A 56,292-nucleotide genomic window follows, 5' to 3' on the forward strand; every position below is an offset into this window, starting at 1 on the left:
TGACAGCCAGCCGGCCGGCACCGTTGTTCTCAACGGTGCCGGCCGGCTGCCGATCTCGTCGTTGTGGACCGTGACACCGTCCCGCTCAGCCGCATCCTGGTGCTCCTCGACCCCGACCTGATCGAGTCGGCGGCCGTCGTGCTGCTGGGGGCCCTTGAGGTGGCGACCGCGGTCCCCGGCGTCGAGCTGGCCCTGGTCGTCCAGGGCGTCCCCGAGGTCACGCCGGCGATCGGGGATGCGATCGCCGGCGTGCTGGCGGAGCTGGCCGGGCGCCGGCCGCTTCCGGATGTCGTGGTCTACGGCGAGCCCGAGGGAGTCGCGCTGCCAGCGGCGGTCCGGGTCGCGCTCAGCCACGACCAGGCCGAGAACGCCCGCTCGGTGCTGACCCTCGCCCTGGCATACGGACCCGCCCCGCTGTGAAACCCCGCAGCTCAGGCGTCGGCGAGCTCGATCGAGTCCGACACCCGCGGCGCGAGGATGCGCATCTCCTCCAGCACCGGCGCGCTCTGCTCGTCGGGGACCGCCGACAGCGCCTCGCCCAGCAGCGGCAGCGCGGCCTCGTCGTGGAACATCTCCAGGGCGATCGCCGCCGCCAGGGTGCGCTCCCGCGGGGTGCGCCGCGAGTCCTCGGACAGCGCCAGCAGCGTGCAGCGCTCGGCGAACCCGTGCTGGCGCAGCCGGGCGGACCATTCCATGGCACGGATGAGCGGGACCAGCCGGCCGACCCGGGCGGCGACGGTCAGCACGGTCGGCTCCCCGGGGTACCGCCGCCACAACGCTTCGAGGAGCTCGTCGGCGGCCTCCGGTGGCGCCTCGGCGATGCCGAACAGCAGCCCGCGCAGCCCTTCCCGGGGCAGCAGCTCGGCGACCTCGGCCAGGCTGCCGTCGGCGGCGCCGAGGACCTGCGCCATCCGGGACACCGGCACCGGGACCCGCCCCTCGCGCAGCGACGTGCGCAGCTGCACCGCAGCCTCCTGATGCCGGTCCAGCCGGCTCAGCGCGTCGATGTGCAGCCCGGCGAAGCGGCCCCTGCCGACCCCGTACAGCAGGTCGTTCATGCCCGACTCCGGCAGGCGGGCGACGATCTCCAGGGCGCGCTCGTAGTCGCCCTCGGCGAAGCGGAGCTTGACCTCGTGCTCGTCGACCGTGAACGCGGTGCTGGCGACCCGGCGCAGCTCCTCGATGGTCTCGTTGGCCTCGGCGAGGCGGTTCAGGGCGAGGTACGCGTCCGCGAGGATCTTGAGGAACAGCACCTGGTGGCTGTTCTCCTTCGCCTGGGTGAGGCCGCGCCGGGAGGTTTCGATCGCCTCCTCGAGGTGGCCGGAGCCGATCTGGGCGCGGGCGAGATTGCCGACGGCGGTGATGCCGCTGACGTCCTCGGCGGCGAGGATGGCCAGGCGCAGGTTGCGTTCGGTCTTGCCCTTCACCGTGCGGCGCAGCGACGTGTAGCCGGTGTGGTCGATGACGAGCTCGGGCAGCTGCGGGCCGATCATGGCCTGGCCGGTGATCCGGTCGACGACCTGCTCGTGCAGCCGGCCGTACAGCCGCACCGGGGCCCGGCGGAACAGCCGCGGGTAGTAGATCGTGCTCGCGCCGGCGCCGCCCTCGTGCCCCTCCTGGTTGTCGATGGTGGCGAAGAAGGCCCTGGCGTCGCTTGCCGCGATGCTCGCCCGCACGACCCGAGGGTCGCCGGCGAAGATCTCGTCCGCGTCGATCCAGAGGGCCCAGCGGCCGCGGCAGTGCTCCAGCGAGCGGTTGCGGGCGTCGCCGAAGTGCTCGTTCCAGAACCCCTCGATCACCCGCGCGCCGTGGGCCCGGGCGACCGCGACGGTGTCGTCGGTCGATCCGGTGTCGTACACCACGATCTCGTCGACCAGGTCGCGCAGCGCGTCGAGGGAGCGGCCGAGGACGTCCGCCTCGTCCTTGACGATCAGCGACGCGCTGAGCAGCGGTGCGTCCGGCGGGTCCAGGAAGTCGGCGCGCAGGCCGCACGACGGTGACGCCACGTGCGCCACCAGCGCGGCGTGCGCGACGGTGATCCGGCCCTGCGCGGCGAGCCCGTCCCAGGGCAGGTCCGCGGTCGGGCCGCCGGCGATGGCGAGGGCGTCCCGGCGGATCGCCACGCACACCGGCCCGAGCCGGTCCACGTCGCTGAACTCGCCGCGGTGATCCTGCCGCCACTGCCGCGCGTAGGTCTTGAACGCCGCCGCGCTGGTCATCGCGTGGTCCGGGAGGTGGGCCTGCTGCGGGCCGTAGGTGTGCTGGCAGCTGGGACCGGTCGCGACCACGGACGGGTCGTGGAACGGCTCCAGGACGGGGTCGAGCCAGTGCGCGGACACGATCACGTCGCCGTCGATCAGCACGACGATCGGGTGGCGGGTGGCGTCGAGGCCGGCGGCCCAGCGGTCGGCGACACCCGATCCCGCGGTCGGCTCGATCACCTTCAGCCACGCCTCGCCGCGCAGCTCGGCGTGCAGTTCGGGGCGGCCCGGGGGGAGGACGCACACCACCTCGTCGCGCAGGCCGAGGGTGGACCGCAGCGACTGCAGGCAGGCGTGGAAGTCATCGGGGGTGCCCCCGGCGGCGACGATCACGGACACCGGGATGTGGGTCATGCCGACACCATCGGCATTTTCAGGCGCGACAGGAGTGCTTTTCAGGTGCGGTTGTCAGCTGCGGTTGTCAGCTGCGGTTGTCTAGGAACACGGGCACGGAGTCGACCGCCTCGCGGTGCAGCCGGCCGACCAGCCGCGCCTGCTGGCGGTTGCCGGCCATCGCGATGGTCAGCTCCCGCGACAGGTCCAGTTGCCGCTGGACGAGCCGGCGGGCCCGGTCCGCGAGCGCGAGCGGCAGCGGCCCGAGACCGTCCGGCGGCGTGAACGTCACCGGTGTCACGGGCGCGGTCTCCAGCACGTCGCGGTGCCGCAGCAGCTGCTCGACCTCGTCCGCCTCCAGTTCCATCGCCTCCAGCGCGGCGACCCACGCGGTGTCCCACCCGTCGGGCGGGGACGTCACGGCCCGGCCCCGATCACCTGCGCCGCCGCCTCCCGCCACGCGTCGCGCAACTGCTCGGCGAAGCTCTGCACCGACTCGACCCTGCTCCGGTCGCCGGTCACGTTGGCCTGCACGAGTTCGGTGATCAGGAAGCTGTACAGCGAGGCCAGGCCGGGTCCACCGCTCCACGCGGTGGTGTCCAGCGTCGCCCGGAGCTCCATGATGATCTCCTGAGCGTGCTGCATCCGCCCTGATGCCGTCTGCCGGTCGCCCTGCTCGAGCGACTGACCCGCGATCATCAGGTCCAGCACGAGCCGGTCGTACAGCATCACCAGCAGCCGGGACGGGGGAGCGGTCGCGACGCTGTCACTGACGTAGCGGTTGCGCAGCGCTTGTGTGGTCATACGTTCTCCAGGGCCTGAGGGGGTTTCGGCCTAGCCGAGTGAGGCGAGTTGTCCTGACAACCAGCTGCCCTGGTTCTTCAGCTTGCCCAGCGCGGTCTCCATCGCGCCGAACTGTTTCTGCAGCGTCGCCTGGCGGGCCTGCAGCCGGACGTCCCAGTCGTCGACGCGGTGGTTGAGGTCCGTGATGGCGTCGTTGCCGCTGGTGATCAGGCGGGACAGCGTGCCGGTGTTGGTCTGCGTCGACTTGTCCGCCACGGCGGCCATCCTGTCGGCGAGGCCGGTCTTCAGGGTGACGTCGGTCTGCGCGGTGTCGGCGAAGAGCGCCTGCGTCTTCTCCGGGTCGGCGTTGAGGGCCGCGATGAACTTCGCCTTGTCGAACGTCAGCGTGCCGCTGCGGGTCAGCTCGATGCCGATCTCCTTGAAGCTGCCGCCGGCGGAGGTGCCGCCGGAGACGGTGTTCAGCACGCTGCTGGAGACGCTCGACATGATGCTGTTGCCGGCGAGCGGGCCACCGGCGACCGCGCCGCTCTTGTTCTTGGTCTGGGTGCCGATCTCCGACAGGGCCGTGTTCGCCGCGTCCACCATCGCCTGGACCTTGGCGGCGATGCCCTCGGTGTCACTGGCGACGGTGACCGTCACCGGCGGGTCGGTCTCCAGCTGCTTCTTCGTCGCGGTCACGGTCAGGCCGCCCATGAGGTCCTTGAACGTGTTCGTGGACGACGTCACGAGCAGCGGGGTCGCGGAGTCGCCGACGGCGAGCTCGGCGTCGGCGCCCTCGGAGACGGGGGTGACGTTGCCCAGGGCGGTGAACGGCGAGGTGTTGCCGTTCGGGAACTCGAACTTCGACAGTGCGCCGGTCGTGGTCGACGTGAGCTGCATCGTGTACTTGCCGGGGGAGACCTGGAAGGCGGTGGCCTTCACCCCGAGGTCGGGGGTCTTGTTGATCGCGTCGACGACGCCCTTGAGCGAAGGGTCGGCGACGTTGACCGTCTTGGGAACGCCGTTGACGTCGATCACGAACGACGGGTCGCTCATGATGGTGTCGGTGGTCGCGTCGACCGGGGTGCCGAAGACGACGGAGTGGGACGCGGCCAGCTTGTTCACCCGGAAGGTCAGCGAGCCGCTCTGCGTGGCGCTCGACGCGGTGGTCGTGGCGGTGGCGGCGTCCGAGCTGGACGTGGCGACGCCGCCCTTCCAGGCGGTCGGGTCGGTGAGGACCTTGGCGGCGTCCAGCAGCCCCTTCATCTTGGCGTTGATGCCCTGATAGGCGGTGACGACCTTCTGCTGCGTGGTGATCTTGGTCTTGAGGGCGTTCTGTGGCGCCGCCTCGACCTGCATCAACCCGCTGATGACCGAGGAGGTGCTCATCCCTGAGATGAGGCCGTCGACGCTACCCATGCTGGAACCTCCGTGAGACAAAGCGCGCGGGGAGGAAACCTGGGTCCCCTCCCCGCCCTACGAGCGTTGTCAGCGCAGCAGTGACAACACGTTCTGCGGCGCCTGGTTGGCCTGGGCCAGCATGCTGGTGCCGGCCTGGGTCAGGATCTGTGATCTGGTGAAGGAGACCATCTCCTGGGCCATGTCCGTGTCCCTGATCCGGGACTCGGACGCGGACAGGTTCTCCACTGCGACATTGAGGTTGTTGATGGTGTGCTCGAACCGGTTCTGGTACGCACCGAGCGTGGCCCGGGCGGTCGAGACCCCCTTGATCGCCGAGTCGATCGAGGTGATCGCGGCGGACGCGCCGGTCACCAGGTCGAGCCCGGCGACGCCGAGGCCGGTCGAGTCGAAACCGGTCACGCCGGTCACGCCGCCGAAGGCCGCGGTGCCGAGGCTGACCGTGATCTGGTCGGCGGACGCGGTGTTCGCGCCGACCTGGAACGTGCCGGTGTAGGACGTCGAAGGGTCGAGCAGGAGCTGCCCGCCGAACGCCGTCGTGGTGGCGATGCGGTCCAGCTCCTGGTTCAGCTGCACGAACTCGGTCTGCGCGGCGGTCCGTGCGTCCGAGTCCTGCGAACCCGTCGAGGCCGCCTGCACGGACAGGTCACGCATGCGCTGCAGGATGGAGTGCGTCTCGGTGAGCGCGCCTTCAGCGGTCTGCACGACCGAGATGCCGTCCTGCGCGTTGCGCACCGCGACCTTCAGGCCACCGATCTGCGAGCGCAGGCCCTCACTGATCGACAGGCCGGCCGCGTCGTCCGCGGCCCGGTTGATCCGGAAACCCGACGACAGTTTCTCCAGCGACTTGCTCATCTGGTTGTCCGTCACGGACAGGTTCCGGTAGGAGTTCTGAGCGGCGATGTTGTTGTTGATCCGTAGACCCATGTCAGTTCCTCCTTGAGCTCGGTCCGGCCGTCCGTGGCCTGTTCACGGAGCAGATCGGCCGAGCTCGCGGGGAGTTGAGAAAGAACCGGTCGGCAACTGGCAGGGCACGGCGCCCTGGGTGGGTGCCGTGCCCTGTCAAGCCCTCGTCAGGTCATCAACTCCAGCTCCTTAGCGCAGCAGCGAGAGGACGTTCTGCGGCGCCTGGTTGGCCTGGGACAGCATGCTGGTGCCGGCCTGGGTCAGGATCTGTGAGCGGGTGAACGACACCATCTCGGAGGCCATGTCCGTGTCCCGGATGCGCGACTCCGAGGCGGACAGGTTCTCCACGGCGGTGTTCAGGTTGTTGATGGTGTGCTCGAACCGGTTCTGGTATGCACCGAGCGTGGCCCGAGCAGTCGAGACACCCTTGATCGCTGTGTCGATCGCGTCGATGGCCGCAGACGCGCCGCCCACGAGGTCAAGCGCGTTGACGCCGAGGCCGGTCGAGTCGAAGCCGGTGACCGCGACGCCACCGAAGGCGGCGGTGCCGAGGTTGACCGCGATCTGGTCAGCGGACGCGGTGTTCGCGCCGACCTGGAACGTGCCGGTGTAGGAGGCGGCCGGGTCGAGCAACTTCTGCCCGCCGAACGCCGTGGTGGTGGCGATCCGGTCCAGCTCAGCGTTCAGCTGAGTGAACTCGGTCTGCGCCGCCGTGCGCGCATCGGTGTCCTGCGAACCCGTCGACGAAGCCTGAACGGAGAGGTCACGCATACGCTGCAGGATGGAGTGCGTCTCGGTGAGAGCACCTTCAGCGGTCTGCACGACCGAGATGCCGTCCTGGGCGTTGCGCACCGCGACCTTCAGGCCGCCGATCTGGGACCGAAGACCCTCGCTGATCGAGAGGCCTGCCGCGTCGTCGGCGGCCCGGTTGATCCGGAAACCCGACGACAGCTTCTCCAGCGACTTGCTCATCTGGCCGTCCGTGACCGACAGGTTACGGTAGGCGTTCTGAGCAGCGATGTTGTTGTTGATGCGAAGACCCATGAAGTTCCTCCTTGAATCGGGTCCGAATCCGGGCCATCCGTGGCCTGGACGTACTTCTCATCGGCGCTTCGCCTTGCTGCATAAGGGTTCTGCGCAAAATTCCGGGAGAAGATCGGCCGGCGGAAACAGCGACGGCGCCTCCGTGGGTGGAGGCGCCGCTGCTGCGTCATCACTGTGTCATCTGAGGAGGGTGGTGCGTGTCGGTGCGGTGCGGGCTAGCGCAGCAGGGACAGGACGTTCTGCGGCGCCTGGTTGGCCTGGGCCAGCATGCTGGTGCCGGCCTGGGTCAGGATCTGCGAGCGGGTGAAGGAGACCATCTCCTGGGCCATGTCCGTGTCCCTGATCCGGGACTCGGACGCGGACAGGTTCTCCACCGCGGTGTTGATGTTGTTGATCGTGTGCTCGAAGCGGTTCTGGTACGCACCGAGCGTGGCCCGAGCGGTCGAGACGCCCTTGATCGCGGTGTCGATCGCGGTGATGGCCGCCGAGGCGCCGGTCACCAGGCTGAGCGAGTTGACGCCGAGGCCGGTGGAGTCGAACCCGGTCACGCCGGTCACGCTGCCGAAGGCGGCGGTGCCGAGGTTGACCGCGATCTGGTCGGCCGTCGCGGTGTTGGCGCCGACCTGGAAGGTGCCGGTGTACGAACCCGCCGGGTCGAGCAGCTTCTGCCCGCCGAAGCTGGTCGTGGTGGCGATCCGGTCCAGTTCCGCGTTCAGCTGGGTGAACTCGGTCTGGGCCGCGGTCCGCGCGTCGGTGTCCTGCGAACCGGTCGACGACGCCTGCACGGACAGGTCACGCATGCGCTGCAGGATGGAGTGCGTCTCGGTGAGCGCGCCTTCAGCGGTCTGCACGACCGAGATGCCGTCCTGCGCGTTGCGCACCGCGACCTTCAGGCCACCGATCTGGGACCGGAGACCCTCGCTGATCGACAGGCCGGCCGCGTCGTCCGCCGCCCGGTTGATCCGGAAACCCGACGACAACTTCTCCAGCGACTTGCTCATCTGGCTGTCGGTCACGGACAGGTTCCGGTAGGCGTTCTGGGCGGCGATGTTGTTGTTGATACGAAGACCCATGGTGATTCCTCCTTGATTCGGGTCGTGCTAAGCGGCCCGTCCTTGGCCCGCTCGCTCAAGACATCGGCGTCCCGGCCCGAGGGATGAGGAATCTGCTGGAGAAATTTTCCGCAACGCAACTACTACGCGAAGAGACCCGGTTCCGTGGGAACCGGGTCTCTGGTCAGGCGTGGAACGGGATGCCCAGCGGCGTGGTGTGCGCCAGCCTGGTGGTCAGGTTGCCCTGATCCGCGATCTGGTTGTAGTACGCCTCGCGCCGGCGGGCGATGCAGCCGCCGGCTCGCTCCTGCGCGGCCATCAGCTGCGGGTCGAGGTGGTTGTTGAGCCCGTCGCGCAGCAGCACGAGGGCCTCGGAGCGCAGCTGGCTGATCCGGCTCTCCGTCACGCCCAGCTCCCGGGCGATGTCGTTCATCGGGCGTTCGTCGAAGAAGTACGCCGTGATGACCTGTCGCAGCCGCTCCGGCAGTGCGCCGATCGCGTGGTGCAGGTAGCCGATCTTCTCGCGGTGCAGGATCAGGTCCTCCGGGCCCGGGGTGCGCTCGGGGACGAGGTCCTCGGCGGTGCCGGCGGTGAACCCCTGCAGCGACAGCACGACCGCGCGCTGCACGTCCTCGCCGATCGCCTTGAGCTCCTCGGGTGCCACGCCGAGCGCCGCGGCCAGCTCCGCCTGGGTCGGGGTGCGGCCGAGGGTGGCGGTGAGCTCCTGCTGGGTGGTTTCGACCTTGCGGGCGCGGGTGCGGACGGATCGGCTGGCCCAGTCCAGGCCGCGCAGCTCGTCGAGGAGGGCGCCGCGGATGCGGGTGGTGGCGAAGCTGCCGAAGGGGATGCCGCGGCTGGGGTCGAAGCCCTTCGCGGCGTGTGCGAGCGCCGCCATGCCGGCCGAGACGAGGTCCTCACGGGACACGTGCGACGGCAGGCGGTTGAGCATCTCGCGGACGAGATGCCCGACGAGCGGCAGGTGCGCGCGGACGAGGTCCTCGCGCTCGCGGGCGGTGGTGCTGTGGAGCGTGTGGGTGGCGGTGGTGGTCACGGCAACCTCTTCGTGGCAGGAGTGGGTCTTCGTGGGCCGGAGAACTCCCGGCAAGATCCAGCCTCTGTCACTTTGGGTACACAACTGGTCGCGCTTGGTTGCTAACTGGTTGTTGTCCTCAAGCCGCGTCGGGCAGCCCGATCACCGGCCCGGTGGTCGGCATCCCGAGCGCCGTGGTGTGCGCCAGCCGCGCGCTGAGGTCGCCCTGGCGCGCGATCTGGCTGTAGTACGCCTCGCGCCGGCGGGCCACGCAGCCGTTGCCCCGTTCCTGCGCGGCCACCATCAGCTGCGGGTCGAGGTGGTTGTTGAGCCCGTCGCGCAGCAGCACGAGGGCCTCGGAGCGCAGCTGGCTGATCCGCGACTCGGTGACGCCCAGCTCGGCGGCGATGTCGGTCATCGGCCGCTCCTGGAAGAAGTACGCGGTGACGACGTGCCGCAGCCGCTCCGGCAGCGCGCCGATCGCGTGGTGCAGGTAGCCGATCTTCTCGCGGTGCAGGATCAGGTCCTCCGGGCCCGGGGTGCGCTCGGGGACGAGGTCCTCGGCGGTGCCGGCGGTGAACCCCTGCAGCGACAGCACGACCGCGCGCTGCACGTCCTCGCCGATCGCCTTGAGCTCCTCGGGTGCCACGCCGAGCGCCGCGGCCAGCTCCGCCTGGGTCGGGGTGCGGCCGAGGGTGGCGGTGAGCTCCTGCTGGGTGGTTTCGACCTTGCGGGCGCGGGTGCGGACGGATCGGCTGGCCCAGTCCAGGCCGCGCAGCTCGTCGAGGAGGGCGCCGCGGATGCGGGTGGTGGCGAAGCTGCCGAAGGGGATGCCGCGGCTGGGGTCGAAGCCCTTCGCGGCGTGTGCGAGCGCCGCCATGCCGGCCGAGACGAGGTCCTCGCGGGACACGTGCGCGGGCAGCCGGCCGAGCATCTCGCGCACCAGGTGCCCCACCAGGGGCAGGTGGCTGCGCACGGCGGCGTCGAGCTCGGCGGCGCTGAACGAGGTCTGGGCTTCGGTGCTGACGGTCACGGCAACCTCTTCGTGGCAGGAGTTGGTCGAGAACCAGGCTCGGTGGCCACGGGTGCAGGTCGCGGTGACGCAAAGTTGCGGGGAGGTTGTACTCAACCCTCGTATCGACCTGCCGACCTATGTGGGTGAAGCGATCGATGACGTGGTGAAGGGCGGCACACGCATGGGGCTGGCGGACCTCGCGAGCATCCTGTGGCGCGAGCGGGAGATGCTGGAGCTGCTGCTGTTCAAGCTCGAGGAGGAGCAGCTCGTCCTCGCGGGCGGACGCACCCGCTGGCTCGCGCACGCCACCCGTGAGGTCGAGGTCGTCCTGGAGGAGATCCGGCGCACGGAGGTCGTCCGCGCGGCGGAGGTCGAGGCGATCGGCGCCTCCCTCGGGCTCGGCCCGAACCCGAGCCTCACCCAGCTCGCCGAGGCCTCCCCGGCGCCGTGGTCAGACCTGCTCAACCAGCACCGGATGGCGTTCCTGACGCTGACCGCCGAGGTCAGCGCGCTCGCCGAGGCCAACCGCGACATCCTCACCACCGGCGCGCGGGCCGCCCGCGAGACGATGCTGGCCGTCGCCGGATCCGTCGAGACCTACGGGCGGCGGGGGCAGACCGTCGGTTCGACCCCCCGCAACCGGCTGATTGACGAGGCGATGTAGATGAGCACCTTCTCCGGCCTGAACAGCGCGCTGTCCGCCCTTTACGCGCAGCGCCGGGCGCTGGACATCACCGGCCAGAACGTCGCCAACGTCAACACCGAGGGCTACTCGCGGCAGCGGGTGGAGCTCTCCCCGGTCGAGAACGTGACCGAACCGGCCCGTTACTCGCTGTCCACCGGTGTCGGCGACGGCGTCAGGATCACCGGCGTCACCCGGCTGCACAACGAGTTCATGACCAACCGCACCCGGTCCGAGCACGGACTCAACGAGTACCTGCAGGCGCACAAGACCGTCTACGCCAACATCGAGCAGGCGCTCGGCGAGCCCAGCGACAGCGGCCTGCAGGCGCAGCTGTCGGAGTACTGGTCCGCCTGGTCCGACGTGGCCAACCGCCCCGGCGACACATCCGCCCGCACCGCGCTGCTCTCCCGCGCCAACACGGTCGCCGGCACGATGCGCACCACCCGCGCCAACCTCGGCGAGCTCTACACCGCCACCCGTGAACAGCTCGGCGCGGACGTCAACGTGGTCAACCAGACCACTGCGGGCATCGCCGACCTCAACGCCCGGATCTCCCTGGCCGGAGTCGCGGGCATGCCGACCAACGAGCTGTCCGACAAGCGCGACCAGCTGGTGCTGCGGTTGTCGGAGCTGACCGGCGCGACCGCCCGGACCAGACCGGACGGCAGCACCGACGTCCTGCTCGCCGGCGCCGTGATCGTGCAGGGTGACACGGTGCGCCAGTTGGAGGCGGTCGGCTCGCCCACCGTCGACGGGCGGGCCGCCGCACCACCACAGGTGCAGTTCGTCGGCGGCGCCGTCGCCTCCATCACCAACGGCAAGATCGCCTCGCGGCTGGAGGCGCTCACCAAGACCATCCCGGACGCGGTGCAGGGCCTCGACAACGTCGCCGGCCTGCTCGTCTCGGCCGTCAACGCGCAGCACGCCCAGGGCTTCGACATCACCGTGGTGCCGCCGAGCACGGTCCCCACCCCGGTGCAGGGCGGCGCCTTCTTCTCGGGCACGGACGCCCGGACCATCGGCGTGGCGATCAGTGACCCGAGCAAGGTCGCCGCTTCCAGCACGGCCGTCAACCCGTTCCAGGGCGACAACGCGATCGCGATGGCGGACCTGGCGAAGGAACCGAACGGCGCCGACGTCAGGTACCGCAACTTCGTGGTGGACACCGGCATCGCGGCGCAGACGATCAACCGGCGCGCCGACGCGCAGCAGGTCATCTCCGACGACGTGACCTCGGCGGAGCAGGCCGAGTCCGGCGTCAGCCTGGATGAGGAGATGACCAACATGCTGCAGTTCCAGCGGGCGTACGAGGCGGCGGCGAAGGTCATCTCGGTGGTCGACACCACGTTGGACACGCTGATCAACATGAAACGGTAGAGGGGGAACGGATGCCCGGCTTCCGCGTCACGGAACGGTCCATGGCCAGCAACACGCTGGCGAACCTGCAGGTCAACCTCTCACGCAACCAGCAGCTGCAGGAGCAGCTCTCCAGCGGCAAGCTCATCACCAAGGCGTCGGACTCGCCCGGCGGCGCGGTGATCGCGATGCAGCACCGGGCGGACATGGAGACGCTCAACCAGTACTCCCGCAACGCCGACGACGGCATCGGCTGGCTGAACATGGCCGACACCGCGCTGCAGAGCGCGTCAACGCAGATGAACAAGGCCCGCGAGCTGGTGCTCTCCGGGCTGTCGAGCGGCGCGGCCGGCAGCGCGGAGGCGCGGGAGGCGATCGCCCTGGAGGTCGAGAACCTGCGCGACTCGATGATCAACCTGTCGAACACCACGTTCCTCGACCGGCCGGTCTTCGGTGGCAGCACCCCCGGCGCCATCGCCTACGACAAGAACGGCGACTTCCAGGGCGATGACGGGAAGATCAACCGGACGATCAGCGGCAACGCCACCGTCCGGGTCGACACCAGCGGCGACGATGTCTTCGGCGCCGGCAACGGCAACGTCTTCAAGCTGCTCGGCCAGATCGCCGACGACCTGCGCAACAACCCCGCGGGGCTGCAGACCGACCTGGCCGGGGTCGACACGGCGCAGAAACGCATCCAGGCGGGCCTGTCCGGGGTAGGGTCCAGATCGAATCAGCTGTCCGAAATGCAACAAACAGCCCAGAACAGGGTGCTCGATCTGCGGGCGCAGCTCTCCGACGTCGAAGACATCGACCTGCCCAAGACGATCACCGAACTCGCTCTGCAGCAGACCGCCTACCAGGCCGCGCTCGCCGCCACCGCGAAGGTGATCCAGCCGTCGCTGGTCGACTTCCTGCGGTAGGCCGCGCCGCAAGCACACACGTGAGGAATCCATGAGCGTCGCGACTGTGGGACACCCAGAGACCACCACGCTGCCGGTGATCGACTTCGTAGCGCCGATGCCGGGCTTCCCGGACGACCGCCGGTTCGTGCTGGTCCGCCTCGAGGACACCGGCATGCTGTACGCGCTGACCTCGGTCGACTCGGCCGGCCTGCGGTTCCTCGTGGTGCCGCCGGCGCAGTTCTTCCCCGACTACGCGCCGGAGATCGACGACGACGCGCTCGCCGCCCTCGGCGTCAGCGACGGCGAGGACCTGCTGGTCCTGCTCGTCGTCACCGCCGGCGACGGGGTCGAGGACGCCACCGTCAACCTGATGGCGCCGATCGTGCTCGACCAGCGCAGCCGCCGCGCCGTGCAGCTGGTCCTGAGCCGCAGTGGCCTGTCGGTGCGCCAGAAGCTCGTCGTCGTCGCCTGATCGGGTCTTCGCCATCGGCGGAACCGGCATATCGGGTACTGTTCGCGTATCGCCCAGCGAAGGAGCGGCTTGTGCTCGTCCTGACCCGACGTCCCGGAGAAAGCGTGATGGTCGGTGACGACGTCGTCGTCACGGTGCTCGACGTGCGTGGCGACGTGGTGCGGTTGGGCATCAAGGCGCCGCGCAGCATCCAGGTCCACCGCGAAGAGGTCTACCGCGAGCTGCAGAAGGTCAACCGTGAGGCCGCGTCGCCCAGCGACGTCGCCGTGCGGGCCCTGAGCCGCATGCTCCGCGCCGACGTCGAGCAGCAGTAGCGGGTTAAACCCGACTTCTCAGGACTTCCCCGCCGATGCCGATAGGCCCGATGGGTAACGCCTCGAGAAGGGCACGTCCATGGCCGCACTGCGCGGATGGGTACGAAACCGGCCGATCGTCGCCAAGCTCGGCGCGATCTTCATCGTTTCCCTCCTCACCGTCGTCGCGCTGCTCCTCGTCGGAGTCCGGGCGCTGTCCGACGGCGAGGAACGGGCCCGCCAGCTGGAGCAGGTCGGCCAGCTGACCAGGCAGACCCTCGAGGCGGACATGGCGCACGACGCCATCCGCGGCGACGTGCTCCGCATGCTCCTGGCCGCCTCCCGCGGCGGCGACGTCAGCGCCGAGGCCGCCGAGGTCAAGGCCGACCTCGCCGACCACAGCGCGATCCTCGGCGGGGTCGTCACCACCTTCACCGCGCCGGCCATGGACGCCTCCGTCCAGGCGGCCGCGCGGATCGTCGCCCCGGCCATCGCGAACTACATCGACCTCGCCGGGCAGACCGTCACGGCCGCGATCGGCGGCGACCGCGCTCCCGCCTCGTACGCCGCCTTCCAGACCGCCTTCTCCGAGGTGGAGGAGAAGCTGCCCGGCGTCAGCGACGCGCTCGAACAGGTCGCCGCGGCCGCCTCGAAGTCCGTGGGCGACGAGCGCGACCGGGCCGTGGTGATGCTCTCCACCGCCGGCCTCATCGGCCTGCTGCTCACCGCCGCGATCAGCTGGCTCGTCACGCGCGGCATCATCGTGCCGCTGCGGGACGTGTCGGTCGTGCTCAACGGCATGGCCGAGGGCGACCTCTCGCACACCTCGAAGGTCGACTCCACCGACGAGGTCGGCCGGATGGCCCGCGACCTCAACCGGGCCATCGGCAGCGTCCGCGGCACCGTGCAGTCCCTGTCCACGTCGGCGCGCACCGTCGCCGCCTCCGCCGACGAACTGTCCGGCGCGTCGCAGCGGATCGTCTCCGCCGCCGCGCTCGCCAGCGACCGGGCCGGCGCCGCCAACCACGCCGCCGGCGAGGTCTCGCAGAACGTCGACACCCTGGCGTCGGCGAGCGAGGAGATGGGCGGCTCGATCGCGGAGATCTCCCGCAACGCCAACGACGCGCTGCGGGTCGCCGGCGACGCGGTCGCCATGGCCGACCAGACCAACACGATGATGTCCCGCCTGGGCGCCTCCTCCGTCGAGATCGGCAACGTGGTCAAGGTGATCACCTCGATCGCCGAACAGACCAACCTGCTCGCCCTCAACGCCACCATCGAGGCCGCCCGCGCCGGCGACGCGGGCAAGGGCTTCGCGGTCGTCGCCGGCGAGGTCAAGGAGCTCGCCCAGGAGACCGCCCGGGCCACCGACGACATCAGCGGCCGCGTCGAGCAGATCCAGGCCGACACCGACCGGGCCATCGAGGCGATCAGCGAGATCGGCTCGATCATCGCCCGCATCAACGACTTCCAGGTCACCATCGCCAGCGCCGTCGAGGAGCAGACCGCCTCCACCCAGGAGAGCAGCCGGACCGTCACGGACGTGGCCACCCGCACCGGCGAGATCGCCGCCACCATCGCCGACATCGCCGACGTGGCCAACCGCAACACCGCCGAGGCCGACACCTCGCTGACCGCGGCCCGCCAGCTCGCCGGCATGGCCGAGGACATGAACGCCCTGGTGGCCCGTTTCCGTTTCTGACCGAATCGCCAGACGTTACCGTCCGTTACGCCCGAGACTTGACATCATGCTCTACAGCGACGCTGACCTGCGGACGCTGAGCGCCCCGGACCGCTGGCGGCGCATCACGCCGTTCCTTTCCGTGGCGGTCCTCGCCTTCGGCATGGCGCTCTTCCCGCCCAGAGTCGACCCGGTCGCGCTCGCCTGCGCCCTGCTCGTGCTCGTCCTGCTGCTCGGCCTCGTCGTCGTCGTGCCGTGGCGGCGCCTGCCGGCCATCTACGAGGCGATGCCACCGCTGGGCTTCTTCGGCGTCGTGGCGCTGCTCAACATCGCCGAGAGCGGCGAGGCCCCGGCCGGCTACGGCGCCCTCGCGCTGCTGCCCGTCTTCTGGCTCGCCCTGTATCACGGCCGCGCCGCCACCGCGATCGGCGTCGTGGCGCTCGCGGTGGTCTTCGCCGCCCCGATGCTGCGCAGCCCGGAGGTCCTCGAACACGAGTGGCGCCGGGGGGTGCTCGTGTTCGCCCTCGGCGCCCTCATGGCCTCCGCGGCGCAGAGCTGGGTGCGCCGCAACCGTGCCAGCGCCGCCGAGCTGGCCGCCCGCACCCGCGAGGTCAGCCGCGAACGCGACTTCAACCGCGCGATCCTGGACAGCGCCGGCTTCCTCGTCATGGTGCTGGACACCGACGGCCGGATCACCGCCTTCAACCGCCGCTGCGAAGAGGTCACCGGGTTCACCGCCGCGGACGTCCTCGGCCAGCCCTTCTGGAGCGCCGGGCTGTCGCTCGACGACACCGGCCGGGCCGACGACGCCTTCGCCCACCTCACCGCCGACGCGTTCCCGAACACCTTCGAGAACGACTGGCTCGCCGCCGACGGCTCCCGCCACCGCATCGTCTGGAGCAACACCGCCCTCACCGACGAGCAGGGCCGCCTCACCCACGTCATCGGCACCGGCCTCGACGTCACCGCGCAACGCCACACCGAGCGCCTCTTCGCCGACGTCCTCGCCGCCGCCACCGAACAGTGCATCATCGGCACCGACCGGCGCGGCACCGTCACCGTCTTCAACGCCGGCGCCGAACGCCTCCTCGGCCACCGCGCCCGGGACGTCGTCGGCACCGCCACCCTCGACCGCTTCCACCTGCCCGACGAACTGCCCGGCCTGGCCACCCTCTTCGGCCCGGCCCAGGCCGGCGACTCCGAACCCCGCGAATGGACCTACGTGCGGCACGACGGCACCCCGCTGCCCGTCGCCCTCACCGTCAGCGTCATCCGCGGCGAGTCCGGCGAGGTCACCGGATACCTCTCCGTCGCCCGCGACGTCACCAGGGAACGCCGCACCGTCGAGGCGATGCGCTACGCCCTGGACCGCGAACGCGCCGCCGCCGACCGCCTCCGCGAGCTCGACAAGGTCCGCGCCGACCTCGTCGCCACCGTCTCCCACGAGCTGCGGACCCCGCTCACCAGCATCCTCGGCAACGTCGAGGTCATCGTCGACGGCGACGCCGGCACCCTGCACGCGTCGCAGGCCCGCCTCCTCGCCGCGGTCGAGCGCAACGCCCGCCGGCTCCTCGCCCTCATCGAAGACCTCCTCATGCTCTCCCGCATCGAGGCCGGCCAGGTCAAAATCAACGCCCGCCCCGTCCACATCCGCACCGTCGTCTCCGGCGCCCTCGAAGCCCTCCAGGCCGTCCGCGGCCAGCGCGACGTCCACCTCGACATCGACCTGCCCGACCTCCCGCTCGTCGTGCACGGCGACCACGACCAGCTCGAACGCGTCGTCATCAACCTGCTCGACAACGCCCTCAAGTTCACCGCCCCCGGCGGCAGCGCCAGCCTCACCGCCGACCTCGACGGCACCCAGATCCGCCTCACCGTCGCCGACACCGGCATGGGCATCCCCGTGGACGAGATCGACCAGATCTTCGACCAGTTCTTCCGCTCGAGCCGCTCCGCCGAGCGCCAGAGCCAGGGCACCGGCCTGGGCCTCGCCATTACCAAGTCCATCGTGGAACGCCACGGCGGCCGCATCTGGGCCCGCCCCGCCCTCGGGCCCGGCACCGTCGTCACCTGCCTGCTCCCGCTCCACCAGGACGCCCCGGTCCCGGTCCGCACCTGAACCCGGTTGCCGGCCCCGGCGCGGCCGCCGACCATGACGAGGTGAGCCGAAGCCTGCGCACCGATCCCCGGCCCCGCCAGGCGCTGCGCCGCGCCCCCGGGCTCGACCGGGTGCGGATCCACGTGCACGCACCGCGCCCCGGCTTCACCCACCCGGCCAGCGGGCGGGACGTTCGCGAGGTGCTGGATGCTGTCGGGCCTTGGGCGTGGTACGGGCTACGCGCCGTCGAACTGCGCCAGACCGAGGACTTCCACCCTGGACTGGTCGTCTACGGCCGCACCAGAGCACCGGGCGAGATCTTCCTCTACGAGCAACGGACGGCTTCGGCGTCGCGGGACTTCATGCGGTTCGACGTCCTGCTGCACGAGCTCGGCCATCACGTGCTCCAGCACCGGGCCCGGAAGGTCGGCAACGTGCAACGCACCTCGGATCACGAACGCTTCGCCGAATCGTTCGCCGCCCACTGGAAACCGATCGTCCAGGCCGCGCTGTGATACTCGAACCGAGACTGACCGAGAGCGGCCGTCAACCGGTCATCGCGGTTCGCGCTCGAATGGGGCAGCCGGCATGCAGCGAGACTTACAGGGCCAGGTCGTACTGGTACAGGTTGTACTTCCTGCGCCGGGCCGGCTGCCTGCGCGAACGTCCGCTACAAGGCGTCTGAGCTGCCGGTACGGCTTTCATCGTTTCTCATGACGTTCGCCGAGCCTGCCCCGGCTGGGCCGACCATACCTACGGCGCGTTCCTGCCGAAGCATCGCAAGGGAAACCCGGGCGGCTACACGGCATACTTCTGCCAAAATCCTGACGGTACATACAGCCTGCTCCGGTGAACCCCTCCAGCCCAAGGTGTCGTGGCGCTGCGGACGGCGCTCGGCACGGTGCTGTACGGGTCGATCTTGGTAACCCCTGACCGAGGGAGTCGCGGAAGTACGGCTTGGTGAAGCTGGATTCGTTGCTACACAACGGTTTTGGCTTCGCTGAGGTCCGGCTTGGTGCGGTCGGCTGCTGTACTTTGCTGCTGTACCCAGCCGCATGGCAGACCTGCAGATTGAGAGGCGCGATCGCGCGTCAGATCGGGCGCTCGGCAGTCCTGGTCTCACGTACGGCACTCATATTCGAAGGTCGTTGTGCGGGCCGGTTGCTGTCGTCGTTGCTGTCGGCTGGGCCGCGTGATGCAGAGCGGGCCCCGGAGATGAGCAGTTCATGTCGGGCAACCATCGCTGCTGGCCGAGTGGTGTATTCAGCAGATGCGAGGTTGGGGGATGGGCTATGGCTGAGCCGGACGGGTTTCGTGACTATGTCGCGGCGCGGCAACGCGGCCTTCTGCGGGCTGCGTGGTTGATGACCGGCGACTGGCACGCGGCCGAGGATCTGGTGCAGGCCACGCTGGTGCGTGTGTGGCCGCGGTGGATTCGGGTCGTCGAGGCTGGTGATCCCGATGCGTATGTGCGCCGCGTGCTGGTCAACGTCTACTTGAGCGCGCGTCGGCGGCGTTGGCGCGGAGAGTACGCGACTGGCGAGTTGCCCGACTTGCCCACCGGCGCGGATGAGTTCGCGTCGGTGGACTTGCGCGACGCCGTCGCCCGCGCGTTGTCGGCGCTCGGTCGCCGCCAGCGTGCGGTCGTCGTACTGCGCTACTTCAACGACCTGTCTGAGGCGCAGGTCGCCGCCGCGATGGGTTGTTCGGTCGGCACGGTCAAGAGCCAGTCGGCCAAGGCACTGGCCAAACTGCGGGTCGAGCTCGCGCCCGCTGCGATTTCCGGGGGTACACGATGAATCCTGCTGAGGTCACCACGAACCTGCACGCCGCGCTGGACGATCTTGCGCCGGAGCCGCCCGCCAGCCCGAGCCTGTTCGACCGCGTCCAGGCCGATGTCGCACGACGGCGCGCCCGCCGCGCAAGTGTGCTGTGCGGGTTGGTTGTGCTCGTACTCGCCGGTGGCATCGGCGTTGCGGCACGCGATACGCCGGCCACCGTCGCACCCCGTGTGACCGAGACGTCTGGCACGACGGCAACCTGGGCCGCTGCGGACGCTGACGCCGCCCAGCGAGCCGACGCGTTCGTGGTGCCGGGCCCGGCCGTGCGTCAGAGCGCGCCACCGCCCGGGTCTCAGGAGATGGCTGGGCGTATGGCTCCTGCCGGAGACCGTCCGCACACGAGCGTGGTGACTCGCTGGTGGACCGTGCAGACGGCCCCCGCGACGCTGCAGGCGAGTCTGGACGGCTACCTGCCGGCCGGGGCCACCGCCGCCGGATCGAGCTCCGGGCCAGGATCGTTCCTCCGAATGTACAGCTGGCCCGATCAGCCCGCGGTGCTGGTCGGACGGCAGCTCACCGTGCAGGTCGACACGACGCAGCAACCAATGCTCGTCCGCGTGGACGCCGAGGCAACCTGGTTGCCGACCCGGCCGGCGACCGCCCTGGTCCCGAGTGGCACCACGACAATCACGGTCGTCCTGCACACGAAGAGCCCCGGTCTTGCTAACTCATCTATACCAGCCCGCACCTTCGGCCCGGTGACGGTCACGGATCGTGCACAGGTAGACCAGGTGGTGGCGCTGGTCAATCGCCTGCCAATGGCTGCGGTTCGGGAGGGGATCGGTAATTGTCCGGCCGACCTCGGCGGCACGATGGAGGTGACCTTCACCGGACCCACCGGGATCGTCACCGCTCGACTTCGACTCACGCTCTCCGGCTGCCGCAGCAACCAACTGGAAATGCCGGACGGCATGGCGGTAGAACTCGCCAACGACGGCGTCAACGACCTGGGCAACACGATCCGCGGACTGCTCGGCCTCAACTGGACGTGGTAAACCTGATCTGCATGGTTGCCTGCGCCTAAACCAATACGGCAGTGACATTTCACGATTTATGGACACGCTTACTGATCTTCCTGCTGCTTGACACGTACGTGTCACGCCCTCCGACTGCGGACGTACGGACACTGCGCGGCGGGTATACCGGCCCTCGTCGTCGCTGAGCTGGCGGGCCCGAACAGGATCTGCCATCCGCACAGCCTGGACCCGGTTCACAGCGAATCCGCGAACGCTGACCGGTATGTCGCCCAACCCGGCCAACGTTCCCGGTCAGAGCACTAGTGTCCTGCGTCAGAAATCCGTCGGTTAAGTGGGAGTAGCATGGCGGGATGCCGAGGACCGGGCGTCCCACCGCCCCGCTGGTGTTGACCGATGAGGAGCGGGCAGTGCTGGTTCGCTGGTCGCGGCGGGCGAAGACGGCACAGGTCCTTGCGGTACGGGCGCGGATCATCCTGGCGTGCGCCGAGGGCGCCTCGAACGCGGATGTGGCAACGAGTCTGGGCGTGCATCCGGACACGGTCGGCAAATGGCGCCGGCGGTTCGTGGCTGTCCGCCTGGACGGGTTGATCGATGAGCAGCGGCCGGGCCGGCCCCCGTCGATCGGTTTGGATCGCATCGAGCAGGTCGTGGTCACCACCCTCGAACAGACGCCGCGGAACGCCACGCACTGGTCGCGCAAGTCGATGGCGGCGCGGTCCGGGATGTCGAAGTCCACGATCGGCAGGATCTGGCGGGACTTCGGGTTGAAGCCGCATCTGGCGGACACGTTCAAGCTGTCCACCGATCCGCAGTTCATCGAGAAGGTCGTGGACGTTGTGGGCCTGTACCACAACCCGCCGGAGCGGGCGGTCGTGCTGTGTGTCGATGAGAAGTCCCAGATCCAGGCCCTGGAACGGTCGCAGCCGGTCCTGCCGATGATGCCGGGCATGCCTGAGCGGCGCACCCACGACTACCACCGCAACGGCATCACCAGCCTGTTCGCTACGTTCAACATCGCCGACGGCACCGTGATCCGCGAACTGCACCGCCAGCACCGCGCCGCAGAGTTCAAGAAGTTCCTGATCACCATCAACAAGACCGTGCCCGCCGACCTGGACGTGCATCTGGTCTGCGACAACTACGGCACGCACAAGACCCCGCAGATCCGTGCCTGGCTCGCCCGGCATCCCCGCTTCCACATGCACTTCACCCCGACCGGCTCATCCTGGATCAACCAGGTCGAACGATGGTTCGGGTTCCTCACCGAGCAGAAGATCCGCCGAGGCACTCACAAGAGCGTCCAGTCGCTTGAGGCGGACATCCGGTCGTGGATCGCCGACTGGAACAGCAATCCGCGACCGTTCATCTGGACCAAGACCGCCGACGAGATCCTCGAGTCACTTGCACGATTTTGCCGACGGATTTCTGACGCAGGACACTAGTTGCTGTCAATGGACTCGGACGGTAAGTTCTTCATTGCCTTATGTGCATTGCCGAATGTAATCGACGGGGGTTGGCTTGCGCGTGTGGAAAACAGCTGCGCTGGGCGGCATCACTCTGCTGGTGACGCTGTCTGGCACCGTATTGGTCGATGAGCCGGCTTACAGCCACGCCGTGGCGGGCAACCCATCTGCGGCCAGTAACACTGCGGCGTGCACCCGGCCGTTCACAGTCGTCCAGACTTCTGCCATCGATGTCGCCGGCAACGTGGTCGCAAACCGGGCACTCGCTGGGCACGCAACCGAATATACCTACACAACCGGAACCGGGGACGACATCCGGGAGATCGCGCCGCCGGAAGGATGGTCGCCGCTGCGGGCCACCGATGCAGAGCTGGGGGCATACGGTTTCCCGCCGCGACCGGTCGATGCGCAGGGCCGCGCCGCCTGGGAAAAGACCATGGCAGGCTGGAAGCGGGCTGGCCGGCCGGAAATGTGCGGGACGGACGTGCAGGCCACCGTCACTCACACGGAACAAACTTCCAACTGGGCCGGTGGCATGGCGGTCAACGGAAGCGCCACCATATCGACGTTCACCACCGCAGAGGGGCGTTGGTACCAGCCGTCCTTCTCCAGCTACTGCGGCCTTTACGGAACGAGTTACGGAATTTGGTCGGGCCTCGGCGGGTTTAACCAAAATCGACTGATCCAGTCCGGCGTGGACAACAGTGGACTGGACCTCAACAGCAGCCAGATGTTCTGGGAGATGATCAATCCGAAGTACGATACCCACGAGGTCCGATGGACCGACGTGACCGTACCCGCCAACCACCAGGTGCAGTCGTACGTGACATACAGCGGCGGCGAGGCCAGCATGTGGGTCGCGGACCTGACCGACGGCGTCAGCCACGCCATCGTGGTGACGACCATACAAAACTATCTTGCATCGTCATTCTACGACGGCACCACGGCCGAGTTCATCACCGAGCCTGCAACGGTCAGTGGTACTACTTTGCCCCTGTCGCGACCGGTCGGCGACCAGACCACCTATTACTACGCGACCGTCAACGGCCAGCCGATCGCGAACTTCTCGTCGTGGCGACTCCACCAAGGGCTTGGCGGCTGGATCCAGCTGTCTGGGTTCGATGGCATCCACGCATGGAACGACTTCTGGCGACACTGCACGTGACGCGGCAAACATGTCTCTCCTGACAGAGACGTGTAGGCGATCCGTTGGCCTTGACCAGATCTGTCTCCAGTGGCTCCGATGGGCGTCGTGCGGACACGGCGCGGTGGTTTGCTCGCGGTGACCACTCACAGCGGTGGCGCCCTCACCGGTGCCAGGTTCTCGTGATTGCCGACCTCGTCAAGGTGGAGCGCCTCGCTGGACGAACGACCTTGACGAGGTCGGCAATCACGCAAGAGAAAACGGCGGCGGGGAGGGTGTTGCCGCACCGCAAGTTCCGCTCAAACCTTCAGTTGCTCCACCAGCCGACCTTCACGCCCTAGTCCTCGGCTTCGCCGGCGGCCGGGGCTTCGCTGTGTCTGTCGGTTAATCCTGCGTCGCTGATTCCGGTGCGGGCGCCGGGGCTTGCCTGCGCGTCGCCGAAGGCGTAAGCGCAGGTCGCGGAGCGACCCCGTGGCGCCACGGTGCGCCGCGTCAGCGGCGCCTTGATCCCGTACAGAAAGTTCTCACACGATCTCTGTCCTCTGCTTGTCCGGTCTCGGGACCTGCGTGACAGATCGTTATCAGGAGGTGGGTGACACAACCCGGCGTTAGATCGTGATCGTGGGTACGTTGCCGCCTGGACCGACGGCGAGCACCTCGTGAAGGCCTTCACGCAACGCGTTGAGTTCGTCCGCTGCGATGTCGAGACGCAGCGTCAGTTCTCGGGGCCACTCAAATAGACGTTGGGCCTCGTCATTGAACGTAAGCACAAGATCCATGCCGTCGAAGCTGACGGAGAGCAGACCGCCATACAGGGTTGCGTGACTGGCCATCATCGTCACCAGCGCATCGACATCGTCGCCGGGCTGGAACCTGGTCGGTGGGCCGTCAACGATGCAGTAGCCCCAGTCGCGATCCTCCTCATCGGCAAGCTGGAACTCGATGTACCGTCTGCCTTCGGTGGAGTCGGCGAACAAGGCGACCGCCAAGTAGGCAATACCGGCCTCCTGCTTGGTGTAGCGGGTCACTGTCGACCGATAGACGTTCCAGACCACTGGCGCGACCTCCATGACGGGAAGACAACCCAACCCGCAGTCCTGCAGGTCCATCGGGCCCCGGAGCCATCACTGCCTGTCGGTAGCTGATGGTCGTCTAGCCGGAAGCGTCACCATGTGCGGACTCTTCGGTTGGACCGGTCTGCCCACCAACAACCGCTCCCGGAAAACAAGGGCTACCACGAGTACGTCCACGGTGGCCGGAAAGCGGTGGACCGCACCCGTTCGCTGGTTGACCATGCACTCGGAACACAGCCGGCGGCGGCCACGCCCGGGGTGAACCGGGCATGACCGCCGCCGTGAGTGCCGTACCCAATTCTGTACCGGCGAGATCGCCGGATCGTTCCATGCCTGGTCAGAGGGCTTAGAGGGCCAGGTCGTACTGGTAGAGGTTGTACTTGGTCATCAGGTTGACCAGCTTCGTGGTGTACAGCGGGTCGGTGGCGTAGCCGCCCTTGTGGACCTCGGCGATGAACTGGTTCGGGTCGGTCGTGTAGTTGAAGGCGGCCGCGTACCGGCTCAGGTTCTTCAGCGCCATGCCGTGGTCGGTGAAGGACGCCGCCGACGTGGCGTAGGTGCGGAAGGTGGCGACCGTGGTGCTGCAGACGCCCGCGGCGGTGCACTCCTGGGTGCTGTACGCGTGGCAGCCGGCCGCGTAGGAGCCCGGCGAGTTGTTGAAGCACTTCATGCCGAAGAAGTTGCGGTCGTTCGCGGACAGTGAGCTGCGGCCCCAGCCGGACTCGAGGATGGCCTGGGCGAGGGTGACCGAGGTCGGCACCCGGGTGTCGCGCTGGCTCTGCTGGGCGGCGGGGATCGACGCGGCCAGGAACTGCTCGTTCGTCATCGTGCCGGTCGGGCCCGCGGGGACCGCTGAGACGGGCGCCGCGACCACGGCCGGAGCCTGCGTGGGCGCCGGGGCCGGCGGGGCGATGACGCAGGTCGGCAGCTTGGGGTTGCCGGACACGTACGCGTGGGAGATGAAGTCACCGATCGCGGTGCGGTCCCACTGGGCGGTGCGGCGGACGTTGCCGCGCAGGTACTGGCCGCTGACCTTGCAGGTGACCGTGACCTTCTGCTTGTTCTTGATCGTGCGGGTCTGGGTGAACCAGTTGGCGGCACCGTTGCGGGCGGCGAGGGTGCCGTTGACACGGACGGAGATGACGGCGGCGTCGGCCGGGGCCGCTGCCACGACGAGCGTCGTGGCGGTGGCGGCGAGCGTCATGGCAGGGACGAGGACGAACTGCTTGAGATTTCGCAACATGAACTGATCTCCCATGAGGGGTGGGTGGTCCCCTCAAAGATCGCCAGTTCAGGTAGCGCGACCGGGTACGCGCCGGGTTGCCGACGCGTTGCCGCGGCCCTGGTCAGTTCGTGCCGTACTGCTGCTTCAACGTCAGGTAGTCGCCGAGGCCGAGCCCGCGGTACGCGGTGGAGCAGTCCGGAAGCCCGTCGGTCATCGTCAGGGCGCCGTGCTCGGCGAACGCCACGTGCCCCAGCCCGAACGCGTGCCCGAACTCGTGCGTGACGGTGCCTTCCAGATCCCACCGCGACGAGCAGTCCGCCGGCGTGGTGGTGAAGAACAGGCCCTCGGTGTCGTCGATGAGGACGTCCGTCTCGACGCTGCGGCCGTTCTCCTTGCCGCCGAACCACCAGATGCAGGTGACGGCGAGCAGTCCCTGCTCCAGCCTGCCGAAGGAGACCGCGTTGTGCCCGTCCCGCTCGCCGCAACCACCGGCAGCGGTCACGCCGGCCTTATGGTCGGTGCGGCCGGCGTACGACTCCTGAATGCCGAGGTTCGCCGGCAGGCCGCAGTCGTTGCGCCCGGTGTCCACCGTGGTGGCGGCGCTGCGCAGCGAGGCGACGACCGTTGCGCGGTCGCCGAGGTACGCGGGGATCGTCTGCTCGTTGATCCGCCATCGCAGCTCGTTGCGCCACCGCATGCCGAGCCAGGTCCCCGCGGGGTCCGCGCACCGCCCGCCGGTGTCGGCGGCGCCCGCGGGCTCGCCGACCGGTGGACCCGGTATGACCGGCAACCAGCCACGCGCGACCGCGGAGCGTGACACGTTCATCGTCGCCGAGGGGGCCGTCAATGAACCGGCCACGAGGACCAGCGCGAGCAGCTTTGCCAGACCACTGTCGATCTTTGGCACAGAATCATTCTGGTCCGCACGCCACCCTGAAGGGGTGACTTTCCGCAAACAAGGTGCCGACATGGCTCGCTGGATGCCCTTCTGCCGCCCGCCGACACCTGCCTGGCAACCCCATGTCGGGCGATCATCCTCCCCTCACCGCACCCTCATCGGACAGCGCCGGGCGATTACGTTCGGTCATGATTGGCGTACCGAAAGCCACCCAGGAGGAGTTGAGGATGACGAACCTGATCGCCAAGCTGCACGCCCGTCTCGTGCGCGACGACCGCGGCGCCGCCACCCTGGACGTGGGCCTCGCCGCCGTCCTGGTCGGCATCACCTCCGTCGCCGCCGTCACCCTGCTCGGCGGCGACATCTCCACCTGGTAGCCCCTGCGATCATGAGCCGATGGAGGTCCAGCGCCACGGCGGCAAGCTGTATGAGTTCGCCTCGCTGCACAGCAGCCCGGACAACGCCTGGGAGCACGAGCTGACCGGCCTGACCGGCGCCCCCGGCACCGGCCCGTGCCTCTCGATCGTGATCCCCGACGCGGCTCCGGACGACGGCCCGTTCACGCCGATGCCGGCCCGGCACGCCTTCGTGCGCGCCGGCGGTGGCCAGGTGCCGTGGCCCGTCCTCACCGAGTTCGTCGACCTGGTCCGGGCCGCCGGCGACCTGGTGGCGGAGCCGGTGCTCACCGCCGCCGACACCGCCCTCCCGCTGACGCTCAACGCCTGGGAGCACGACGGCCGGCGCTACGAGGTGAACCAGTTCCATTTCGCCGACAACGGCTCGTGGTGCTATGAGCTGCACGAGGTCGTCCCGGACTCCACCGCCAACCACTACATCGACGTCCAGATCCCGGACACCCAGCCGGACGGCGGCCCGTTCGTGCCTGCCCCGTCCGACCGCGTGACCCTGACGATGCACGGCGACTGGACCATCCCCTGGCCGGTCTTCGACCGCTTCCTCGCCGCGATCCGTGCCGCCGGCGACATCGTCGACCCGTAGCCGCGCCGGTACGATCTGCCGATGGTCGATGCCTCACCGGTGACCCGGTCGTCGTTGCGTCGGGTGCTACCGATCATGGCGCCGCGGCCCATGGTCGCGCTGCCGGCACGAACATGGTCCGGCGAGCAGTGGGAGCGCATCGGGCTGGGCTACCGGTCGCGGGACATGGACGAGAAGTGGAACGTGTTCGTCGAGGACCGGGTCGTGTTCGCGCACCGCAGCTGGACCGGTAGAGGCGTGTACGAGGCGTCGTTCGAGCCGGTCACCGGCGGGTGGCGCATCGCGGCGGGGGTCGTGGAGTCGGATCCTTCGCGGCACCGAAGCACCTCCGACGACTGGGAACGGGTGATGCTCGAACTCGTCCTCAGCGCGATCGTCCTCGGCGAACCGGCCACGGAACTGCGCGCCGAGCTGGTAGCGCTGACCGCTCAGAAGGCCGGCCGCACCGACCTCGAGGCCGGAGTATTCCTCCACAGCAACCTCGGCCTCAGGTCGTAGCCAGTTTCTGCACAAGCGGAAGGATCCCCGGTGTCCTGGGCCCGGGGATCCTTCCGCTTGTGCAGGAGTTGCCGTGCCAGCAGGACAGTGTTCGATTCTGTAGCGCCAACCAACGTCTTGCCCGAAAAGAGGATCATGCGCTCGAACTGCGGATTCCTCACCGAGGGCGCGTGACGAATACCCCGATGCTCGAGCTACTGCGCACGTCAGTGACGAGCCCCTCACCGCCGACCTCTCCGTTCCAAACCGTGTGCGCTGCGTGGCAGTCAAGATCGACAGGTACGCGGCGGGTACAGAACGAGGCTCGCAACGCCAGGAAGTGATGAGCAGCGATGCGAGCCGTACCGGCAGGTCAACCGCTTCCGGCCGCGCGCTGTCCGCAGTCGACCCACGGCCCGCCGTGAGGTACTCACCCCTCATCCTCAGCCAGGTAGCCAAACCCGTCGCACGTGGGACAGGGTCCGTAAGCGCTTCCCATTCCCTTACCCATGCCGGTGGTCTTCGTCATGCCTGGGAGCCGCGCAGCACCACGGCATTCCGGGCATCGGCGACGAACGCCATTCGAGCGAGACACAGGCGACTGTGCGTCCGGAGACTCTGACTCCACCCGTCGATGGTATGCACAGGGGAGGGCGGTGTGGACCTGAGGACGCGCCGCCGTCGGAGTCAGGGCGCCCCGCTCGGCTGCCGTCACCCGATTCCCTTGCTGGGGCCGGGCGTCAGAAACTCAACGCGCGTCGAGGCGACGTAGCGATCGCGCTGGGCCAGGAAGTGCTGAACGTGCGGCTGCCGCTCGTGCTCCTCGAACGCCTCGCGATCGCGATACAGCTCGTAGAACACCCGCGCCAACGGCTCGTCGTGGACGACGTGCGTCGCGTAGACGAGCGTGCCGGGCTCGCTTGTCCTGATGCCCGCGCCGGTGGTTGCCACGAGCTCGTCGAACGCTTCCGCGCTGCGTGCGTCCTTCAGGTCGAACCGGACGACCAGTGCGAACATGTTCCACACCCTACGGCACGGTCCGGACCGGGCTGCACCGTCGCATTGCCAGGGCACAGCAGAACGCGGACCGGCAAGGGGGCGCCGGTCCGCGTTCTGTCAAACAGGGGGAAGAGGGTCAGGCGGCGTCCACCGAGACCAGGAGGCCCTGGTTGACGGCGGCCATGAGGGCCTGGGAGCGGTTGTTGACCCGGAGCTTGCTGTAGAGCCGGGACACGTACGTCTTGACCGTGGCTTCGGAGACGGCGAGGCGCTGGGCGATCGTCGGCAGGCTCAGGCCGTCGCGCATGAGGGACAGCACCTCCTGCTCGCGCTGGCTGAGCAGGCCGGTCTGGCCGCGGCGGCGGGACAGGGCGGAGGACAGGCCCGGCGCGGTGAAGGAGTGCGGGGCGACCGCCGCGTGGCGGATGGCGGCGAGCACGGAGGGGATCGGGGCGGCCTTGGTGACGTAGGCGGACAGGCCGGCGTCGAGGGCGCGGTAGAGGAGGTTGTCGTCGCTGACCGCGCTGAGCAGGACGACGCCGAGGTCGGGGCTGGAGGCCCGGAGCCGGCGGGCGAGGCCGATGCCGTCGCTGTCGGCGAGGGAGGCGTCGATGGTCACGACGTTGGCGCGGGTCTCGGCGACGACGCGTTCCGCCTCGGCGGCGCTGCCGGCCTCGCCGACCAGAGTGATGTCCGGGACGGTCGCCACGACACGGTTGAGACCGAGTCGGAGAAGGACGTGTTCATCGACGGCGACCAGTCGGATCGTCATCTGGGCTCCTCAGGAAGGTGTGCCGTGGCCTGCACGTTTACGGCGTGGATCATTGCCAGGTAAGCGTCGCAGCCGGCACCGTGGAGTCGCCAGAGGCTGCAATTGACCTGCGCTCGTCCGCAACCGTGCTGCACCGCAGGACAATCGGACACCGGTGGACACCGTCCACCGTTCGGGTGGTTTCCCCGAAGGAACCAGGTCAGGGGCGGGGCAGGGTGATGCGCATCGTGGTGCCGCCGCCGGGGGTCTCGTCGATGACGAGGGTGGCCTCGTGGGCCTCCACGATGCGCTGGCAGGTGGCCAGGCCGATGCCGGAGCCCTCGACGTCGGTGCGCAGCCGGGTGAACATCTCCAGGACGCGGGGGCGGTCCTCGGCGGGGATGCCGACGCCGTTGTCGGCGATGGCGATGGTCCAGCCGTCGGGGGTCTCCGTGCCCGTGATCGCGATGTGGCAGTCGCGGCCGCGGTCGCGGAACTTCAGCGAGTTGCTGACCATGTTCTGGACGAGGACGCGGAGCTGGGTGGCGTCGCCGTACGCCATGGGCAGGGGACCGACGTCCACTGTCGCCTGGGCGGCCGAGATCGCCGCGCTGACGTCGTCGACGACCTGGTGGACGACGGCGCCGAGGTCGACCGGGGCGAAGGACGGGCGTCCACCGAGCGACGCGTGCGACAGGACGTCCTCGATCATGCGCCACATGCGGGTCGCGGAGGACAGGGCCCGGTCGATGCAGCGCTTCGCGGTGGGGTCGGCCATGACCGCGTCGGTGTCGGCGAGCAGGGCCACGAAGCCCAGGACGCCGGTGAGTGGGTTCTTCAGGTCGTGGCTGACCTGGCCGGCGAAGTGCTGCAGCGAGGCGTTGGAGCGCTGCAGCTCGCGGGTGGTGCGCTGGACCTTGTCGAGGGCGCTCTCCAGCAGCTGGCCGTGCCGGTGCAGGTCCATCACGTCCATGACCATGCGGGCCAGCTTGTCGAGGCCTTCGCGCTGCTGCGGGGTGAGGTGGTGCGGTTGCTGGTCGAAGACGCACAGCGAGCCCAGCACGTGGCCGTCCCGGTCGCGCAGGTGTGCGGAGGCGTAGAAGCGCACGTCGTCGATCTCGCCGGTGACGAACGGGTTGCGGGCGAAGCGGGCGTCGAGGGTCGCGTCGGGCACGACGACGGTCTCCGGCTCGACGATGCTGATCGCGCACATCGAGTCCTCGCGGGCGCAGACCCCGGCCTCGAAGCCGTACGCGGCCATCTGGTGCTGCTGGTCCGCGGAGATGATGTTGACGACCGCGTTCGGCACACCGCAGATGTAGGCGGCGAGCTCGACGACCGACGGCAGGTCCGGCAGCGGGGGAGCCCCGATGATGCCGAAGTCCGCGAGGGACCGCAGCCGGTCCTGCTCGTCGATCGGGACCGGGTAGGCGCGCGTCGTCGTACTGGTCATGGTGCCGACGATAGGCGCCGAAAGTTGCTGGTCAGCCCAGTTCGTACGCCAGCACCAGGGTGTGTGCGCCGTCCTCGGCGATCACGATCTCGCCGGCGCCGCTGATGCCGGTGAGCTCGTCGGTGCCGGTGTCGGGCACGATCGTCCAGGAGCCGCCGCGCTGCCCGCCGGAGCCGGTCGCGGTGTGGTGCAGCACGAAGGTGCCGGCCCGGCCGTGCAGGCTGCCGAGGAACCGCTCGAAGCCCACGTACGCCGCGGACCCCTCGACCGCGGCGCCGCACATCAGGGTCTCGGCCTCGCTGGTGCCGATGAAGTCACCGGTGAACGTCTTGGTGATCCTGGTGCGGGACAGGCGGGCGCCGGGGCGCTCGTCGTACACGTCCTCTTCCCAGCCTTCGATACTGAACGGCGCGACGGCCTTGGTTCCCATGCGCCACAGCCTGCCGCATGATCCTGACAGTTCGCGTCAGGAATGCGGCAGCGTGATGCTCACGGTGACGCCGCGCTGCTCCACCGACGTGAGCATGCCGCCGCCGTGCCGGGCGGCGATCTCCCGGCCCAGCATCAGGGCGAGCGCGCCGGTGCGGTGCTCGCCGGGGTGGTCCGGGTGCGGGATCCGCAGCGACAGCAGGCGTTCGGCGCTCAGCGGGCCGGCCACGGTGGCGATCACCCGCACCGTCCAGACCCCGGCATCCCGGGAGGCCGTCACGGTGATCGGGCGGTCCGCGTCGTTCACCATGCCCGCGACGTCGACGGCGGTGCGCAGCAGCTGCCGCAGCAGCGGCTCGTCGCCGAAGAGGTAGGCGGCGTCCGGCACGTGCAGCGCCACGGCCAGCCCGCCGGTGACCTCGTTGAGCAGCGGGCGCAGGTCGACCCGCACCGCGTCGAGCGGGGCCTCGGCGGCCTCCAGCTCGGCCAGCAGCATGAGGTCGGCGACGGTGAGCTGCATGCGTTCGGCGTTGCGTCGGATCGCGGTCAGCGCGGCGTGCCGGTCGCCCGGGTCGAGCGTGAGGACGTCGTCCGGGGCGTCGAGCATGTTCGCGAACGTGATGATCGACGTCAACGGGGTCCGCAGCTCGTGCGCGGCCACCCGGATGAACTCGGTCCGCAGCTCGGTCATGCCCCGCCCGCCAGCGGCGGTCCCTGCCGCGTCGGCAAGAGCGGTCCCTACCGCGTCGGCTGATGCGGTGGTTTCGGTGGCGGTGTCGTCAGTGATGAGCACCCCCTCGGTCCTCCGGAAACGTTACAGGACATGTCATTACATTGCGTAGGATATGTGTGTACCGACAGTAAGCGACGGATGTCGCGAATGGCTGCCGGCCGAGGAGAGCTTTGCGTGGAGAGACCGACCGTCTGGTTGACACGGGCCTGATCGAGGGTGCCGTGGTCGACCTGGTGGTTCGTGCCGCGAACGCGACCACCGTGGTGGACGCGCAGCGCCTCGTCGCGCAGTTCCGGGGCTTCTCCGGGGTCCGCTCCGCCGAGATCGTCTCCGCGTTGACGCCCGTCGTCGGCGAGCTCGACCTCCTCGAACGGCTCCCGGTGGGCCCCGCGCAGTGGGGCCAGGAGCTGCGCGTCGAGTTCAGCGCCGCGCCGGCCCGCACGGAGCTGCGCGCCGCCGCCGCCGAGATCGCCGCCGCCGCCGACCGGGCCCTCGTCCAGCCCTGCCGGGCGGTGCCGCCGCCGCCGATGCTCGGCTCGCCGCTCGCGTGGGCGATCACCACCGGTGCGCGGGCGATGATCCTGACCGTCGATCCGGCCCGTGGCTGGAGCGCGCTGTCCGACTCGTTCGACACCGTGCTCGGGTACGACCGGCACAGACCCCCCGACTATCGCCTGATCGACCTGGTCCACCCCGACGACCGGCCCGCGGCCGTCGCCATGTTCCTCACCTGCTGCACCGGGCGACACCCGGCCGGCACCGTCGACCTGCGGCTGTGCACCGCGGCCGGGCGGTGGCGCACCGTGGAGGTCGTCGCCCGCAGCTTCGTCGACGACGCCCAGGTCGGCGCGGTCGTCTTCTTCGGCATCGACGTGACCCGCCAGCGCGAGACCGAGCGGACCGCGCGCGTCGAGCAGCAACGCCTCGCCCGGCTCGTCGAGACGATGGGCGACGGGCTGCTGCTGCTCGACGAGCGGGGCCGGGTCGGCCTGGCCAACCTCGCGGCACACCGGCTCCTGGACACCGGCCTGGCCGGCTCCACGGGGGAACACGATGACGACCCGCTGGACTGGGCCGCGGTCATCGGCCGCGCGATCGAGCGGCTCGGCGCCGACTCCACCCGCGTCGAGCGGCTGCGTGAGGCGTTCCGGCTGCGCAGCGCGATCGTCGGCGAGGAGATCCCGTTCGACGACGGCCGGGTCCTGGAGCTCGACCTGGTCCCGGTGGCCGGCCCCGGCGAGTCGGACTCCGGCACGCTGGTGCACATCCGCGACGTCACGGCCAGGGTCGCGGTGCGCCGTGGGCTGGAAGAACGCAGCCGGGGCCTGGAGGAGCGCAACCGGGCGCTGATCGAGGCGACCGCGCTGAACAACGAGTTCGTCGCCACCGTCTCGCACGAGCTGCGCGGCCCGCTGTCCTCGGTCGTCGCGTTCGCGCACCTGCTCGGCGATGCCGCCGCCGGCGACCTGTCCGAGGACCAGCGCACCTACCTCGACGTGATCGACCGCAACGCCAACCGGCTGCTGCGCCTGATCGAGGACCTGCTGCTGCTGTCCCGGCTCGAGGCCCGCACGCTGCAGCTCAAACCGGTGCCGACCCGCCTGCCCGAGCTGCTCGCGGTCGCCGTCGCCGAGCGGACCCCGGCGGCCCTCGCCGCCGGCCTCGACCTGGTGCTCGACTGCGCCGACGGTCCCGAGCTGGTCTGCGACGACACCCGGGTGCACCAGGTCGTGGACAACCTGGTGAGCAACGCGGTCAAGTTCACGCCCAGCGGCGGCCAGGTCACCGTGCGGGCCGGGCCCGCCGGCGACGGATGGACGATCGCCGTGGCGGACTCCGGGGTCGGCATACCCGCGGCCGACCTGCCCAGGCTCTTCAGCGCATTCTTCCGCGGCTCCAACGTCGCCGCGGCAGTCGGGCGGCAGGTCATGCCCGGCACCGGGCTCGGGCTCGTGGTGAGCCGGGCCATCGTCGAACTGCACGGCGGCGGCATCAGCGTCGCCAGCACCGAAGGGGTCGGCACGACGGTCACGCTGTCGTTGCCTTCGCGACCAGCACGAAATGGGGGATGATCGTGAGCCGACTTCTCGTCGTCGAGGACGATCCGGATATCGCCATGGCTCTGCGCCTTTTGCTGACGCGGGCCGGACACCAGGTCGCACATGCCAAGGACGGCAGGACCGGGCTCCGGGACGCCTACACGGAGCGTCCGGAGCTCGTCATCCTCGACATCGGCCTGCCCGGCATGGACGGATGGCAGGTCCTTGAGCGGCTACGGGACGTCAGCGACGTCCCGGTGCTGCTGCTGACCGCGCACGGGCAGGAGTCGGACAAGGTGCGAGGGTTACGCGGCGGCGCCGACGACTACCTCACCAAGCCGTTCACCAACGCCGAGCTCGTGGCCAGGGTGGAGGCGCTGCTGCGGCGCAGCGCCGGACCCGCGTCGTGGGCCGACGAGGTGTACGACGACGGCGTCCTGCGCATCGACCCGGCCGCCCGCCGCACGTTTGTGGCCGGCGAGGAGGTGCGGCTCACGCCGACGGAGTTCCGGCTGCTCAACGTGCTCGTCCGGCACGCCGGCGCGGTGCTGTCGCCCAACCAGCTGCTCGCCCAGGCCTGGGACGACCCGACGGGGATCGGCCCGGAGCGGGTCAAGTTCGCGGTGCTGCGGCTGCGGCGCAAGCTCGGCTGGACCGACCCGGACGCCTCGCCGATCGAGTCGGTGCGCGGTTTCGGGTACCGGTACCGCCGCCCGGTGCTGGACCGGGCCGGCGAGTGACGTCAACCCAAGCGCAACTGGCCGGGACCGGGGCGGGGGACCCGGGCCCGGCAACCTGATACATGGAAAGAGCAGCCAGCCCCAGGGAAGAGAGCCCACATGATCGACCTTGCCGCCGACGGCCACGTCCACACCGCCTTCTCCTCCGGCCGGGACAGCGTCAGCGTCCTCGTGGCCAGCGCCGAGCAGGCCGGACTGACCGAGGTGACGTTCGCCGACCGCGTGGGACCCGACACGAGCTGGCTGTCGCCGTACCTGTCCTCCATCCAGCGCGCCCAGCAGCGCACCGACCTGGTCCTGCGCCGCGGCGTCGAGGTCGAGGCGATCGGCATCGACGGCTGGCTGGCGTTCCCGTCCGACCTCAACGGCCTGGAGGTCATCTCCGTCGGCCTCAACCGCCTGCCGCTGCCCGCCGGGCTGCTCAGCCCCGACGCCGTGCGGGGCCTCATCGACAACGGCACCATGCGCGCCCTGGACGTGATCGACCAGGTCGTCACCGTGACCGGGCTCGCCGTGGAGCGGGTCTCCCGTTACGCGCCGACCCGCCTCGCCCGCCCCCTGGACTTCCTGGCGCGGGCCGGGATCGACGAGGCCGCGGTGCCGGACTCGGCGCTCGTGGAGCTGGTCGAGGCGTGCCGGGCCAACGGCACCGTCGTCGAGGTCAGCGAGCGGCACCGGCTGCCCGGGCTGCGTTTCGTCCAGGCGTGCGTCGAGGGCGGCGTGCGGCTGGTCGCGGTGAGCGACGGCGTCCGCGCGAGCGAGGTCGGCTACTACCGCTACGTCCGTGAGATCGCCGCGGCGCTGCACCGCTCGCCCGCCACGGCCTGAAACCGTCCTGCCGGAGTCATGCACCCGCCGTGATCCGCCCGAAACGGGCTGATCGCGGCGGGTCCGACTTTAGGATCGAAGATGTGTCGAAGGATCGCGAACTCGTCCTCGTCTCCCTGTTACAGGAGGCGACCCGGATCGCGAACGAGGCCGACCACATCGCCGACGCCGGACTGCCCGTGATCCAGGCGGTCTGCGCCGCCACCGGCTGGAACGCCGGCCACCTGTGCCTGCCGGACGAGCGTGACCGCAGGGTCTTCGTGTCGACCGACATCTGGTTCGAGGACGTCCCCGGCTCCTTCGCCGGTCTGCGGGCGGCGAGCGAGGGGTTCCGCTTCACCTACGGCGGCGGCATCGTCGGCCAGGCGGCCCGCAGCGGCCGGCCCGTCTGGAGCCCGGACGTCGCCAGGGACGCGAACTTCATCCGGTCCCGGATCCCCGGCGCGATCGACGGGGTCGGCGCCGCCGTCGCCTTCCCGATCACCGCCCGCGGTGTCGTCTCGGCGGTGCTGGAGTTCTTCACCCATGAGCCGGCCGAGCCGGACCCGCGGCTGCTGGAGATCATGGCCGCCGTCGGCATCCAGCTCGGCCGGGTCGCCGACCGGATGGCCGCGACCCAGGCGCTGCGCTTCGGCGCGGAGCGGCTCGAACGCATCCTCGACAGCTGCGTCGAGGCGTTCGTCGCGATGGACGAGGGCGGGATGATCACCAGCTGGAACGCCGCCGCCGAGAAGGTCTTCGGCCTGTCGAAGGAGGAGGCGATCGGGCGCCGGCTGGCCGACACGATCGTGCCGCCACGGTATCGCGAGGCCCACCACCTCGGCGTCGGGCGGTTCCTGACCACGGGCGAGAAGCACGTCCTGGACAACCGGATCGAGATCGAGGCGTGGCACGCCAACGGCTACGAGTTCCCGATCGAGCTCGCCATCTGGGCGGTGCAGGACGCCATGCAGGGCTGGAGCTTCAACGCGTTCGTGCACGACATCACGGACCGCAAGCGCACCGAGGACGCGCTGCGCGCCGCCTACGAGCACGAGCGTGAGGCGGTCTCCCGGCTGCGCGAGCTCGACGTGGCCAAGAGCGACTTCGTGGCGACCGTGTCGCACGAGTTCCGCACGCCGCTGACCAACGTCATCGGCCACCTCGAGGTGCTCACCTCCGGCGACGCCGGCGAGCTCAACCCCGCGCAGGCCAGGATGTTGCAGGTCATCGGCCGCAACTCCGACCGGCTGCGGGCGCTCATCGAGGACCTGCTCACCATCTCCAAGGTGGAGGCCGGGGTCTTCGACCTGGACCTCGTGCCGACCGACCTGACCGAGGTGCTCGTCGCGGCGCACGCCGCCGTCGGGCCACGGGCCAGGCGCCGCGACCACCGCCTGGAGCTCAACGTCGCGCCGCGCCTCGGCGCCATCGACGCCGACCCCGAGCAGCTCCAGCGCGCCCTGGTCAACCTGCTGGTCAACGGGATCAACTTCACCCCGGACGGCGGGCTCATCGAGATGGTCGCGAGGCTGGACGGCGACCACGTGCTGATCACGGTCCGCGACACCGGGGTCGGCATCGACCCGGCCGAGCAGGGGCAGCTGTTCACCCGCTTCTTCCGCGGTACGTTCGCGATCCGCGAGGCCGTGCAGGGCGCCGGACTGGGCCTGGCGATCACGAAGACGATCGTGGAGGGCCACGGCGGGGAGGTCGCCGTGGACAGTGTCGTCGGCGCCGGCACCACGTTCACGATCAGGATTCCGCGCGAGCGTCCTGTCTGGCTGTGACGGGCTCCTCCGCCGTCTCCTGCGCCTTGTCCTGAGCCCTGTCCGGGACCGCCTGGGCGGCCGGGGCCGCCGGGGTCAGCACGGTCTGGAATCCGGTGCGGGTCATCTGGCCCCACTCGTGCTTGCCGCCGCGGATCGCGGCCCACATGCCCATCGTCCGCCAGAACGCGGTCAGCTGCCGGTAGCCGAAGTTCTCCAGCACCGAGGCCAGGACCGAGGCGATCAGGTCCGTCCAGCGGTGGTACCGATGGAACGAGTACTCCTCCACCGTCAGCGCGATGAGGTTGAGCAGCAGCGCGTAGCCGTACGCGACGGCGACGAACACCAGCGCGAACCGGGCGTTGATCGCGCCGACGTACAGGCCGAGGGGGACCAGGACCACCCCGGCCAGTTCGATGATCGGCGCGAGCAGCTCGAACAGCACGTAGTAGGGCATCGCGAGCATCCCGATCCGCCCGTACCTCGGGTTGAGGATCATGCCCCGGTGCTTGCTGAGGATCTCGGTGATGCCCCGGTGCCAGCGGCGGCGCTGCTTGCCGAGCACCTTGAGCGAGCTCGGCGCCTCGCTCCAGGACACCGGCTCGGCGACGAACACGATCCGGTAGTCGCGGCGCTGCCGGCGCAGGTGCCGGTGCAGCCGGACGACGAGCTCGGCGTCCTCGCCGATGCAGTCGTGGTCGAGGCCGCCGACCTCCACGAGCAGGTCCCGGCGGAAGATGCCGAACGCGCCGGAGATGATGAGCAGCCCGCCGATGCGCGACCAGCCGGTCCGGCCGAGCAGGAACGCCCGCAGGTACTCGACCACCTGCACCCTGACCAGCCAGTTGCGGGGCATCCGGACGTCGACGATCCGGCCGGCGACGACGGTGCAGCCGTTCGCGACCCGGATGACCCCGCCGGACGCGACGGTGCGGACCGGGTCGTCGGTGAACGGTTTCGCCACCGACAGCAGCGCCTGCGGGTCGAGCACCGAGTCCGCGTCGACCATGCAGACGAGGGGGTACTGGGCCACGTTGATGCCGGTGTTGACGGCGTCGGTCTTCCCGCCGTTGTGCTTGCGGACCACGACGAGCGGATCGGGGCGCTCCCGCGGGACGTGCACCGACTGGATCTTGCCGCGGGTGGGCGTCGCGTCCGGCACCACCCGGGGCACCTCGACCAGCCCGAACTCCTGTCGCAGCCGCTCGAAGGTGTCGTCGGTGGACCCGTCGTCGATGACGATGACCTCGAACACGGGATACCGCAGCGCCAGCATCGCCTGGACCGACTGCACGATCCCGGCCGACTCGTTGTGCGCCGGCACCAGCACCGACACCGGCTGGGTCAGCGGGCTGCGGTAGGTCTCCTCGTGGCCGGCGAACGGCACCCGCCGCATGTGGTGCACGAACTCGGCCGAGGCGAGCACGATCAGCACCAGGTAACTGGAGTTGATGAGCAGGAAGTACGTCAGGATCACCACGTCCGTGACGGCCAGCACCTGCCGGACCCAGTCGGCGATCATCGCGCGAGTTGCCGCAGGTCTTCGAGCTCGGCGGCCGCCAGGGCCTCGCGGGCGTGTGCCGCGCCGAGCAGGACCCGCTGGTCGTCCGGCTCGAGCTCGGCGCGGTGCTCCGCCGCCGTGAGGGCGGCCCGGCCGGCGCCGCCGAGCCGCAGCAGCGAGCGGGCCGCGTTGTGGGCCACCACGTATTCGATGTCGGACAGCAGCACGGTCAGCGCCGACGCGGCGGTGACGGCGCCGAGCTCCCCGAGCGCCTTGGCGGCCTCCGCGCGCAGCACCACCGGCCGGTCCGGTTCGAGCGAGTCGAGCAGCGGCGCGAGGGCGGTGCGGGTGCCCAGCCGGCCGAGCGTCCGGGCGGCGCTGATCCGCACGTCGATGGACGGGTCGGCGCGCAGCGCGCTCTCCACCCGTACCGTGGCGCCCGCCGCACCGATGAGACCCAGCACCTCCGCGGCGGTGGCCCGGATCGGCGCCCGTGGATCGTCGAGGCTGGCCAGCAGCGCTCCCTGTGCGGCCGGGCCGAGCCTGGTCAGCGCGGTCGCGACGACCTGCTGCGGGACCATGCGCCGGCTGGCGAGGGTGGCGAGCAACGGCTGGGTCGCGCCGGAGTCGCCGATGCGGCCGAGCGAGCGGGCGGCGACCACCCGGACGTCGGGGTCGGGGTCGCCGAGCAGGTCGCACAGCGGCAGGAGGGCGTCCTTGCGGCCGAGGTTGCCCAGGACCTCGGCGGCCTGCGCGCGGGCGACCGGATCCCGGCGGCGCAGCCGGCTGCGGGCGCGCCAGGCGGCGCCGCGGCGCTCGAACACGTCGACGAGCGTGGTGTGCGCCTCGCCGCGGACCTTGCCGAGCAGGGCGATCGCGTTGGGCTCCACCGCCTGCCAGACCTCGTCGGAGAGCCGGACGAGGGCCTCGACCTGGTCGGGGTCGTCGTCGCCGGCGGCGATCGCGAGCAGCAGCTGGCGGGCCGGCTTGGCGAGCTTGGCGCGACGGGCCTCGCGGGCGCGGCGCACGGTCCGGCCGCCGACGATGAGGCCGCCGAAGACGAGGGCCGCGACGAGCAGGACCGCCAGCGCCACGATGGCGGCGCCGGCCAGCGTCACGTCCGCATCCGCGCCAGCACGGCCTCGACGCGGCTCACCAGCTCCCGGGGGCTGAAGGGTTTGACGATGTAGTCGTCGGCGCCGGCGCCGAAGCCGACCTCGACGTCGCCCTCCTGGGCGCGCGCGGTGAGCAGGATGATCGGCAGCGCCTTGGTCCCGGCGTCCTGCCGGAGCTGGCGGCACACGTCGATGCCGGACATGCCGGGCATCATGACGTCCAGCACCACGAGGTCCGGCGGGTTCTGGGTCGCCTCGGTGAGCGCGGCGAGCCCGTTGTCGACGGCGACGACGTCGTAGCCGGCCTGTTCGAGCTTGAACGCGACGAGGTCCCTGATGTCCATGTCGTCGTCGGCGACCAGGATCGCGGTCATGGGTCCTCGCTCCCCTCGGGGTTGAGATTTCATGATATGTGGCATTTAGCCGTAATGTCGGGCGATCGAAAAGGGCGCCGGCCATCGGCCGGCGCCCCCGTTCGTGAGACTCAGAACCGCGTCTGCTTGGTGCGGGCCGCGTCCCGGTTCAGCGCGTGCTGCATCGGTCCGAGGTTGCCGGCGGCCGGCGGGCCCTGCGGCGGCCGCTCGTTGGTGGCGTGGGTGAGGCCGGAGGCCGAGGCGATGCCCCGCGCGATCGTCGCCGGCGTCGCGGTCACCGGCCGGTTGACGGTCGTCTTCGTCGCGGCCTCCTCGCAGAACCGCTTGAAGCCCTTCAGGTCGGCCTTGAGCCGCCGGTTGAGCACCTCGACGGCGTGCTGCTCGGTCGGCATCAGCTCCCGGGCGTCGATCTGCAGCTCCGCGATGACCCTGGTCATCCCGTCCGCCATCGGCTCCAGCCGCAGCGCCTCGCTGACCTGCGGGCCGTCGAGGGCCTCCCAGCACAGGAACTCGCCGGGGCGGGTCTCGGTGATCCGGGCGTCGAACTCGGCCCGGTTGCCGCCGATGTCCAGCACCATGTGCGCGGTCGAGGCGTCGATCGGCGCCATGCTCATCACGCCGGACATGAACTGGGGGTAGTTCTCGAAGTGGGTGAGCTGCTCGTACGCGACCCCGGCCGGGACGGCCACCTCGATGGACTCTCGCGCGGTGCTCATGGTGGTCCCCCCTAGCTCTCGGATGACCAACACGGTACCGACGGGTACGCCCTAGTTGAGACCGATTCGCGGTTTCTGCAACGCCGATGGCCCCCGCGAGATCGCGGGGGCCATCAGTCACCGGGGGAGATGGGTTCAGACGGTCAGGGTCCAGGTGTCGAGCGTGCCCGTGTCGCCGGCGAAGATGTCGGTGACCTTCAGGGTCCACACGCCGTTGCGGGTCTCGCTGGACAGGTCGACGACGTAGGTGGCGTTGAGGTTGGCGACGTCGTCACCGGAGATCGAGCTCTTCAGCTTGTACGTGGTGCCGTCCGGGGCGACCAGGTCGATGCGCAGGTCGCCGCGGTCGGCGTGGCGCACGGCGACCTTGACGGTCGCGGCCTTGGCACCCGTGCCGGCGCAGTTGGCGATGGTGACCTTGCTGGAGACGGCGGCGCGGTCGGCGATGAACATGTCGGCGCCGTTGGTGCCCGGGGCGCAGGCGGCCGGCGTGGTCGGGGCGGGCGTGGTCGGGTTGGTGACCGGGGTGGTCGGGGTCGTCGGCGTGGTCGGGGTGGTCGGGGTGGTCGGCGCCGGGGCGGCGATCAGGCCGGCGGTGTTGAGCAGCTTGTTCGGCGAGCCGCTGCCGGCGCCCGTCACGACGTTGCTGACGGCGGCGTTGACCAGCGCGTCACGGACCTGCGCCGGGGTGGCCGTCGGGTGACCGGCCAGGTAGAGCGCGGCCGCGCCGGCCACGTGCGGGGTGGCCATCGAGGTGCCGCTCATCTTCTGCGTGCCGGTGTTGCTGCTGTTCGCGCTGGACAGGATGTTCACGCCGGGGGCGAAGATGTCCAGGCAGGAGCCGAAGTTGGAGAAGCTGGCACGGGCGTCCTTGCTGTCCGTCGCGCCGACGGTGATCGCCTCGGGCAGGCGGGCCGGGGACTTGGTGCAGGCGTTGGCGGAGTCGTTGCCGCCGGCGACCGCGTAGGTGACCCCGGACGCGATCGACCGCTTGACCGCGTCGTCGAGGGTGGAGCCGGCCGAGCCGCCCAGGCTCATGTTCGCCACGGCGGGCTTGACGGCGTTCTTCGTCACCCAGTCGACACCGGCGATGATCTGCGAGTAGGAGCCGCTGCCCTGGCAGTCCAGCACCCGGACGCCGACCAGCTTGACGTCCTTGGCCACGCCGTAGGTGGCGCCACCGATGGTGCCGGCGACGTGCGTGCCGTGGCCCTGGCAGTCGGTCGAGTCCGCGTCCTTGTCGACGAAGTCGTAGCCGGACCGGGCCCGCCCGCCGAACTCCGAGTGGGTCGCCCGCAGGCCGGTGTCGATGATGTACGCCGTGACGTTGCTGGCCGGCCCGTAGGTGTAGGAGCCGTTCAGCGGCAGCGCCTGCTGGTCGATGCGGTCCAGGCCCCAGGTCGCGCTGGTCTGCGTGGTGGCCTCGATCTGGACGATGCGGTCCTGCTCGACGTACTTGACGGCCGGGTCGGCGGCGAGGCGGCGCGCGGCGGTCGAGCTCATCGAACCGGAGAAGCCCTTGACCGTGCTGTCGAACCGGGTGCTCACCGTGCCGCCGACCTTGCCCGCGAGGGCGTCGGACGTCGTCGTCGAGCCGTCCTTCAGGACCACGATGTAGCGGTCCTTGAGCGCCCCGTCCTCGCCGGCGCCGCGGACGGTGCCCAGTGCGGGGGCGGCCGAAGCGGTGGAGGCGAAGGAGAAGGCGCCGGCAGCGGCGGCGGTCATGGCCAGAACGGTGAGAACGCGGCGGTTCAGCATATGTCTACATCCCTTGCTTTCATGTTTTCCGGCATTGCCTTGCAGAAATAAGATTGCGGGCCGCCGGTGGTGCCCCCGGGACCCGTGCAGGTGCAGGGAAGTTGCGTGCGTTCCGGGGCTTCCGGCCGCGACGCCCCGCCGGCCGGTCCACGCCCCCGACGGCCTCTCCTTCCCCGACAACCGGCCGACGCCGACCGGTCGGAGCTCACCTCCGGTCGGCGGGCCCGCACAGCGGAAAAGCCCGCCCGGACGACGTCCGGGCGGGCTTTTCCGTGCGGTGGGGAATCAGAGCTTCACGTTGAAGCGCGGGTCGGCGGCGATCTTCTTGAAGCCGGCGAGGGCCTCCGGGGTGTCGTCCATGCGGATGTCGTGGCCGTTCTGGTCCTTCGCGGTCTCGAAGTAGACCAGGCCCTTGATCTGCGGCATCTTCGCCAGCTGCGGCAGGACGGTGGCGTACACGTCGGCCTTGTTCTTGCCCACGACCGTCGCCGACGAGTCGTAGACGCCCCACTCGGCGACCATGATCGGCTTGCCGGGGTGCTTGGTGGTGGCCCAGGTGTACCAGCCGGGGAACTTCGCCTTGTCGTTGGTGCGGTTCATCAGGTAGTTGAAGTCGCCGTAGTGGAAGCCGCCCGGCTGCGCGTTGTTGTACGTGTCCACGCCGACCCAGTCCACGACGTCGTCGCCGGGGTACAGGTCGCCCCACCAGGACGTGTTGTTCCACTTCTCGTAGTTCATGTAGGCGACGACGAAGACGGCGTTGGTGACCCCGTTGGCCTTCATGCGCAGCGCGGTGTGGCGGAACATCGCGGCGTAGTCCTTGGCGGTCATGCCGGAGCCGGCGGTGGCGTTGACGTCGTTCTCCGGCTCGTGGTGCAGGACCATGAAGAACTTCTTGGTGCCGTAGTTGGTCTTGATGTACGTGGAGAGCCGGTCGATGCGCGCGTCCTGGTCGCCGTTGGCGACGTTGGCCCACTTCGTGCCGTAGCCGACCTTCCAGTTCAGCATCAGGGTGCGGGGGCTGGCCGGGTCGCTGCTCATGGCGATCTCGTCCTTGGTCGGGAAGAGCTCGTCACCCTTGTGGTACGTGTGGTAGATCGTCGACGTCCGGCCGGTCTTCTGCTCGAAGGTCTTCAGCGCCTCGTCGCGGGGCACGTCGGAGAAACCGCCGGCGGCGGCGCCCCACAGCACGCCGCAGGACGGCACGAGCTTCGCGTCGACCTTGCACTCGGCCGGGGTGGTCGGGGTGGGCGTCGCCTCGACCGGCTTCGTCGCGGGCGGTGTGGTCGTCGGCGGCTTCGTCGCCGGGGGTGTGGTCGTCGGCTTCGTCGCGGGCGGTGTCGTCGTCGGGGGCTTCGTGGCCGGCGGTGTCGTCGTCGGGGGCTTTGTCGCCGGCGGTTTGGTGGCGGCCGGGCGGGTCACGGTGAGGGTCAGGGCGGGCTGGCCGGTGGTGGCCTCGGCCGACCTGAAGCGGGCCGGGCTGTTCGCGACCCGGGAGGTCACGGCGAACGTGTAGGTGCCGGCGCCCTTGACGATCGAGCTGACGTCGAAGGAGACCGCGGCCGCGTCGCTCTTCGGCTTGGCGGTGCTGACGGCCGCGCCGACCGCCGGGTCGTTCTTCGCCGAGAGGGCCTTCTCGGTCCACGCCGTGTCGGCGACCTTGCTGATCGTCAGCGCGTTCGGCAGGGTCTTGCTCTCGCGGGTCAGGACGACCTGGGCGCTCTTGACGGTCACGCCGGTGCCGGGGGACGGGACCGTGAACTTCAGGTAGGTGACCATCGTGTCGCTGCCGGAGCGGCCCGCCACCAGGGTGTCCGACGTGCCGAAGGTGTACGTCGGGCGGCTGCTGGAGCTGTAGCCGTCCTCACTCGCACCGGTGCGGACGATGTCGGTGGTCTCGGCGCCGGCGGTGCCGGAGAAGGTCACGGTGCCGGCGGCGGCACCAATGGCAAGGGCGGCGAGCGGCATCAATGTGCGGGTGTGGCGGCGAATCATCTATGTGGGCCCTTCCGTGGATGGCGAATCCTGTGCAGCGGTGGTGCCGTCCGGGGTTGTCATCCGGACCTCCACAAGATTCGGCAACCCGGGTTACACCCCTGGTTCGCCGTGCGTTGCCGTTCGGGTGCCCGCCCTCCGGCCGTTCTGTCCACAGTGGACTTGCCAGGCGTGTACCGCGCTCATGGGCAGCTGGCCGGGCGGGTGGTGTCGAGAAGTTGCCGCGGGGGTATGTGACGTCCACCAGTGATGCATCGGACGAACGGCCAGAGTCGGCAACCTGCCAGTGACCAAATGCCAACGCTTACGAACTAGTCGCTCAAATCAGGCGAACGTATTGTTAGGTGGGTAAGGCGCAACACCGGTAAAAGCCATATTTCATTCAGCAGCTGACCGCTTCGACTCGAGGAGACTGCGATGACCCCGATGCTGATCTCGCGCCCGGCCGTTCACGTCGTCCCCGAGCTGACGGGGGAGCGCTGCGACAGCTGCGGTGCCGCCGCCAAGGCTCGAGTGACGTTCGGCGCCTCCGGCGACCTGTCGTTCTGTGGCCACCACACCAACAAGTACGCCGACCGGATCGCCGCCACCGCGGACAAGATCGTGGTCGAGGCGGGCTTCGACTGGCGCGGCTGACCACCTCGCAGGCACTTCGCAAACCAGGGCGGGCCTCCTCCGGTGGGGGCCCGCCCTTTGCGTGTGTGCGTGTTGTCCGTTAGCTGCCGAAAAATCGGATATGTGATAGCTAGCATTTGACCGTGCAGCGCAAGCCGAGTCCGCATCCCCGCCCTGTTCCGATGGCGGGCCGGCCCTTCGTGCCGCTCGCCGTCGCCGGCGTCTTTCTGGTGGCGTTCTCGGTGGCGGTGCCGGCGATGCTGCATCAGGCGCTGTCCGGCTTCGCGATGCTCGTCGCCCTCGGTGCCGCCGGCGTGGCCGTGCTCCTGGTGCGGCACCGGTCCGACCGGCTCAAGCGCTCCCTCGCCAGCTCCTCGGCGCGCAGCAAGGGCCTCGAACGGGAGCTGCGGCAGCGGGCCGGCCGGGATCCGGTGACCGGGCTGGCGAACCGGCGGCAGCTCACCGAGCGGCTCGACCAGGTGCTCACCGGCGTCACCCCCGGCGTGACGGTCGCGCTGCTCGACCTCGACGGCTTCAAGGACGTCAACGACACGCTCGGCCACGCCGCCGGCGACGAACTGCTGGTGCAGGTGTCGCGGCGGCTGCGGGCGGCGCTGCCGGACGCCGACGTCCTCGCCCGGCTCGGCGACGACGAGTTCGCGGTCGTCTGGCGCGGCGCCGACCACGCGGTTGAGGACGCCCTCGCGCAGTTGCGGCCCTCGTACCCCGTCGCCGGGCGGCAGGTGCACCTCACCGGCAGCGCCGGGCTCGTCGCGATCGGCGACCAGCGCAGCTCCACCGACGTGCTGCGCGACGCGGACCTCGCCCTCGACGCGGCGAAACACGCCGGCAAGGACAGGATCGTCCGGTTCGACCCGGACCTGCGCGCCGCCGCGGCCCGCCACCGCGAGCTGGCCGCCGGTCTGCGCCGGGCCCTCGCCGAGGACGAGTTCGAGCTGCACTACCAGCCGGTCGTGCGCCTCGCCGACGGCCGGATCACCGCGGTCGAGGCGCTGCTGCGCTGGCCGGCGGCCGGGGTGCCGCCGCTGGCGTTCATCCCGGTCGCCGAGGCCACCGGGCTGATCGTGCCGCTCGGCTGGTGGGTGCTGCGGCAGGCCTGCACCGACGCGCGCGCGTGGCACGAGCGCGACGGCGTCGCCGTCACCGTCAACGTCTCCGGGCACCAGCTGCGCGAGCAGGACTTCGTCGAGCGGGTCCTCGCCGTCCTCGACGAGACCGGCCTGCCACCCGCCGCGCTGGTCCTCGAGCTCACCGAGTCCGTCCTGGTCGACGACGCCGAGCGCACCGCACGCCTCGGCCGGCTGCGGGAGCGGGGGGTGCGCATCGCCGTGGACGACTTCGGCACGGGCTACTCGTCGCTGGCATATCTCGTACACCTCCCGGTCGACATTCTCAAGATCGACCGGACGTTCACCGCGTCAGGCGTCGACTCCACCCTGATGCGCGTCATCCTGCAGCTGGCGGAGGGGTTGTCGCTGCACACGGTGGCCGAGGGGGTCGAGACGGCCGCGCAGGCGACCGCCCTTCGATCGTTGGGGTGCCAGTACGCGCAGGGATACCTGTACTCCCGGCCGGTCCCGGCGGGCTCGCTGTTCATGTGATCTGTCGGCTGTGTGTTGTCACCCTGTCCGCAACCTGGTGGACACGGCGGTACACCTCCGGGAGCGTCTGATTGGAGGAAGCCGAAGGGGGTACAAGATGACGCCGCAGCTTCTGGAACACGTCCGGGCCGAAGCGCTGTTCGTGTCCGACGTGCAGTCCTCCGATCCGATGAGCCCCGAGCACATCCGCACGGCCGTGATGCGCAGTGTCCGGCGGCACGGGCCGCGGGGATGCGCCGCGCTGGTGGCCCACGAGTTCGGTGAGCACCCCGACACCGCGGTCAACCGGATGGGTTGGGTGCTGGGGGTCGTGCGGCTGGCGTACGCCGCCTGAGGGTTTCTGTCGTACCCCTGGGTGAGAATCCGGGGTATGAGATTCGTCGAGCTGGCCTCCGTCTCCGCCGCTGTCGCGCGGACCTCGGGGCGCAACGCCAAGATCGACCTACTCGCCGAGGCGCTGCGGAAGCTGGACCCCGCCGAGGTTTCGCCCGGCGCCTCCTATCTGTCCGGTGAGCTGCGCCAGCGCCAGACCGGCGTCGGCTATGCGGCACTGCGGGAGCTCCCACCGCCCGCCGAGACCGCCTCGCTGTCGGTGACCGATGTCGACGAGGCCTTCGCGGCGATGGCGCAGCTGGCCGGCAAGGGCTCGCAGGCCGCCCGGCGGGATCGGGTCGCCGCCCTCTTCGGCGCCGCCACCGAGGCCGAGCGCCACTTCCTCATCGGCCTGCTCAGCGGCGAGCTGCGGCAGGGCGCGCAGGCCGGCCTCCTGGTCGACGCCGTCGCCCGCGCCTCCGGCGTCCCCATCGCGGCCATCCGCCGGGCGCTGCTGCTGGCCGGCGACCTGAAGATCGTCGCCGTCGACGCGCTGACCGCCGGCGCCGAAGCCCTGGACGCCTACCGGCTGACCGTCGGGCGCCCCCTCGCCCCGATGCTCGCGCAGAGCGCAGCGACCGCGACCGACGCCCTGGCCGACACCGGCGTCCCGGCCGCCGCCGACACCAAGATCGACGGGGTGCGGATCCAGGTGCACCGCGCCGGCGAGCAGATCGCCGTGTTCAGCCGCAGCCTCGACGACCTCACCGCCCGCGTGCCGATGGTCGTGGAGGCGGTCCGTGGCCTCGCCGTGTCCTCCGTGGTGCTCGACGGCGAGGCCGTCGGCGTCGACGACACCGGCCGGGCCGTGCCGTTCCAGGAGACGTCGAGCCGGGCCGCGCGCCGCGACGGCACCGCCGTGCTCCAGCCGTTCTTCTTCGACATCCTGCACCTCGACGGCGTCGACCTGCTCGACGAGCCGGCGTCGGTGCGGTGGGCGGCCCTCGAACGGGTCGTGCCGGCACCGCTGCGGGTCGAGCGCGTCATGCTCGACACGGCGCAGGACGCCGAGCGGGTGTTCGCGGCCGCGGTCGCCGCCGGGCACGAGGGTCTCGTGGTCAAGTCCGCTGCCGCCCCCTATGACGTCGGCCGGCGCGGCGCCGCCTGGGTCAAGGTCAAGCCCCGCCACACGCTCGACCTGGTCGTCCTCGCCGTCGAGTGGGGGCACGGCCGGCGCAAGGGCCTGCTGTCCAACCTGCACCTCGGCGCCCGCGACCCGCTGACCGGCGGTTTCGTGATGCTCGGCAAGACGTTCAAGGGCATGACCGACGAGATGTTGCGCTGGCAGACCGAGCGGCTGCGGGGCCTCGCCGTCGAGGAGTCGGAGTGGGTCGTCAAGGTCCGGCCCGAGCTGGTCGTCGAGATCGCGTTCGACGGGGTGCAGACCTCACCGCGCTATCCCGGCGGCGTCGCGCTGCGCTTCGCCCGCGTCCTGCGCTACCGGGAGGACAAGCGCGCCGACGAGGCCGACACGATCGACGCCGTCCGGGCCATCCACACGCCGCCCGCGGCGGGTGCGTCGCCTCAGGCGGGTGCGTCGCCTCAGGCGGGGGCGTCGTGAAGCTCGTCCAGCAGGTCCTCCGGCTCCGGGCCCCGTGCCTCGCGGCGGGCCAGGTAGCCGAAGCCGTAGAGGGTCAGCGCGGCGAGCAGCCACCACTGCAGCACGTAGCCGGCGTTCTGCAGGGCGTTCTGCTTCTCCGGCTTGACCGCCGTCAGGCCCGGCGCCGGCTGGTCGATGCTGACGTAGGCGTCGTAGATGGCGTAGGGCATCACTGGCGCGATCGCCGACGGTGTGATCCGGCGGATCTCCAGGCGGCCGTTGACCTCCTTCGGCAGGCCGCCGCGGCTCTCCGCCGGCCGCAGCCGCCCGAGCACGGTCTGCTCGCCGTCCGGCGCGGCCGGCACCGTGGGCATCGCGAGCGCGCCGCCCTCGGCCGGCGCCACCCAGCCCCGGTCGACCAGCACCGCGGTGCCGTCGGCGAGGACCAGCGGGGTCAGCACCTCGAAGCCGACCCGGCCCTCCACCGTCCGCCCCCGCACGAGAATCTCGCGGGAGGCGTCGAAGCGGCCGACGACCTGCACCCGCAACCACTCCGTGTGACCGCCGGGCGCCACGCCGACCGTGCCGGGCGCGCCGCCGGGGTGCGGCACCACGCCGGTCAGCGGCACCGGGGTGGCCGACGTCCCCGCCGTGATCCGGGCGTTGATCGACGCTCGTTGGTGATAGCGGTCCAGCTGCCAGAAGCCCAGAAGCACCATCACCGTCGCCGCGGCGACGGTCAGCGCGGCGTAGCCGAGCCACCGAGGCGACGCGAGAAACCGGTACACAACCAAGCACGGTATCCGGTGCGTTCCGGACAGTCGCTGTGGCGCCCACCCGGTATCGTCCGGGACACACGTTTGCCCCAGCGCCAGAGGAGCATCATGAGCACGATCCCGAGGCTGGTGATCAGCGCGCCATCCTCCGGTCACGGCAAGACTGCCGTCTCCGTAGGTCTGTTGTCCGCGCTGTCGGCCCGGGGTTACCGGGCCGCCGGATTCAAGATCGGCCCCGACCACGTCGACGCCGCCTACCTGGGCCTGGCCGCCGGCCGCCCGGGCCGCAACCTCGACCCGCGCATGATCGGCGCCAAGCGGATCGGCCCGCTGTTCGCCCACGGCGCCGGCTCGCTGGACATCGCCGTGGTCGAGGGCACGATGGGCCTGTTCGACGGGCTCGCCGGCCGCACCGACAGCGAGTCGACCGCCCAGATCTCGGGCCTGCTGCGCGCGCCGGTGGTCCTCGTCGTGGACGTCGGCGCCATGGGGCAGTCCGTCGCCGCGCTCGTGCACGGCTTCCGCGCCTATGACGAGCTGCTCTGGCTCGGCGGCGTCATCCTCAACCGGGTCGCCTCCTCCCGGCACGAGCAGCTGCTCCGCGAGGCCCTCGACGACATCGGCGTGCCCGTGCTCGGCGCCCTGCGCCGCCACGCCCTCACCGACATCGGCGACGCCGGCGCGCCACTGCCGTCCCGGCACCACGGCGTAGCCCCCGTCGTGCACCACAACCTCGACGCGGTCCGCGCCGTCCGCCGCCTCGGCGAGGTCATCGCCGGCGCCGTCGACATCGACCGGACCATGGCCCTGGCCCGCTCCGCGCCCAGGCTCACCTCCGACCCGTGGAGCGCCGCCGAGGAGGTCGCCGCCGCGCGCACCGCCGAGCCGGCCGTGGCCCGCATCGGCCGCCGCCCCATCATCGGCGTCGCCTTCTCCTATCCGGAGACCGCCGAGCTGCTCACCGCCGCCGGCGCCGAGGTCGTCCCCTTCGACCCGCTGCGCGACGAGTTCCTCCCCGACGGCGCCGACGCCCTGGTCGTCGGCGGCGCCCTGCCCGAGTCCTATGCGGAGGAGCTGGGCTTCAACAGCCGCCTCCGCGCCGCCGTCGCCGCGCACGCCGCCGCCGGCAAACCGATCGCCGCCGAGGGCACCGGCCTCGTCTGGCTCTGCCGCGACTTCAACGGCCGCCCCATGTGCGGCGTCGTGGACGCCTCCGCCCGCGAGACTGACCTCGTCGTCCTCGGCTACCGCGAGGCCACCGCCCGCAGCTCGTCCGTCCTGCTGCCCGTCGGCGCCCAGGTCGTCGGGCACAAGATGCACCGCACCACGATCAGCCCCCGGGCCGGCCTGCAGGCTGCCTGGACCTGGGCCGGCGGCCCGGCGGAGGGCTTCGTGCACCGCGGCGTCCACGCCTCCTATCTCGGCCTGCACTGGGCCGGCACGCCGTCCATCGCGTCCCGCTTCGTGGCCGCCACCGGCGCCGCTGTCGCCCCTGCCCAGGGCCAGTGGACGACGCCCAGCGCCCACCCCTACGGCCGCCCGTCCGTCGTCCCGGCCGCCCAGGCCCCATCGGACAGCGGCTCGACGCTGCAGTTCCCGGCCGCGGCCCCGACCACCGCGGCCGGCGTTCCCGCCGCCGCCAACCTGTCGAAGACCGGCGTGCCCGGCCCGACCGTGCCCGACCCGGCACGCGGGCCGATCGACCCCGCCACTTCCGGCCCGGCTCCGGTCTCGGCTCCGGCTGCTTCCGGTCCGGCTCAGGTCTCGGCTTCGGCTGCTTCCGGTCCGGCTCCGGCTGCTTCCGGCGCGGCTCCGGCTGCTTCCGGCTCGGCTTCCGGCTTGGCCCCAGTTTCGGCTCCGGCTGCTTCCGGCTCGGTCTCGGCCCCGGTCGCTTTTGCCGCGCCTGGCGGCGTCCAGGCTGCTTTCGTTGCGCCTGGCGGCGTTCCGGCTGCCAGCCCGGTGTCGGTTCCCGGTCCGGTCTCGGCGCCCGGCGGGTTCGTCGCTTCGGCGCCGACGACCTATTCGCCGCCGGCCCCGGTCGTGGGCCCAGGCGCTGTGACGCCGGTCTCGGCCCCGTCCACATACTCGTCCCCGGCGCCGGTGTCGGCGCCGTCCAGCTATTCGTCGCCCGCACCGGGCCCGTCCAGCTACTCGTCCCCGGCGCCGGCCCCGTCCAGCTACTCGTCCCCGGCGCCGGCCCCATCCAGCTACTCGACGCCGGCGCCGGTGTCGTCCACCTACTCGTCGTCCGGGGCTTCGGCCGGTCCTGCCGGTTCGGTCTCGGCTCCGTCGGCGTACGCGGCGCCCGGCCCGGCCGCCGGCGCCCCTGCGCACGCACCAGCCGGACCCCGCCCGCCGGCCGCACCGGCGCCCGCCGGTCGCCCGCTGGCACCGACACGGTCACTCGCCGGCACGCCGGCGGAGGCGGCCGCGGGGGCCTGGACGGATCATCCGGCCGTAACCGGGTCGGGAAGCGAGGAGGCGCCGACCGCGGTCATGCAGACGACGGCGACCTCGGGCGCACCATCACCCGCAACCTCGTCCGGCGTCACCGGCGCTCAGTCCGGCGTCTGGTCCGGTGCCGCGTCCGGCGTCACCGGCGCCCCGTCTGGCGTCTCCGGCGCTCAGTCCGGCGTGTCGTCCGGCGTGTCGTCCGGCGCTCCGGCGGGCTCCACGACCGGCGCCTCGTCCGGCGTCTCGTCCGGCGTCTCCGGCGCTGCGGCGGGCTCCACGACCGGCGCCCCGTCCGGCGTCTCGTCTGGCGTCTCGTCTGGCGTCTCCGGCGCTCAGCCCGGCGTGTCGTCCGGCGCTGCGGCGGGCTCGACGACCGGTGCCGGCGGCGACGACGAGCTCGACGGGATCGCGTCGAGCCCGTTCGGCCCCACCAGTCGGGCCGGTGTCGCACTGGCGTCCGCCAGCCACGCAGCGAGCTCCGGCACCCAGCCGACGGGTTCGGGCACTGCGGTGGCGCCCGGGGTTGGGCCGTCCACCGCGGCTGTTGAGGCGAGCGTTAGGGTGCCTTCCACCCCGAACCCGCCCGCGCCGGCCTCCGGACTGCCATCGTCTGGGGTTGTGCCGACGACCGTCTCCGCTCCGCCCGTGTCCACCCAGTCCACGACCTCGCCGCCCACCGCCACGCGACCGCTGAGCGGCCGGGCCAGTGCCGCGAGCTCCGGCAGTGCCGCCTCTCCCGTGTCCGGAGCCGCCGTGATTGGCTCCGAGGCCGTCGGTGGGTCCACCGGCGGGGCCGATCCCGGGTCAGGGACCGGTGCCTCGGGGTACCGGCCTGCGGAGGGCTCCGCGGCGCCGTCGGCGACATCGTCCGCCGTGCCGGTGTCGACGCCGCCGCTGAGCGGGCAGAGCGGGCACCAGTGGTCGAGCGCGCCGGCGACATCGTCCGCGGTGCCGGTCTCGTCCGCCCCGATGCCGACCGTCGCGGCGCCCGTGTCGGCGGCGCCGGCCGGGATGACGGTGATTCCCGCCGCCGGGTCCGACCTGGTCGCGTCCGATGAGGCGCCGACCGCGTACCTGCAGCTTCCGGCCCAGGGGCACGACCCGCTCGGCGCCGCCGACCACAGCCCCGTCTCGGCACCGCCGGACTCCGGCACCGCGGCGCGTGGCGGCATGACCGGCGGGCCGGCGCGGGCCGCTGCGTCCGGGGAGCCGAGGCCCGGGCATTCGAGGTCCGGGGAGGGCGCGACCGGTGAGGCGGGGCGTGCCGGGGACGCCGGGGACGGGCCGCCGACGTCGGGGCCGCCCGCCGGCGGGGCGACGGAGGCCGCCTAGTGTCGACCTGGTCGGTGGCGTTGCGCCGCTTCCCGTCGCTGTCGGTCCAGACGCCCAGGTTGTCGGTGCGGCCGTTGTGCGCCGACGACGACAAGCGGGTCGGTGAGATCTTCGCGGACCGTCTCGTGCGGCGGTGGCTGCCGATCGCGCAGGACGACAACAGCGAGTTCGACGGCTATTCGTGGTGCACGGAGCTGGCCGTGGAGCGCCGCGACAGCGGCGCCGGCGACCACTACGGCATCGTGCGACGCGAGGACGAGCGGCTCGTCGGCTGCCTCTGGACGAAGAACACCGACTGGCTGAACCGGTCGACGGAGATCGCATACGCGGTGGCCGCCGACGCCCGCGGCTACGGTGTCGCCCCCGAGGCGGTCGACGTCCTGGCGCTGTCGCTGCTGCTGGAGCACCGGTTCCAGCGGATCGAGCTGCGGGTCGCACCCGGCAACGTGGCGTCCCGGCGGGTGGCGGAGAAGGCCGGGTTCACGTATGAGGGCCTGATGCGCAACGCCGGGTCCCTGCACAGTGGCCGGGTCGACCTGGAGAGCTGGTCGCTGGTCCCCGCCGATATCCGCTGACCGCACCTGCCCCGCAGGTCGAGGTCACGGGCCGCACCGGAGCTTCGCCGCCGACGTGAAGCCGGCCTGCACAAGTGCCACGTGCGCCGGGCGATCCTGCCGCAACCCGGAGGATCCCCGGGCCTCTGACCGGGGGATCCTTCGGCCGGAGGACCGGCTGCGGGACGAGTTCGGCCGATCTGGCCGTGGCCCGGTGGTGAGGGTGTCGGGGTCAGCGGCGGGGTTTGAAGGCTCGAGGCTTCGCGTTCGCGCCGTAGGCGATCGTCGTGCTCGGTGGGGTGAACTGGCGCACGGCGGTGCCGGTCAGAGCGTCGCGGAGGGTCTCGGCGACCGTCTCGCGGGGTTTGCCGGCGTTGGCCGAGCCGACCCGGTGCAGCGGGTTGTCGGGGTCGGCGATGAAACCGGCGATCGTCAGGCCGGGCGTCATGCCGACGAACCAGGCGGCCCGGTTGTCGTCGGTCGTCCCGGACTTTCCGGCGACGGGGCGGCGGACGGTGGGGTACACCTTCGACGCGGTGCCCCAGCCGCCGCAGTCGCCGGTGGCGGCCTTGAAGCCGGTGACGCATCGGGCCGCGTCGACCGCGCCCCGGGCCACGTCGGGGGAGAGGACGCGGGCGCAGCGCGGGGCGGCTACCGGCACACCTGCCGCATCCGTTGCCTCGGTGCCGTCGACCTGTCTGATCGAGGTGACGGGGATGGGTTCGCAGTGGATGCCGTCGGCGGCGACGGTGGCGAAGGCGCCCGCCATCTCCAGGGGGGTGGTGTCGGCCACGCCCAGGGTGAAGGCGCCCCACGTCTTCGCCTTCGCCGGGGAGGCCTGCAGCCGGTCGATGCCGGTGCGCCAGTGCAGGCCCAGGCGCTCCGCCATGCGGACCGCGGACTCGGCGCCGACGCGCTGTTCGAGCTGGACGAAGAAGGTGTTGACGGACTTGCCGAAGCCGGACCACATGGTCTGGCGGCCGGTCATGGAGTTGGAGGCGTTGGAGGGGCACCAGCTGTCGACGCCGCAGCGGGCCGGGCTGTCGCGGCCGGTCTTGTACTTCGACACGAAGGTCTTCGGGGAGTCGATCGCGGTCGACAGGGGCATGCCCTGTTCGAGGGCGGCGAGCAGCGTGAACATCTTGAAGGTGGAGCCGGCCTGGTAGCCGGCCATGTCGCCGCCGCCCAGCAGCGGGTTGACCGTGTTGGGGTAGTTGCCGCGGAGGCGTTTGCGCTGGCGGGGGTCGGAGTGCGGGCCGTTGCTGGCGCGGTCGAGGGAGTAGGTGCGGTTCACGGCCATGGCGCGGATGAGGCCGGTGCCGGGTTCGACGGCGACCTGGCCCAGGGCGTACGCGCTGCGGGTCTTCTCCCGCTTCAGCACCTGCGCCTGCGCGACGGCCTGGATGCGCGGGTCGAGCGAGGTGACCACGGTGTAGCCGCCGCGGCGCAGCTTGTCCAGGCGCTCGTCGGAGGTGGCGCCGAGCCCGGGCTGGTTGCTCCACCAGGACCGGAACATCGCGCAGAAGAAGCCCCAGCCGGGCTGGGTGGCGAGGCAGTCGTTCGGCGGTTCGCTGAGTTTCAGCGCGATCGGGGTGGCCCGCGCGGCCGAGGCCGCCGCGGCGTCGAGGTAGCCGAGGTCGGCCATCCTGTCTATGACGTAGTCACGGCGGACGGTGGCGGCCGAGGCACCGGCGGCGGGGTCGTACGAGGACGGCGCCTGGACCAGGCCGGCCAGCAGGGCCGCCTCGGGGACGGTGAGGTCGGCGGGGCGCTTCGAGAAGTACACCTCGGCGGCGGCGAGGACGCCGTAGGCGCGGTGCCCGAAGTAGGCGACGTTGAGGTACCGCTCCAGGATCTCGGTCTTGCTCATGTGCTTTTCGAGCTCGATCGCGAGCTTCATCTCACGCAGTTTGCGGGCGCCGGTCTGCTCCGTCGCCTCGGAGACCTCGGCCGGGGTGTCGGCGCTGTCGCGCAGGACGTTGCGCACGTACTGCATGGTGAGCGTCGAGGCGCCCTGCGAGACGGCGCCGGCCTTCTGGTTGGCGACGAACGCGCGGGCGACGCCCTTGAAGTCGACGCCGTGGTGCTCCCAGAAGCGGGCGTCCTCGGCGGCGACGATGGCCTTCTGGATGTTGGGCGAGATCGTCTTGAGGGTGGTGTACGTGCGGTACTCCTCGTAGAACTGCGCGAGCAACGTCGTGCCGTCGGCGGCGTAGACGTGGCTGGTCTGCGCGGGCAGCGAGGAGCGCAGCGCGCCGACCGGGGTGGCGAGGGCGTCGGTGCCGCGCTTCACGCCGGCGCCGGTGAGGGCGACCATCGGATAGATGAGCGCGGCGATCACGAGCCCGACGATGAGCCCGGTCCGGACGAGGGCCACGAATCCGCCGGCCACCCGGAGCGTGCGCGCGATCACATCTC

At 70.6% G+C, this 56,292-nt stretch carries 51 protein-coding genes; 26 read left to right on the forward strand and 25 right to left on the reverse strand.

The annotated features are described in order from the left end of the window. Positions 1-63 precede the first annotated feature (63 nt). Positions 64-420 (forward strand): hypothetical protein, encoded by a 357-nt coding sequence (locus tag Dsi01nite_RS19050; RefSeq protein ID WP_203847539.1) that lies wholly within the window; start codon positions 64-66, stop codon positions 418-420. An 11-nt stretch (positions 421-431) separates the two neighbouring features. Here the strand turns inward: Dsi01nite_RS19050 and Dsi01nite_RS19055 are convergent, their stop codons facing one another. The 9 genes from Dsi01nite_RS19055 to Dsi01nite_RS19095 form a co-directional block, all read right to left on the reverse strand. Next, positions 432-2,615, reverse strand: a complete 2,184-nt coding sequence (locus Dsi01nite_RS19055; protein ID WP_203847540.1) for a glycosyltransferase — start codon at positions 2,613-2,615, stop codon at positions 432-434. 67 nt (positions 2,616-2,682) lie between these two features. Next, positions 2,683-3,015, reverse strand: coding sequence for a hypothetical protein (locus Dsi01nite_RS19060; RefSeq protein ID WP_203847541.1), 333 nt, complete (start codon positions 3,013-3,015; stop codon positions 2,683-2,685). Then, positions 3,012-3,398: a flagellar export chaperone FliS gene (gene fliS, locus Dsi01nite_RS19065; protein ID WP_203847542.1), complete on the reverse strand. Its 387-nt coding sequence runs from the start codon at positions 3,396-3,398 to the stop codon at positions 3,012-3,014. Before fliS ends, Dsi01nite_RS19060 begins: the two co-directional genes overlap by 4 nt. A 30-nt stretch (positions 3,399-3,428) precedes the next feature. Continuing rightward, positions 3,429-4,796: a flagellar filament capping protein FliD gene (fliD, locus tag Dsi01nite_RS19070; protein WP_203847543.1), complete on the reverse strand. Its 1,368-nt coding sequence runs from the start codon at positions 4,794-4,796 to the stop codon at positions 3,429-3,431. Between the two features lie 69 nt (positions 4,797-4,865). Beyond that, positions 4,866-5,723 (reverse strand): flagellin N-terminal helical domain-containing protein, encoded by an 858-nt coding sequence (locus tag Dsi01nite_RS19075; RefSeq protein ID WP_203847544.1) that lies wholly within the window; start codon positions 5,721-5,723, stop codon positions 4,866-4,868. Positions 5,724-5,891: 168 nt separating this feature from the next. Continuing rightward, the gene (locus Dsi01nite_RS19080) at positions 5,892-6,746 is read right to left on the reverse strand and encodes a flagellin N-terminal helical domain-containing protein (RefSeq protein ID WP_203847545.1); all 855 of its coding nucleotides are present in this window, start codon (positions 6,744-6,746) and stop codon (positions 5,892-5,894) included. Between the two features lie 215 nt (positions 6,747-6,961). Further along, positions 6,962-7,819 (reverse strand): flagellin N-terminal helical domain-containing protein, encoded by an 858-nt coding sequence (locus Dsi01nite_RS19085; protein ID WP_203847546.1) that lies wholly within the window; start codon positions 7,817-7,819, stop codon positions 6,962-6,964. 163 nt (positions 7,820-7,982) lie between these two features. Beyond that, complete coding sequence (locus Dsi01nite_RS19090; protein WP_203847547.1) at positions 7,983-8,849, reverse strand: sigma-70 family RNA polymerase sigma factor; 867 nt, start codon at positions 8,847-8,849, stop codon at positions 7,983-7,985. Positions 8,850-8,967: 118 nt separating this feature from the next. After that, on the reverse strand, positions 8,968-9,861 hold the full coding sequence (locus tag Dsi01nite_RS19095) for a sigma-70 family RNA polymerase sigma factor (protein ID WP_203847548.1): 894 nt from the start codon (positions 9,859-9,861) through the stop codon (positions 8,968-8,970). Positions 9,862-10,006: 145 nt separating this feature from the next. Here Dsi01nite_RS19095 and flgN point away from each other — a divergent pair, with 145 nt between their 5' ends. From flgN to Dsi01nite_RS19155, 12 genes are all read left to right on the forward strand, one after another. Then, positions 10,007-10,507, forward strand: a complete 501-nt coding sequence (gene flgN, locus Dsi01nite_RS19100) for a flagellar export chaperone FlgN (protein WP_239135996.1) — start codon at positions 10,007-10,009, stop codon at positions 10,505-10,507. Next, complete coding sequence (gene flgK / locus Dsi01nite_RS19105) at positions 10,508-11,905, forward strand: flagellar hook-associated protein FlgK (protein WP_203847549.1); 1,398 nt, start codon at positions 10,508-10,510, stop codon at positions 11,903-11,905. It begins immediately after the preceding gene. 11 nt (positions 11,906-11,916) lie between these two features. Further along, complete coding sequence (gene flgL, locus Dsi01nite_RS19110; protein ID WP_275423394.1) at positions 11,917-12,807, forward strand: flagellar hook-associated protein FlgL; 891 nt, start codon at positions 11,917-11,919, stop codon at positions 12,805-12,807. A 46-nt stretch (positions 12,808-12,853) separates the two neighbouring features. After that, positions 12,854-13,261 (forward strand): flagellar assembly protein FliW, encoded by a 408-nt coding sequence (gene fliW / locus Dsi01nite_RS19115; RefSeq protein ID WP_239135997.1) that lies wholly within the window; start codon positions 12,854-12,856, stop codon positions 13,259-13,261. Positions 13,262-13,332: 71 nt separating this feature from the next. After that, entirely contained in the window at positions 13,333-13,575 is a 243-nt protein-coding gene (gene csrA / locus Dsi01nite_RS58350; RefSeq protein WP_203847552.1) for a carbon storage regulator CsrA, read from the forward strand. Between the two features lie 79 nt (positions 13,576-13,654). Further along, on the forward strand, positions 13,655-15,256 hold the full coding sequence (locus Dsi01nite_RS19125; RefSeq protein WP_203847553.1) for a methyl-accepting chemotaxis protein: 1,602 nt from the start codon (positions 13,655-13,657) through the stop codon (positions 15,254-15,256). A 46-nt stretch (positions 15,257-15,302) separates the two neighbouring features. Next, entirely contained in the window at positions 15,303-17,354 is a 2,052-nt protein-coding gene (locus Dsi01nite_RS19130; RefSeq protein WP_203847554.1) for a PAS domain-containing sensor histidine kinase, read from the forward strand. 41 nt (positions 17,355-17,395) lie between these two features. Then, on the forward strand, positions 17,396-17,848 hold the full coding sequence (locus tag Dsi01nite_RS19135; protein ID WP_203847555.1) for an ImmA/IrrE family metallo-endopeptidase: 453 nt from the start codon (positions 17,396-17,398) through the stop codon (positions 17,846-17,848). Positions 17,849-18,625: 777 nt separating this feature from the next. Continuing rightward, on the forward strand, positions 18,626-19,132 hold the full coding sequence (locus Dsi01nite_RS19140) for a SigE family RNA polymerase sigma factor (RefSeq protein WP_203847556.1): 507 nt from the start codon (positions 18,626-18,628) through the stop codon (positions 19,130-19,132). Further along, complete coding sequence (locus Dsi01nite_RS19145; protein ID WP_203847557.1) at positions 19,129-20,169, forward strand: hypothetical protein; 1,041 nt, start codon at positions 19,129-19,131, stop codon at positions 20,167-20,169. Before Dsi01nite_RS19140 ends, Dsi01nite_RS19145 begins: the two co-directional genes overlap by 4 nt. A 332-nt stretch (positions 20,170-20,501) precedes the next feature. Continuing rightward, on the forward strand, positions 20,502-21,593 hold the full coding sequence (locus Dsi01nite_RS19150) for an IS630 family transposase (protein ID WP_203847558.1): 1,092 nt from the start codon (positions 20,502-20,504) through the stop codon (positions 21,591-21,593). 76 nt (positions 21,594-21,669) lie between these two features. After that, positions 21,670-22,779 (forward strand): hypothetical protein, encoded by a 1,110-nt coding sequence (locus Dsi01nite_RS19155; RefSeq protein ID WP_203847559.1) that lies wholly within the window; start codon positions 21,670-21,672, stop codon positions 22,777-22,779. 587 nt (positions 22,780-23,366) lie between these two features. On the opposite strand, the gene Dsi01nite_RS19160 is transcribed toward Dsi01nite_RS19155, so the two are convergent. From Dsi01nite_RS19160 to Dsi01nite_RS19170, 3 genes are all read right to left on the reverse strand, one after another. Further along, positions 23,367-23,867 carry a hypothetical protein gene (locus Dsi01nite_RS19160; protein WP_203847560.1) on the reverse strand — a complete coding sequence of 167 codons (501 nt, stop codon included), beginning with the start codon at positions 23,865-23,867 and terminating at the stop codon, positions 23,367-23,369. Between the two features lie 310 nt (positions 23,868-24,177). Next, positions 24,178-25,074 carry a sporangiospore maturation cell wall hydrolase GsmA gene (gene gsmA, locus Dsi01nite_RS19165; RefSeq protein WP_203847561.1) on the reverse strand — a complete coding sequence of 299 codons (897 nt, stop codon included), beginning with the start codon at positions 25,072-25,074 and terminating at the stop codon, positions 24,178-24,180. Between the two features lie 103 nt (positions 25,075-25,177). Continuing rightward, the gene (locus Dsi01nite_RS19170; RefSeq protein ID WP_203847562.1) at positions 25,178-25,963 is read right to left on the reverse strand and encodes a zinc metalloprotease; all 786 of its coding nucleotides are present in this window, start codon (positions 25,961-25,963) and stop codon (positions 25,178-25,180) included. Between the two features lie 218 nt (positions 25,964-26,181). On the opposite strand from Dsi01nite_RS19170, the gene Dsi01nite_RS19175 reads away from it, so the two are divergent. From Dsi01nite_RS19175 to Dsi01nite_RS19185, 3 genes are read left to right on the forward strand one after another with little or no spacing between them, the layout of a single operon-like run. Then, positions 26,182-26,331 (forward strand): hypothetical protein, encoded by a 150-nt coding sequence (locus Dsi01nite_RS19175; protein ID WP_203847563.1) that lies wholly within the window; start codon positions 26,182-26,184, stop codon positions 26,329-26,331. Positions 26,332-26,350: 19 nt separating this feature from the next. Continuing rightward, on the forward strand, positions 26,351-26,953 hold the full coding sequence (locus Dsi01nite_RS19180) for a hypothetical protein (protein WP_203847564.1): 603 nt from the start codon (positions 26,351-26,353) through the stop codon (positions 26,951-26,953). Between the two features lie 21 nt (positions 26,954-26,974). After that, positions 26,975-27,451, forward strand: a complete 477-nt coding sequence (locus tag Dsi01nite_RS19185; RefSeq protein WP_203847565.1) for a hypothetical protein — start codon at positions 26,975-26,977, stop codon at positions 27,449-27,451. Positions 27,452-28,141: 690 nt separating this feature from the next. Here Dsi01nite_RS19185 and Dsi01nite_RS19190 read toward each other — a convergent pair. The 5 genes from Dsi01nite_RS19190 to Dsi01nite_RS19210 form a co-directional block, all read right to left on the reverse strand. Beyond that, a complete protein-coding gene (locus Dsi01nite_RS19190) occupies positions 28,142-28,447 on the reverse strand; it encodes a putative quinol monooxygenase (RefSeq protein ID WP_203847566.1) in 306 nt (101 codons plus the stop codon). Between the two features lie 118 nt (positions 28,448-28,565). Continuing rightward, complete coding sequence (locus Dsi01nite_RS19195) at positions 28,566-29,201, reverse strand: response regulator transcription factor (RefSeq protein ID WP_203847567.1); 636 nt, start codon at positions 29,199-29,201, stop codon at positions 28,566-28,568. A 199-nt stretch (positions 29,202-29,400) separates the two neighbouring features. Then, complete coding sequence (locus Dsi01nite_RS19200; protein ID WP_203847568.1) at positions 29,401-30,633, reverse strand: sensor histidine kinase; 1,233 nt, start codon at positions 30,631-30,633, stop codon at positions 29,401-29,403. A gap of 31 nt (positions 30,634-30,664) precedes the next feature. Then, the gene (locus tag Dsi01nite_RS19205) at positions 30,665-31,063 is read right to left on the reverse strand and encodes a DUF3224 domain-containing protein (protein WP_203847569.1); all 399 of its coding nucleotides are present in this window, start codon (positions 31,061-31,063) and stop codon (positions 30,665-30,667) included. A 36-nt stretch (positions 31,064-31,099) separates the two neighbouring features. Beyond that, a complete protein-coding gene (locus Dsi01nite_RS19210; RefSeq protein ID WP_203847570.1) occupies positions 31,100-31,753 on the reverse strand; it encodes a sensor histidine kinase in 654 nt (217 codons plus the stop codon). A gap of 212 nt (positions 31,754-31,965) precedes the next feature. Between Dsi01nite_RS19210 and Dsi01nite_RS19215 the strand changes: the two genes are divergently transcribed. From Dsi01nite_RS19215 to Dsi01nite_RS19230, 4 genes are all read left to right on the forward strand, one after another. Next, entirely contained in the window at positions 31,966-33,867 is a 1,902-nt protein-coding gene (locus Dsi01nite_RS19215; RefSeq protein ID WP_203847571.1) for a PAS domain-containing sensor histidine kinase, read from the forward strand. Beyond that, complete coding sequence (locus tag Dsi01nite_RS19220; protein ID WP_239135998.1) at positions 33,864-34,574, forward strand: response regulator transcription factor; 711 nt, start codon at positions 33,864-33,866, stop codon at positions 34,572-34,574. Before Dsi01nite_RS19215 ends, Dsi01nite_RS19220 begins: the two co-directional genes overlap by 4 nt. 99 nt (positions 34,575-34,673) lie before the next feature. After that, a complete protein-coding gene (locus Dsi01nite_RS19225; RefSeq protein WP_203847572.1) occupies positions 34,674-35,402 on the forward strand; it encodes a hydrolase in 729 nt (242 codons plus the stop codon). An 83-nt stretch (positions 35,403-35,485) separates the two neighbouring features. After that, complete coding sequence (locus tag Dsi01nite_RS19230; protein ID WP_203847573.1) at positions 35,486-37,171, forward strand: ATP-binding protein; 1,686 nt, start codon at positions 35,486-35,488, stop codon at positions 37,169-37,171. On the opposite strand, the gene Dsi01nite_RS19235 is transcribed toward Dsi01nite_RS19230, so the two are convergent. The 6 genes from Dsi01nite_RS19235 to Dsi01nite_RS58355 form a co-directional block, all read right to left on the reverse strand. After that, positions 37,137-38,672, reverse strand: coding sequence for a glycosyltransferase family 2 protein (locus Dsi01nite_RS19235; protein ID WP_203847574.1), 1,536 nt, complete (start codon positions 38,670-38,672; stop codon positions 37,137-37,139). The two genes, Dsi01nite_RS19230 and Dsi01nite_RS19235, sit on opposite strands and share 35 nt — an antisense overlap. After that, positions 38,669-39,769 carry a HEAT repeat domain-containing protein gene (locus Dsi01nite_RS19240; RefSeq protein WP_203847575.1) on the reverse strand — a complete coding sequence of 367 codons (1,101 nt, stop codon included), beginning with the start codon at positions 39,767-39,769 and terminating at the stop codon, positions 38,669-38,671. The genes Dsi01nite_RS19235 and Dsi01nite_RS19240 overlap by 4 nt, the downstream gene beginning before the upstream one ends. Continuing rightward, complete coding sequence (locus Dsi01nite_RS19245; RefSeq protein ID WP_203847576.1) at positions 39,766-40,140, reverse strand: response regulator transcription factor; 375 nt, start codon at positions 40,138-40,140, stop codon at positions 39,766-39,768. The genes Dsi01nite_RS19240 and Dsi01nite_RS19245 overlap by 4 nt, the downstream gene beginning before the upstream one ends. A gap of 110 nt (positions 40,141-40,250) precedes the next feature. Then, positions 40,251-40,856, reverse strand: a complete 606-nt coding sequence (locus Dsi01nite_RS19250) for an SRPBCC family protein (protein ID WP_203847577.1) — start codon at positions 40,854-40,856, stop codon at positions 40,251-40,253. A 135-nt stretch (positions 40,857-40,991) separates the two neighbouring features. Then, entirely contained in the window at positions 40,992-42,581 is a 1,590-nt protein-coding gene (locus Dsi01nite_RS19255; protein WP_203847578.1) for a S8 family peptidase, read from the reverse strand. A 318-nt stretch (positions 42,582-42,899) separates the two neighbouring features. Then, complete coding sequence (locus tag Dsi01nite_RS58355; RefSeq protein WP_275423395.1) at positions 42,900-44,609, reverse strand: CBM96 family carbohydrate-binding protein; 1,710 nt, start codon at positions 44,607-44,609, stop codon at positions 42,900-42,902. Positions 44,610-45,026: 417 nt separating this feature from the next. Between Dsi01nite_RS58355 and Dsi01nite_RS19265 the strand changes: the two genes are divergently transcribed. The 4 genes from Dsi01nite_RS19265 to Dsi01nite_RS19280 all read left to right on the forward strand — a co-directional run bounded on the left by Dsi01nite_RS19265 (position 45,027) and on the right by Dsi01nite_RS19280 (position 48,779). Beyond that, positions 45,027-45,245 (forward strand): DUF7455 domain-containing protein, encoded by a 219-nt coding sequence (locus Dsi01nite_RS19265; protein WP_203847579.1) that lies wholly within the window; start codon positions 45,027-45,029, stop codon positions 45,243-45,245. 161 nt (positions 45,246-45,406) lie between these two features. Continuing rightward, the gene (locus Dsi01nite_RS19270; RefSeq protein ID WP_203847580.1) at positions 45,407-46,846 is read left to right on the forward strand and encodes a putative bifunctional diguanylate cyclase/phosphodiesterase; all 1,440 of its coding nucleotides are present in this window, start codon (positions 45,407-45,409) and stop codon (positions 46,844-46,846) included. A gap of 97 nt (positions 46,847-46,943) precedes the next feature. Further along, a complete protein-coding gene (locus tag Dsi01nite_RS19275) occupies positions 46,944-47,180 on the forward strand; it encodes a hypothetical protein (protein WP_203847581.1) in 237 nt (78 codons plus the stop codon). Positions 47,181-47,216: 36 nt separating this feature from the next. Beyond that, positions 47,217-48,779 (forward strand): ATP-dependent DNA ligase, encoded by a 1,563-nt coding sequence (locus tag Dsi01nite_RS19280; RefSeq protein ID WP_203847582.1) that lies wholly within the window; start codon positions 47,217-47,219, stop codon positions 48,777-48,779. Here the strand turns inward: Dsi01nite_RS19280 and Dsi01nite_RS19285 are convergent. After that, complete coding sequence (locus Dsi01nite_RS19285) at positions 48,761-49,546, reverse strand: SURF1 family cytochrome oxidase biogenesis protein (RefSeq protein ID WP_203847583.1); 786 nt, start codon at positions 49,544-49,546, stop codon at positions 48,761-48,763. The genes Dsi01nite_RS19280 and Dsi01nite_RS19285 overlap by 19 nt on opposite strands. A gap of 96 nt (positions 49,547-49,642) precedes the next feature. Here Dsi01nite_RS19285 and Dsi01nite_RS58715 point away from each other — a divergent pair, with 96 nt between their 5' ends. Both Dsi01nite_RS58715 and Dsi01nite_RS19295 read left to right on the forward strand, forming a co-directional pair. Beyond that, on the forward strand, positions 49,643-53,320 hold the full coding sequence (locus Dsi01nite_RS58715) for a cobyrinic acid a,c-diamide synthase CobB (protein WP_308442067.1): 3,678 nt from the start codon (positions 49,643-49,645) through the stop codon (positions 53,318-53,320). Then, on the forward strand, positions 53,320-53,895 hold the full coding sequence (locus tag Dsi01nite_RS19295) for a GNAT family N-acetyltransferase (protein WP_239135999.1): 576 nt from the start codon (positions 53,320-53,322) through the stop codon (positions 53,893-53,895). The genes Dsi01nite_RS58715 and Dsi01nite_RS19295 overlap by 1 nt, the downstream gene beginning before the upstream one ends. A gap of 211 nt (positions 53,896-54,106) precedes the next feature. On the opposite strand, the gene Dsi01nite_RS19300 is transcribed toward Dsi01nite_RS19295, so the two are convergent. Continuing rightward, on the reverse strand, positions 54,107-56,287 hold the full coding sequence (locus Dsi01nite_RS19300; protein WP_373318796.1) for a transglycosylase domain-containing protein: 2,181 nt from the start codon (positions 56,285-56,287) through the stop codon (positions 54,107-54,109). Positions 56,288-56,292: the final 5 nt, after the last annotated feature.

Origin of the sequence: Dactylosporangium siamense (assembly GCF_016862795.1) — a bacterium.
Classification (GTDB): domain Bacteria; phylum Actinomycetota; class Actinomycetes; order Mycobacteriales; family Micromonosporaceae; genus Dactylosporangium; species Dactylosporangium siamense.

What these genes read in the sequence shown, in the direction of transcription:
- Dsi01nite_RS19140 (WP_203847556.1), top strand. Translation starts at nt 18,626, where the DNA reads ATGGCTGAGCCGGACGGGTTTCGTGACTATGTCGCGGCGCGGCAACGC.
- fliD (WP_203847543.1), bottom strand. Translation starts at nt 4,796, where the DNA reads ATGGGTAGCGTCGACGGCCTCATCTCAGGGATGAGCACCTCCTCGGTC.
- Dsi01nite_RS19190 (WP_203847566.1), bottom strand. Translation starts at nt 28,447, where the DNA reads ATGTTCGCACTGGTCGTCCGGTTCGACCTGAAGGACGCACGCAGCGCG.
- Dsi01nite_RS19195 (WP_203847567.1), bottom strand. Translation starts at nt 29,201, where the DNA reads ATGACGATCCGACTGGTCGCCGTCGATGAACACGTCCTTCTCCGACTC.
- Dsi01nite_RS19160 (WP_203847560.1), bottom strand. Translation starts at nt 23,867, where the DNA reads ATGGACCTGCAGGACTGCGGGTTGGGTTGTCTTCCCGTCATGGAGGTC.
- Dsi01nite_RS58715 (WP_308442067.1), top strand. Translation starts at nt 49,643, where the DNA reads ATGAGCACGATCCCGAGGCTGGTGATCAGCGCGCCATCCTCCGGTCAC.
- Dsi01nite_RS19205 (WP_203847569.1), bottom strand. Translation starts at nt 31,063, where the DNA reads ATGGGAACCAAGGCCGTCGCGCCGTTCAGTATCGAAGGCTGGGAAGAG.
- Dsi01nite_RS19220 (WP_239135998.1), top strand. Translation starts at nt 33,864, where the DNA reads ATGATCGTGAGCCGACTTCTCGTCGTCGAGGACGATCCGGATATCGCC.
- flgK (WP_203847549.1), top strand. Translation starts at nt 10,508, where the DNA reads ATGAGCACCTTCTCCGGCCTGAACAGCGCGCTGTCCGCCCTTTACGCG.
- Dsi01nite_RS19250 (WP_203847577.1), bottom strand. Translation starts at nt 40,856, where the DNA reads ATGAGCACCGCGCGAGAGTCCATCGAGGTGGCCGTCCCGGCCGGGGTC.
- Dsi01nite_RS19130 (WP_203847554.1), top strand. Translation starts at nt 15,303, where the DNA reads ATGCTCTACAGCGACGCTGACCTGCGGACGCTGAGCGCCCCGGACCGC.
- Dsi01nite_RS19210 (WP_203847570.1), bottom strand. Translation starts at nt 31,753, where the DNA reads ATGACCGAGCTGCGGACCGAGTTCATCCGGGTGGCCGCGCACGAGCTG.
- fliS (WP_203847542.1), bottom strand. Translation starts at nt 3,398, where the DNA reads ATGACCACACAAGCGCTGCGCAACCGCTACGTCAGTGACAGCGTCGCG.
- flgL (WP_275423394.1), top strand. Translation starts at nt 11,917, where the DNA reads ATGCCCGGCTTCCGCGTCACGGAACGGTCCATGGCCAGCAACACGCTG.
- Dsi01nite_RS19085 (WP_203847546.1), bottom strand. Translation starts at nt 7,819, where the DNA reads ATGGGTCTTCGTATCAACAACAACATCGCCGCCCAGAACGCCTACCGG.
- Dsi01nite_RS19200 (WP_203847568.1), bottom strand. Translation starts at nt 30,633, where the DNA reads ATGACCAGTACGACGACGCGCGCCTACCCGGTCCCGATCGACGAGCAG.
- Dsi01nite_RS58355 (WP_275423395.1), bottom strand. Translation starts at nt 44,609, where the DNA reads ATGATTCGCCGCCACACCCGCACATTGATGCCGCTCGCCGCCCTTGCC.
- Dsi01nite_RS19185 (WP_203847565.1), top strand. Translation starts at nt 26,975, where the DNA reads ATGGTCGATGCCTCACCGGTGACCCGGTCGTCGTTGCGTCGGGTGCTA.
- Dsi01nite_RS19145 (WP_203847557.1), top strand. Translation starts at nt 19,129, where the DNA reads ATGAATCCTGCTGAGGTCACCACGAACCTGCACGCCGCGCTGGACGAT.
- Dsi01nite_RS19055 (WP_203847540.1), bottom strand. Translation starts at nt 2,615, where the DNA reads ATGACCCACATCCCGGTGTCCGTGATCGTCGCCGCCGGGGGCACCCCC.
- Dsi01nite_RS19075 (WP_203847544.1), bottom strand. Translation starts at nt 5,723, where the DNA reads ATGGGTCTACGGATCAACAACAACATCGCCGCTCAGAACTCCTACCGG.
- Dsi01nite_RS19225 (WP_203847572.1), top strand. Translation starts at nt 34,674, where the DNA reads ATGATCGACCTTGCCGCCGACGGCCACGTCCACACCGCCTTCTCCTCC.
- Dsi01nite_RS19175 (WP_203847563.1), top strand. Translation starts at nt 26,182, where the DNA reads ATGACGAACCTGATCGCCAAGCTGCACGCCCGTCTCGTGCGCGACGAC.
- Dsi01nite_RS19255 (WP_203847578.1), bottom strand. Translation starts at nt 42,581, where the DNA reads ATGACCGCCGCCGCTGCCGGCGCCTTCTCCTTCGCCTCCACCGCTTCG.
- Dsi01nite_RS19080 (WP_203847545.1), bottom strand. Translation starts at nt 6,746, where the DNA reads ATGGGTCTTCGCATCAACAACAACATCGCTGCTCAGAACGCCTACCGT.
- Dsi01nite_RS19180 (WP_203847564.1), top strand. Translation starts at nt 26,351, where the DNA reads ATGGAGGTCCAGCGCCACGGCGGCAAGCTGTATGAGTTCGCCTCGCTG.
- gsmA (WP_203847561.1), bottom strand. Translation starts at nt 25,074, where the DNA reads ATGTTGCGAAATCTCAAGCAGTTCGTCCTCGTCCCTGCCATGACGCTC.
- Dsi01nite_RS19150 (WP_203847558.1), top strand. Translation starts at nt 20,502, where the DNA reads ATGCCGAGGACCGGGCGTCCCACCGCCCCGCTGGTGTTGACCGATGAG.
- Dsi01nite_RS19270 (WP_203847580.1), top strand. Translation starts at nt 45,407, where the DNA reads ATGGCGGGCCGGCCCTTCGTGCCGCTCGCCGTCGCCGGCGTCTTTCTG.
- Dsi01nite_RS19245 (WP_203847576.1), bottom strand. Translation starts at nt 40,140, where the DNA reads ATGACCGCGATCCTGGTCGCCGACGACGACATGGACATCAGGGACCTC.
- Dsi01nite_RS19265 (WP_203847579.1), top strand. Translation starts at nt 45,027, where the DNA reads ATGACCCCGATGCTGATCTCGCGCCCGGCCGTTCACGTCGTCCCCGAG.
- Dsi01nite_RS19280 (WP_203847582.1), top strand. Translation starts at nt 47,217, where the DNA reads ATGAGATTCGTCGAGCTGGCCTCCGTCTCCGCCGCTGTCGCGCGGACC.
- Dsi01nite_RS19275 (WP_203847581.1), top strand. Translation starts at nt 46,944, where the DNA reads ATGACGCCGCAGCTTCTGGAACACGTCCGGGCCGAAGCGCTGTTCGTG.
- Dsi01nite_RS19235 (WP_203847574.1), bottom strand. Translation starts at nt 38,672, where the DNA reads ATGATCGCCGACTGGGTCCGGCAGGTGCTGGCCGTCACGGACGTGGTG.
- Dsi01nite_RS19125 (WP_203847553.1), top strand. Translation starts at nt 13,655, where the DNA reads ATGGCCGCACTGCGCGGATGGGTACGAAACCGGCCGATCGTCGCCAAG.